We start from the raw sequence: 56,112 nt of genomic DNA, 5'->3' as shown, positions 1-56,112 counted from the left end.
GACCATCGATGACGCGGACCGTCCGCCCCGCATGGTGGTCGAGGACGGCGACGGCGGCTCACCGCTGCGCTGCTGTCTGGGCCGCAGCGCACCGCACGAGACCATCGCGCTCCTCGCCTACACCCCGCTGCTGCGCTGGGCGCTGGACAGTGACGCCGACCCGGGCCCGTACAACGAGACCGGCCCGGTCTTCGTCCACCGCGAGGACTGCGGCGGCTGGACGGGCGACGGCGTCCCGGACGGGATCCGCGGCGAGCGGCGGGTGCTGCGGGCCTACGCCGCCGACGGCTCCATCCTCGGCGGACTGCTGCTCGACGGCGGCACCCCGACGATCGAGGAAGGGCTCGAACAGCTCTACGGCGATCCGCGGGTGGCGGTGGTGCATATACGCGCCGTGGAGTTCGGCTGCTTCCTGGCCGAGACCCGTCGCCTGTGACAGCCGGGGGCGGCGGGTCAGCCCCGGCCGGCCCGCGCGTCGGCCAGCGCCCGGCGGCACAGCGCGTCGGCGCGCCGGGTGGTCTCGGGCTGCCGGTAGTCGCGGGCGAGATGGAGGGTGTGGGCGCAGGCGCCGTCGAGGTCGATCCGGTGGCCGACGGAGACGAACACCGGCTTCACCCCGTCCCGGGTGCGCAGCGCCCGGCCGACCTCCTCGTCCCCGTCCAGCAGCGATGACCAGTCACCGCGGCGCGGTCCGGGGTCGGCGTGGCGGAAGGTGAACGGGTTCTTGGCGACGCCGATCACCGGGAGCCCGGTCAGCACCCCCAGATGGCTGGCCAGTCCGAAGCGGCGGGGGTGGGCCAGACCGTAGCCGTCGCACACCACCAGGTCCGGGCGGAATCCGGCGCGGTCGAGGGCGCCGAGCGCGTCCAGTACGGCGGGTATCTCACGGAACGCCAGCAGTCCGGGCACATAGGGGAAGGTGACCGGGCCGACCGCCGTCGTCTCGCCGACGACCTCCAGGGTGCGGGGGTCCAGCGCCACGGCGGCGGCCGCGACCACCCCGCGCTCGTCGTCGTAGGCCACGTCCACCCCGGCGACCGTCCCCGGACCCGCGCCCGGGGCGGCCACCTCCCCGGCGGTCACGACGGAGGTCCGCAGCCGCTCCTGGACGGCGGTCGCCCCGGCCTCGTCCGTCGGCCAGTCGGGCGGCAGGTCATAGCGGGGGGAATCAGTGCTGGTCATCGTGGGCATCACGCTACTATCCCGATCATGTTCATCCTGGACGTGACCTACACGGCTCCGCTGGACCGTGTCGAACCCGTGCTGCCCGCCCACCTCACCTGGGTGGACCGGCACTTCGCCGCGGGTGTGTTCATCACCTCGGGCCCCAAGAACCCCCGCGAGGGCGGGGTGATCGTGGCGGTCGGCGAGGACCGCGCGGCGATCGAGGAGCTGGTGGCCACCGATCCGTTCACGGTCGAGGGCGTCGCCACGCACACGATCACCGAGTTCATCGCCACCAGGACGGCTCCGGCCCTGGAGCCGTACCGGCAGCAGCCGCCCGGCTGACCCGGCCCGTTCCTCCGCCGGGCCCCGTCACGGGGCGGGGTCCGGCGGTCGCCGCTGCATGGCGTCGGTGTCAGCCCAGCCGGGCGATCCGGCCCTTCTCCCCCGCGGCCCAGCAGCCGAGGTCCGGGGTGCAGTCGACGGTGTCGTACGAACCGGTGTCGACGCTGCGCCAGGTACGGCCCGCGTCGGTGGTCAGGTCGGTTCCGGTGGGACCGACCGCCAGGGCCGCCCGGTGGCCGTGGGGCAGCCAGGTCACGCCCGAACGGTAGGCGGCCGGTGGCCGGACCGCCGCGGTCCAGCGGGATCCGCCGTCGCCGGTGACGGCCGCCGCGTACGGGGAGGCCTGATCGGGCCGGTAGTCGCCGCCGACGGCGAGCCCGTGCCGGGCATCGCGGAAGGCGAGCGCGAACACTCCGCGCGCCGGATCGCCCGCGGGGACCGGCGTGTCGGACACCGTCCAGCTACGCCCCCGGTCGGTGCTGTGGAACACCCGGGCGGTGGCCGCCCCACCGGTGGCGAACCAGGCGTTCCGTCCGCCGGAGGAGACCAGGCACTGCCCGCTCGCCGCGAACGCGGCCTCACCCGGCTGCGCGGCGGGCATCCAGTCCCCGGGCAGGACCCGCCAGCTACGGCCGCCGTCCCCGGTCGACAGGATCCGGTAGCGGCCGTCCACCGGGTCGCTCAGCGCGATCCCGTGCCGCGTGTCGAAGAACGTCATGCAGTCGTAGAAGGCGCGCGGGTCGTCGTTACGGAAGCTCTCGCTCCAGGTGGCGCCGCCGTCATCGGTGCGGAAGACCCGGGACGCCTCGCCCTCGCCGATCGCGAGGACCACCGCGCGCCGTGCGTCGAACGCCTCGACATCGCGGAACTCCAGCCCCTCCGCACCGGGCGGGGAGACATCGCGCCAACTGCGCCCGCCGTCGCGCGTCCGCAGCACCGTGCCCTTGGTGCCCGCAACCCACGCCGTGCCGCGGCTGACCGCGGCGAGTCCGCGGAACCGGGCGTCGGTACCGCTCTCGGTGAGCCGCCAGCCGCCTCCCCACCGGCCCTCGCCGTCCGCCGGCCGGGCCTGGGCGGGCGCGGTCGTCACGGCGGCGAGCGCCGCCGCGCAGAGTCCGGCCGCCACCGTGCGTCTCATCATGCTCATGATCCCCATACCCCTCATGGGGCTGGAAGCTAGCCGATCCGCGGGGCGCCGTCCACGGAAGCGGGCGGGTACGAGGAGGACTCTCCGCATCGCGGCCGCTTTCCCCGTTGACCGCCATGGCCGGCGAACGCCGGAGCCCGGGGCTGCGGGGCCGAGACCGGTCACCGCAGGGGGGACCAATACGCGGCGAGGGCCGGAGCCCGGGGCTGCGGGGTGCAGCGGCCGGGGTCCGGCCCTCGGTGGCGTTCTGTGTCAGCGGTCGCTGTCGGTGCAGACCCGGACCAGCAGCGACACGCAGTTCTCCGTGTCGTCGTCGGAGGAAGCGGTCGGCTTGGCCGTGGGCTTCCCGGTCGGCTCGTCGCTCGGCGTGGCGCTCCCGCTCGGCTCGTCGCTCGGGGTGCCGCTGGGCTCCGCCGTACCGCCGTCCGTCGGGTCGTCCGTCGGGTCCTCGGTGGGGTCGTCCGTGGGCGACGGGGAGGACGGATCGGACGGCTCACCCGAAGGTGACGAAGACGGCGAACCGGATGAAGTCGGCCGCGACGAGGGCGAAGAGGACTCCGACGGCGAGGACGGGTCGGCGGACGACGAGGCCGACGTCGAGGGGGACAGCGCGCTCGACGGCACGTCCGACGGCGACTTCCCGGCCGGGGTGCCCGTGGACGGCCGGTTGCGGGACGCCTCCCGGGCCGCGTCCGACCGCAGATCGTCCGGGGTCCGCGGGGACGCGCCGGAGGTCTCCGGCGCACCCGAGGACTCGGATGACTCCGACGATTCGAGCCCCTGCGGCGGCACCCCGGCGCCACCCGGATCCGACGGCGCCGACGCCGCCGCGGGCTGCTCCGGCTCCGCCGCGCCGCCGTCGGTCAGGGCCAGCCCGGCCGCCACCGCCGCACTCGCGAGGAGCAGCGCGCCGACCCCGGCCACGGTGGCCGCGACCGGTCCGGCCTGGCGCACCTGGCCGCGCAGGAGATGACCCGCCGAACGCCGGGTGGACACCAGCGCACCACCCGCGGCGGCCGCATGCGCGGCGCCGAACGGCACCGTGCGCGTGGTCGCGCCGACCGCGGCGGCAGCGCCGAAGGCGGCGAACGGCGCCAGCCATGTGGCGGCGCCCCGGTCCAGCAGCGCCAGCAGCGCCGGTCCGGTGAGCGCGGGCAGCCGGTCATCGGCCGCGACCATCTGCTCCATCCGGGCCCGGCAGTCCTGGCAGCCCTCGATGTGCACGGCGATCTGCTCGGCCTGGTGCGGGGTGTCGACGCCCTGGACGTGCGCGGCCATCCGCTCCCAGTGCGCACCGCAGGCCGCGCTCGCCGGGGTGCCCGGCTGGGCGCGCAGATACTCCTGGCGCAGACTCTCCCGGGCCCGCTCCACCAGCGCGGCGGCGGCGTCGGCGTGGGTCCCGAGACGGCGGGCGGCCCCCTCCGGGGACAGCCCGTCCACCTCCGCGAGCCACAGCGCGGTCACCCATCGCTGCGGCAGTTCGGCCAGGACCTCGACGAGCGGTTCGAGACGCGAGCCGCTCTGCGGCGGCCCCCAGCCCGCGGCCGCCGCGGAGAGCCCGCGCACGGCACTGGTGAGTTCGGCCGGTGCGGCGTCGGCCGCGAGCGGCGGTCCGGTCCGCACCCGCCGCCACACCCGGTAGTGGGCCTCGGCGACGAGGTCGCCGGCGGTCCAGGGGTTACCGGTGAGAGTGCGGGCATACGCGACGAGACGCGGGTATTCGGCTTCGTAGAGACGGGTATAGGCGGCCGCGTCGAGCGCCGCGGGACCTTGGTGCATGGTGGAACAACCCCTGGGGTGGTGCCTCGTCGGCGGCGGAGTTTTGTAACAGCTCCGCACAGCGCCCGAGACCGTGCATGGTTTTCGCAAGCCTAAATGCCCTATGTCCCCTCGAAAAATCAGTCGTGACACACGTCACAGCAACCATGGGTGCACTGGTGTGATCGCCCGTACGTCATAACGGTCGTAAGCGAGGCGGGGGACCCGCACCGAGAACAAGGGAGCCGGCGTTGTCCACAGTCATCGACCAAGCCGTTCAGGCACACCTCATCGCGTCGACGCCCGAGGCTCGCGCCATCCCGGCCTGTCTGCGCTACGAGCCCGACGACCCGTTCGCGGTGCGCGTCTCCTTCCCGCCCTCCGCCTCCCTCGACGGGACCACGGTGGAGTGGACGTTCGGGCGCGAGCTGCTCGCGGCGGGACTGCGCGGACCCGCGGGCAACGGCGATGTGCAGATGTGGCCGTGCGGGCCGCAGCGCACGGTGCTGGAGTTCCACGCCCCCGAGGGCATGGCCATGGTCCAGTTCGACACCGGTGACCTGCTCAGGTTCCTGGGCCGTTCGTACACCGTGGTGCCCGATGGCAGCGAGAGCGGGCAGCTGAATCTGGATGACGGACTCGCCTCGCTGCTGGGCGACGCCCCCGCCTGAGGCCGCACCCGGGGGCCCGCACGAGGCCGCGCCGCGGCTCGGGCCGCCGCTCAGCTCCCGCTTGAGGACGTGGTCGCCACGAGGATCGCCGTGGTGACCGCAGCGGCGAGCGCCGTGCGCACCTGGGCGATCACCTTCTCCAGGACCGGCCCCATTCCCCCGCTTCGCTCCCCCAGTTCCGCAATGCGCTGCTTGTGGAGCTTTGCGTCCTTGGCCGTCACCACGGTCCGCAGTTCCCCCGCCGCCGCGAGCGCGACCAGCGCGGCGTCCCGTTCGGAGACCTCGGCCACCGGCCGGTCGCCGTGCAGCACCCGCACCGCGTCCTCGCGCATCCCCGCGACCAGGTCGGTCCGCTCCAGCCGGTACTCCTTGGCGGGGAACACCCCCAGCATGCGCCGCGTCTCCACGCGCAGATACCCGCCCGCGACCAGTTGGTCGCGTACGGCGTGCTCGGTCAGCCGTGGCTGATGCCCCACCCAGGTCGCCCAGGTGTGCGGCCGGGACTCCCCGATCAGCTCCAGCAGTCCGTCGAGCGCGGGGTCCCCGGTGACGGCGTCCTCGACCGGACGCGGCCGGCCGTCGGTGTCGGTGAGCAGTCCGCGCTGGGCGAGCTCGGTGAGGGCCGCGGCCCGGACGAGGAGCGCGGTGTGGGCGCCGACGGGTCTGCCGGTCCCGGGGTCGAAGGCGAGCAGATGGAGCGCGGCGGCGAGGGAGAGCGAGCCGTTCGGCACGGGTCCTCCGGTCGGTGTCGTCCGGTCGGTACGGGACGTTCCGACCCTAACCGCCGCAGGGCGCGCCGGAGCGGCGGCCACGCGCACCCCCCTTGCGCGCACGTGACCACCGTCCGGCAACCGCCCCCTTACGGGTGGTAGAGCTTCACCACGGCGGTCGTGGTGGTCCGCCGGAAGTCCGCGACCGGGGCGTGCTCGAATCCGCCCATCTCGCCCCACTGGACGACGGTCACGGTCCGCCCGTCCCGCCCCACGCCGTAGAGGTGGATCCCCGGCTCGGAGTCCGGGTACGAGGTGTGGACGCCGTAGACGTGGGCGCCGTCCTCGGCCGGGAGCGCGCCGTAGTCCCGCCAGGACGCCGTGCCCTCGGGGTAGTCGCGCCGCCAGTCGGCGGCGCAGTTCCGGATCTTCTTCTCCGCGGCGGCGGCCAGCTTGCGGGCGGCGTCCACGGTGCCGGTCCGCACCACGATCTGGGTGGCGCCGGTGTCGTACTCGGTCCAGAAGGTGCGGTGGGTCGCCCCGGCCGAGGGGAAGGTCTTCCCGACGCAGAACGGGACGTTCTCCGGCAGGCCCTTGGTGACGTCACCGGCGTACCAGTCGGAGTTCGGGTGCGGCGGGAGCTCCTTCGGCACGAGGTGGCCGGGTGTCCCCGGGGCGGCCGGAGCCGGGGCGGCCTGGGCCGGGCCGGTCCCGGCCACCGCCAGGACGGCGACCGCCGCCACCGCCCCCGCGGCGGTGCGGAGTGCGTGCTTGACCATGCGCATCAGGTGATTCCCCGTCTCTTCCGGTGCTGTCGTTGCGACTCATGGCAGTGGACCTGTCATGTCACGGTTCGGCGCCGCCACACGGTCCGTGGCGGCGGGTCCCCAGCGTGCGGGGCGCCGGACCACGGGGACCAGCAAAGGCGCGGCATCCGGGACGCCGGAATGCCTGCACGTACGCTGACTTGGGGGCATGACAACACCCTGGAACGCGTTCGCGGGACGCCCGCGGGACGCGGACGGGTGGGGACACGGGGAAGAAGGGGGGCGGTTCCATGGGAAGCACCCATGAGATCGCGGAGTTCGCGGAGAGCCTGCGGTGCCTGAAACGGCGCTCGGACCGCAGCTACGGCTGGCTGGCCACACGACTGCACGTCAGCACGTCCACACTGCACCGCTACTGCAACGGTGACGCGGTCCCGGCGGACTACGCGCCGGTGGAACGCTTCGCCCGGCTGTGCGGGGCCGCTCCGGAGGAGCTGATCGCCCTCCACCGCCGCTGGATGCTGGCCGACGCGGCCAGACGCCGTACGGCCACGCCCCGGGGCGGCACCCCGGGAAGACCCCGGGGCGCCGGGGACGCGCAGCCGGACGCGCCGACGGCGGACGGATCCGCCGCTGCGGCCCAGGAGCCCGCGGAGCACCCGGGCTCCGTCCCCACCACCATGGGCAGCACGGACGTTGCCACGGAGAACGCGTACGGCCCGGCGGCGGCGCCGGTCGAACCAGGCACCGGGTCATGCGCCGCGCGTGTCACGGGTGTCGCGGCGGAGGGCGACGCCACGCCGGACGGGCCGGTCGCCCCGGCGCCCACGACGGGGCCCGGCGCCGCGGACGGCGTGTCGCGCGGGTCGGGGCGTCGCACGGCCGGCGCCGTACGAAGGGCTCGGGCCGGGTCAGCGGACGTGCCGCCGCCCGGCGCCCCGGATGCCGAACCGCCGTCCCGGGAGGGTGAGTCCACGCCCCGGGCGGCGCGGACTCCGGCCTCGGGCGGTGGGGTGCGATGGATGCCGGTGGGCGGCGCCTCCGGTGGGCGGGGGCGGTTGCGGGCCGTTCCCGAGGGCGGGGGCACGGCCCCGCGCCGCGGCTGGCGACGGCGGCCGTGGGCGTTCCTGGCCGGGGCCGCCGCCATGGCGGTGCTCGCCCTCATCGCGGTGGAGGTACGTCCGCCCGGCGACGACGGCAAGGACACCGCCGCACCCCGCGCGGGCGCCCACCCCCGGTCCGCCGCGCCCGCAGGGCCCACGGCACGCGGGCGGTTGGACCGGGCGGACACCGGCGACGCCAAGCACCCGTCCGGCGCCCCGCGCGGCGACGGCACCCGGCGCGCGGACGGTGGACCGTCGGGCTCCGCCGCCCCCTCCCCGGGCGCGTCGGACCGCACGGGCGGCACGCCGCGCAAGGGCGGCTCCCGGGTCCCGCTCACCCTCACCACCCGCTCACATGTGTGGGAGAACGGCTGCGACCACCGCTATCTCATCGACCGGCGCCCCACCGACGTCGCCCCGCCGCCCACCGAACAGGACGCGCCGACCTGGGCCGCGGCCCACGGCGCCGTCCACGGCGGGACCACGAACGTGGAGGTCACGGTGCAGGGCCGGGGGTCGTCCGCGGTGGTCCTGCGGGCGCTGCACGTACGGGTCGTGGGGCGGGGCGGCCCGCCGGCGTGGTCGTCGTTCGCGATGGAGAACGGCTGCGGCGGCTCGCTCACCCCGCGCGCGTTCTCGGTGGACCTGGACGCCTCCCGTCCGCTGGCCCGCCCGACCGACGGCAATGACTCGGGCAAGCCGCTGCCCGCCGTGCGCTTCCCGTACCGCGTGTCGGACACGGATCCGGAGGTGCTGCGGATCAACGCCCGCACCGTGGGCTGCGACTGCCGCTGGTACCTGGAGCTGGACTGGTCCAGCGGCGGTCGCGAGGGGACGGTGCGGATCGACGACCACGGTGCGCCGTTCCGCACCAGCGGCGTCAAGGGCCGCCCCGAGTACGGCTACGACTACGGCGCGGGCGCCTGGCGCGAGAACGGCTGACCGCCTGGGCGTGCGCACCGGGCGTTCGCGGACCCGGCGGGACGGTGCGGACCCGCCCCGGGGCGCGCCGCGCCGCTACTCCTCCGCCGTGGCGAGCAGCAGCGCCGCGTCCCGTACATCCGGGTGCGGATGGCCGCGCAGCGCACGCAGTTGCTCCCGCCACGGCTCCGGCCAGCCGGTGCGGTCACCCCCCGCCTCGGTGAGGGTGGTGGCGAACAGCCCGGCGGCGTGTCCGCCGTCCTCGCAGAGCTGCCGAGCGGCACGCCGCAGCGCCTCATCCGAACCGGGCCGCGCCGCCGCGGTCAGCCGCCGGTGCAGTACGTCGGTGGTACGGGCGGCGAGGGCGGGGCGGAGGGAGTGCAGACGGCTGAGGCGGGCGAGCGCGGCGGCCAGCGGACCGGGGCGGGAGTCCAGGTCCAGTACATGCACCAGGACATGGGCGGCGTCGGGGATGAACGGCTCGTAACCGGCGAGGAGTTCGGCCGCGGAGGTGGCGGCGCGCCGCATCGGGCGTGTCGCGGCCCCGCCCGCCGCCCGCACGGCCAGCCGCGTGGCGATATGCCGGATCCGGCGGCGCGCGGGCCGGTCCCGGCCGGGTGCGGCATCGGGCGTACCGGACCGGGCGTCGGCGGTGGCGAGGGCGGCGAGCGCCCAGGCCAGCGGATTGTCCTCGGGCGTGCCGTCGGGAGCGGCGGCCACCACCGCCAGCAGCGCGTCGGCCGCGGAGGTCCAGCCCGCCCGGTTGTCGAGGTCGGTGACGGCGGCGACGAGGACGGCCGCCACGTCCGGTGCCCAGGGGGACCAGACGGCGAGCGCGGCGTGACCCGCCGCGGCGACCTGGGGGTCCTCGGTGTCGCAGACGACACGGATGAGCTGGGCGTAGCGGGACCGGTGGTGTTCGGGCAGGTCCAGCGGATGGACGCGCAGCACGGCGTGGCGCAGTTCGCGCCGTCCGCTCGCGGCGGCGGTGAGCATCTCCCAGGCGCGTTTGGCGTCGAGCAGCCGGGCGGCGAAGGCCACGCAGGCGGCCTGGACGTCATGGTGCTGGTTGGGCACCCCACGGGCGTCGGCGAGGAGGGTGGCGGCGTCGGACACGGGCAGCAGGGTGGCGGCGAGCCGCGCGGCCTCCTTGCGGCTGGTGACCTTCGGGGGCACGGACGGTACGGCGGTCGCCACCCCGTCCGGTGCGAGGACACCGCGGATGGGGGCCTCCAGCCGTGCGGGGTCCGTGTGCCGGGCCGCCCGGGTGGCCGCGGCCACCGCCACCCGGGCGCGGTCGTCGCCCGCGTGGGCGAGCAGCGCGGGCAGGGCGTCTCCGGGCCGGTCGGTGTGGGCGAGGGCGGCGAGCGCGGCCTCGGCGAGCGCCACGTCGTCACCGCGGGTCCAGGCCCGGACGGTGGCGGCGGTGCCGGGGAGCAGCGCGGCACGGGCGAGGGCGGTGGTGCGTTCCCGGACCGGGCGCGTGGTGTCGGCGGCGGTGCGCTCCAGCAGGCGTGCGGCGGCGGCCTGCTGGCGGGGCACCCAGCGGACGGCGTCGTACGTGGCGGGTGGCGTCCAGGCGGTGCCGGGGGTGAGGAACCGGCCGTAGGGCGGCGTGTCGGCCAGCACGAGGTCGAGCAGATCGGTGCGCCGACGGGTCAGCACGGCCAGGACGGGCGGCAGTACGGCGGCCGACGGGTCCTGGGTGACGAGTTCCGCGGCCCGCTCCTCACGCTCACCGGGCGGCTCCAGCCACAGCGCGACAGCGGTGCGGGCGGTGGTGTCGCTGCCGAACTGGATCGCCTGGCGCAGGAGTTCCTGGAGTTCGGGCAGGGTGTGGGCGCGCCGTCCGAGCGAGCGGACGAGGGCGAACGTCAGCTCGTGGTCGACCCGTTCGGCGCCCGCCTCCAGCCAGGGGCGCAGCGCGTCGAAGACGGTGTGTTCCTGACCGCGCCGCAGGGTGTGGTCGAGCGCGCCGAGATCGGCGGCGCCGACGTGTCCGGCCAGCCGGGTGACGGTGCGCAACGCCCAGCCCAGCAGCTCCCGCTGCCCGGTGACGGCGTGCTCGCGCAGCAGCGCGACGGCGAGGCGGCGCAGCGCCCGCCGGGTGGCCGCGGAGGAGTCCCGGGCCTGGATCGCGTCGCCCGCGACCCGGTCCAGATGGTCCGCGGCGTCATCGGTGAACAGGGCCGGAGGGACGGCGGCGAGCGCGCCGAGTGCGGCACACCGCACCGGGTCCTGCTCGTTGCGCAGCCGTTCCAGCAGGGCCAGCAGGGAGGTGACGGCGCCGGGGTCGCCGGAGCGGGCGGCGTTGCGGATCAGCAGCGGATAGGCGAGGGCCCGGTCCTCCGCGGTGGAACGGCGTGTCGCGTCGAGCAGTTCCGTACGCGCCTCGTCGACCGGCAGATACGCCACGGCCTCCAGCACGGCGGTCCACTGCGCCCCGCGGTCCCGCGCCCGCCCGGCCATCCGGCGCGCCCGCTCCTGGCGGACCGCGTGCGGCAGCACCTCCAGGACCGCGGGGTCCACGGCGGTGTGGTCCGGGTCATGTGCGGCGGTGGCGTAGGCGAAGACATCGGCGCGGCGGCCGGGCGGCAGTGCGGCCAGCAGCCGGGCCAGCGCGGTCGGATCCTGCACCAACGCCACTGCGAGATCCGGGAGTTGAGGCGGGTCGGCGCGTACGAGACGGCGCAGGACGGCGCGTTCGAGGCCGTGGCCGCGCAGCAGGGGCGCCTGGTCGGGGGCGAGCAGCAGCCGCACCGTACGGGTGGGGTCGGCGGCCACCAGCGCGGACAGCCGGTGCCGCACCGGGAGCGGCAGCGTCCCGTGGCAGACGTCCTCCAGGAGGTCCAGCACCCGGTCCGGTGCGACGGGCACGGCGAGCGCGACAGCCTGCGCGTACCGCGCCCACCAGTCCGCGCGCAGGGCCTGCGGCAACGCGGTGAGCTGCCGTTCGGCCTCGTCGAGGACGGTGAGGGGGTGGCGGCTGACGAGGGGGCGCCAGCTGCCGACGGCGTGGAAGAGGGCGGGCAGCATGCGTATGAGGGTGTCCGCGCCGCAGCCGGGCAGCAGCCGGGCCGCCTCGGCGTCGCCCCAGCGCTCCCGCACCGGGTCGATGAGCCGGTCGGCGAGCGCGGTGCGCCGCCCGGCGACGACGGTGCGCGCCAGTTCGCGCCGTACGGCGGCGGGGGCGTCCTGGAACGCCTCCTCCAGCGCCTCGTCGTCGATGCCCTCTCCCTTGCGCGCCACCGCGAGGGCGTGGTGGCGCACCACGGGATCGGGGTCCAGCAGCCGCCTCCGGAGGTGGCCGGTCCGCCCGCCGACGGCCGCGGCCGCGGCGGCGAGCCGCCGCCCGTACACCCCGCGCCGCTCCAACTCGCCGATCAGTGCGCCCAGTTCACCCCGCGCGGTGGCGGCCCTGGTCCGTACCGCCAGTTGGTGCATCCGCCGCGGATGCGGCAACGGGTCGAGGGCGGTGAGCAGCTCGTCGGCGAGGGCGCGGGGGGCTTCGGGCGTGGGGACCATGACCAGGATTCTGCATGGTGGAGATGTACCGGCCGCAGGGTCCCCCCGTGCCGCCCGGACCGTCCGCCCGCGGGCCGCGCCCGGTGGCCGCCAGGCGGCCGGAGGGTTCCGCTCCGGCCCGCCCCCGCTCCTGCGGGTCTCCACACCCCCGCAGGTCAGCGGGGCTCCCCGGTACGCCGTGCGGGCGGGACCCGCGCCACTTACGCTCGGTGTGTGGACCGGCCTCGCACACCGAGGGACCGAGGGACGGCGCAGGGTCACCGCGCATGGTGTCATCGAGCGCGGTGTCGTCGCGGGGGTCGGCCACTGCCGTCCGAGCCCGGAGGCGATACATGCCGGAGCTTTTCATCGGCGGCCGCTGGACAGCCGCCCTCGACGGACACACCCGCGAGATCCGCTGCCCCGCGGACGGGACCCTGGTGGCCACGGTCGACGAGGCCGGTCCGAAGGACACGGCCGCGGCCATCGCCGCCGCCCGGGACGCCTTCGACCGCGGCCCCTGGCCGGGCACCCCGGCCACCGAGCGCGGCAGACTGCTGCTGCGGGTCGCGGAGCTGCTGGAGCGCGACAAGGCGGACATCGCCCGCGCCGAATCCCTGGACACCGGGAAACGGCTGGTGGAGAGCGAGTACGACCTCGACGACATCGCGAACTGCTTCCGCTACTTCGGCAATCTGATCTCCTCGGCGGGCCCCGGCCGCGTCATCGACGTGGGCAGTGGGGACGTGGACAGCAGGGTGGTGCACGAACCGGTGGGGGTCTGCGGGCTGATCACACCGTGGAACTACCCGCTGCTCCAGACCGCCTGGAAGGTCGCCCCCGCGCTCGCCGCCGGGGACACCTTCGTCCTCAAGCCGAGCGAGCTGACCCCGCACAGCGCCATCGGGCTGATACGGCTGCTGGCCGAGGCCGGGGTGCCGCCGGGCGTGGCCAATCTGGTGCTGGGCGCCGGATCGACCGTGGGCGCGCCGCTGGCCACGGACGAGCGGGTGGACCTGGTGTCGTTCACCGGCGGGGTGGTCACCGGCCGCTGGATCATGGCGGCCGCCGCGCCGACCGTGAAGAAGATCGCGCTGGAGCTGGGCGGCAAGAACCCCAATATCGTCTTCACCGACTCCGACTTCGACACGGCCGTGGACTACGCCCTGATGGCCGTGTTCCTGCACGCCGGGCAGGTCTGTTCGGCCGGGGCCCGGCTGCTGGTCCAGGAGCAGCTGCACGACGCGTTCATCGACGAGATCGTGCACCGGGCGCGGCAGATCCGGCTGGGCGGCCCGTTCGACGAGGAGGCCCGCAGCGGTCCGCTGATCTCCGCGGCGCACCGCGAGAAGGTAGCGGCCTACGTGGCATCCGGGCTCGACGCGGGCGCGGTGCTGCGCTGCGGCGGGGCACAGCCGGACGATCCCGCCCTGGCGGACGGTTACTTCTACCTGCCGACGGTGCTGGACGACTGCACCCCGGACATGTCCGTGGTGCAGGAGGAGTCCTTCGGCCCGGTGCTCACCGTGGAGCGGTTCCGCGACGAGGACGAGGCCCTGGCGCTGGCCAATGACACCGTCTACGGGCTGGCCGGCGCAGTGTGGACACAGGACGCGGAGAAGGCGCAGCGGGTGGCGTCCCGGCTGCGCGCCGGCACCGTGTGGATCAACGACTTCCACCCGTACGTCCCGCAGGCCGAATGGGGCGGGATGAAGCAGTCCGGCATCGGGCGCGAACTGGGCCCGGCGGGTCTCGCCGAGTACCAGGAGGCCAAGCACATCTGGCGCAACACCGCGCCCCGCCCGCAGAGGTGGTTCTCATGACACCTCTCATGACACCAGGGAGGTGGTCCGCATGACGGCGACCGAGCCCGCCGGGCCGTCACCGGGCGCCCGTCCCGAGGGCGGTGACGACGACGAGTCACTGGCCGAGCTCGGTTACCGCCCCGAACTCAAGCGCACCCTCGGCAACTTCCACACCTTCGCCGCCGGGGTCAGCTATATCTCCATCCTCACCGGCACCTTCCAGCTCTTCTACTTCGGTGTGAACCACGGCGGCCCGGCCTACTGGTGGTCGTGGCCGATGGTGTTCGTGGGCCAGCTCATGGTGGCCCTGTGCTTCTGCGAGCTCGCGGGCCGCTATCCGGTGGCCGGTTCGGTCTACAACTGGTCCAAGCTGCTGGGCGGGCCGCATGTGGGCTGGCTGGGCGGCTGGATGATGATGACGGCCACCATGGTGTCGCTGGCCGCGGTGGCACTGGCGTACCAGATCACGCTGCCGCAGATCTCCGCGTGGTTCCAGTTCATCGGGGACGGCAGCTCCGGCACCGAACGCGCGGCCAACGCGGTGGTGCTCGGCACCGTCCTGGTGCTGTTCACCACCCTGGTGAACGGCTTCGGGGTGAAGCTGATGGCGCGGATCAACTCCGCCGGTGTGGCCATCGAGCTGATCGCCGCGATCGTGCTGATCCTGCTGCTGGCCGCGCACATCACCCGCGGTCCGTCCGCCGTGCTGGAGACCAACGGACTCGGCAGCGGACAGCATCTGGGCTATCTGGGGGCGTTCCTGACCGCCTCGCTCGCCTCGGCCTATGTGATGTACGGCTTCGACACCGCCTCATCGCTGGGCGAGGAGTCGCTCGACCCGGCGCGCAACGCGCCGCGCGCCATCCTGCGCGCACTGGTGGCCTCGTTCGTCATCGGCGGGCTGATCCTGCTCTTCGCGCTGCTCGCGGTGGAGAACCTCCAGGCCAAGCAGTTGTCGGTGGACGGGCTCCAGTACGTGGTGCTCTCGGTCCTCGGCGACACCGTCGGTGACATCGTGCTGTGGTGCGTGGTCATCGCCATCACCGTATGCGCGCTGGCGGTGCACACCGCGGGCATCCGACTGATGTTCGCCATGGCCCGGGACAACAACCTCCCCGGCGGCTCCCGGCTGGCGCGGGTGCACCCCCGGTTCCAGACCCCGCTGCTCCCGGCGATCCTCATCGGTGTGGTGGCGGTGGCCATCCTGGTCATCAACATCAACCAGCCGCAGATCTTCTCGGTGGTCACCAGTATCGCGATCATCATGATCTACATCGCGTATCTGCTGGTCACCGTGCCGATGCTGGTGCGCAGGTTCAAGGGTGAGTGGAAACCCGCCGAAGGCCGCTTCTCCCTGGGCCGGTTCGGGCTGCCGGTCAACATACTGGCGGTGCTGTGGGGGCTGGGGATGTCCATCAACCTCGCCTGGCCGCGTGCGGAGGTCTACAACGCCACCGGTCCGCAGCACTGGTACCTGCGCTGGGGCGCGTTCCTGTTCATCGGTGTGGTCGCGCTCGGCGGCTTCGCCTACTACTGGTTCGTCCAGCGCAATCACACCGGTGTGCTCGCCGAGCACGCCGCGCCCACCACCCCGTGAGGAGAGACGTCGTGGACGAGTTCGACTACGTGGTGGTCGGTGGCGGTACGGCCGGTTCGGTGGTGGCGGCGCGGCTGAGCGAGGACCCGTCGATCTCGGTGTGTCTGCTGGAGGCGGGCCCCTCCGACGTCGGCGACGACAACGTACTGCGGCTGGAGCAGTGGATGGGGCTGCTGGAGTCCGGCTACGACTGGGACTACCCGATCGAACCGCAGGAGCGGGGCAACGACTTCATGCGGCACGCCCGCGCCAAGGTGCTGGGCGGCTGCTCCTCGCACAACTCCTGTATCGCCTTCTGGGCCCCGGCCGAGGATCTGGACGAATGGGCCGCGCAGGGGGCGGAGGGCTGGTCGGCGGCGGACTGCTTCCCGCTGTTCCAGCGGCTGGAGACCAATGACGGGCCCGGTGACCACCACGGCCGCACCGGTCCGGTCACGATCCGCAGCGTGCCGCCGAAGGATCCGTGCGGCGTGGCGCTGCTCGCGGCCTGTGCGGAGGCCGGGATCCCCACCACCGCGTTCAACACCGGCACCACCGTGGTGCGCGGCGCCAACTGGTTCCAGATCAACGCGCGCGAGGACGGCACCCGTTGTTCGGCCTCGGTGTCCTATCTGCACCCGGTGATGGACCAGCGGTCCAATCTGGAGGTGCGGACCGGACTCCAGGCCAGACGGCTGGTGCTGGACGCGGACCGGCGCTGCACCGGAGTGGACTACCTGGCCCCCGACCTCATCCACACCCACACCGTGCACGCCCGCCGCGAGGTCATCGTCTCCTGCGGTGCCATCGACTCCCCCAAGCTGCTGATGCTCTCCGGTATCGGCCCGGCGGACCATCTGCACGAGACCGGTATCGACGTGGTCGTGGACGCCCCCGGCGTGGGCGAGAACCTCCAGGACCACCCCGAGGGCGTCATCATGTGGAACGCCGAGCAGCCCATGGTCACCAGCTCCACCCAGTGGTGGGAGATCGGCATCTTCTCCCCCACCGAACCGGATCTGGACCGGCCGGACCTGATGTTCCACTACGGCTCGGTGCCCTTCGACATGAACACCTACCGGCGCGGCTACCCGACCTCCGAGAACGCCTTCTGCCTCACCCCCAACGTCACCCGCGCCCGCTCCACCGGCACCGTCCGGCTGCGCACCCGCGACTTCCGCGACAAACCCCGCGTCGACCCCCGCTACTTCACCCATGAACACGACATCCGGGTCATGACCGAGGGGTTCCGGGTCGCCCGTGACATCGCCGCCCGGCCCGCACTGGCCCTGTGGGCGGGCGCCGAACTCGCCCCGGGTTCCGAGGTGGCCACCGACGACGAGCTGTTCGACTACATCCGGCAGACGCACAACACCGTCTACCACCCGTCCTGCACGGTGAAGATGGGCGCGCCGGACGACCCGGCCGCCCCGCTCGACCCCCAGCTACGGGTCAAGGGCGTCAGCGGGCTGCGGGTGTGCGACGGTTCGGTGATGCCGCACCTGGTCGCCGTCAACCCGTGCATCACCACGATGATGATCGGCGAGAAGTGCGCCGACATGATCAAGCGACGTCATCCCTGAGCCGGAACCCGTCGAGGCGCGACACCGTCCCAGGGCCATGTCCGGGATGTGGAATGAGCACCGGGACTCCTTGACCGCCCGGACTTTCCGCTGCTTGTATCGATGCCATGAAGCGACAGGACCTCACGCGGCGACGCCATGTCGACCTCGCGCGTGTCTCCAGCGCGTTCTGTTGCCGCCCGGTTTGATCCCCCGCCGGGCCCGAGCGCGTTCCGCCGCTCCCCTCCCCTGACTGACGCTCCCTGAGCGTGTCCCCGCGACGCCCCGTGCCCCCGCACGGCGTGTGCGGACCGCCGTGTGCCGATGCCCGGCCGCCCTCCCGTGCCGCCGTCCCCGCCGCGCGCCGTTCTCCCCTGCCCGCCGGCGGCTTCTCTCCCTCTCCCCCTCCCCGCCACCGGTTCCCCGAAAGGTCCCCCATGGCCACCGTGCTGTCCCTCTCCGGCTCCCCCTCCGCCACCTCCCGCACCGCCCGGCTGCTGCGCCATCTGGACGCCCGGCTGACCGCCCAGGGCCATGACGTCATCCCGCTGGACATCCGTACGCTGCCCGCCGCCGCCCTGCTCGGCGCCGACTTCAGCCATCCGGCCATCACCCGTGCCACGGCGCTGGTCGAGCAGGCGGACGGGATCATCGTGGGCACCCCCGTCTACAAGGCCGCCTACTCGGGGCTGCTGAAGTCACTGCTCGACCTGCTGCCGCAGTACGCGCTCGCGGGCAAGACCGTCCTGCCACTGGCTACCGGCGGCACCACGGCACACGTCCTGGCCATCGATTACGCGCTGCGCCCGGTGCTGTCGTCGATGGGCGCGGCCCATATCGTCCAGGGCTGGTTCACCCTCGACAAGGACATCACCGTCGGACCGGACGGCGGGGTGAGCGTGTCGCCCGGCACGGCCGAGGCGCTGGGACAGGTGGTCGACCAGTTCTCGGTGGCACTCGGCCGCACCGCCGTGTTCGCCGCCGCGGGCTGACCGCCCCCGCCGGAGCCCCCGCCCCCCGCACCCCCGACCACGAAAGATCCACGATGTCCCTCACCTTCCACTGGTTCCTGCCCACCAACGGAGACAGCCGTCATGTGGTGGGCGGTGGCCACGGAACACCCGTCACCGCGGCGGGCGGTGACCGGCCGCCGTCCGTCGGCTATCTGACCCAGATCGCCCGCGCCGCCGAGGACCTGGGCTTCGTCGGCGCGCTGACCCCGACCGGAGCGTGGTGCGAGGACGCCTGGCTGACCACCGCCATGGTCAGCCAGCACACCGAACGGCTGAAGTTCCTGGTGGCGTTCCGCCCCGGTTCCGTCTCGCCCACGCTCGCCGCGCAGATGGCCGCCACCTACCAGCGGCAGACGGGCGGGCGGCTGCTGCTCAACGTGGTCACCGGCGGGGAGAGCCAGGAGCAGCGCGCCTACGGCGACTTCCTCGACAAGGACGCCCGCTACGCCCGCACCGGTGAGTTCCTCCAGATCGTGCGCGGCCTGTGGGACGGCCGGACCGTCGATCTGGCCGGGGACCACCTGCGAGTGGAGGACGCCACGCTCGCCCGGCTGCCCGACCCGGTGCCCGAGGTCTACTTCGGCGGCTCCTCCCCCGCCGCCGGACGGGTGGCGGCCCGCCACGCGGATGTCTACCTCACCTGGGGCGAACCGCCCGCCCAGGTCGCCGAGAAGATCGCCTGGATCCGCTCAATGGCCGAACGCGAGGGGCGCACCGTCCGCTTCGGCATCCGGCTGCATGTCATCACCCGGGACACCGCCGGACAGGCGTGGGACGAGGCCCAGCGGCTGCTGGACGGTTTCGACCCGGAGACCGTACGGGCCATCCAGCAGGGCCTGGGCCGCAGCGAGTCCGAGGGCCAGCGGCGGATGCTCGCCCTGCACGGCGGCAGCCGGGACGAACTGGAGATCCACCCCAATCTGTGGGCCGGGATCGGTCTGGTGCGCGGTGGCGCCGGCACGGCCCTGGTGGGCAGCCATGCGGAGGTGGCGGAGCGGATCGAGGAGTACCGGGCCATCGGGATCGAGGAGTTCGTGCTCTCGGGCTATCCGCATCTGGAGGAGGCGTACTGGTTCGGGGAGGGTGTGCTGCCCATGCTCCGGGCACGCGGGCTGTGGACCCATCCGGCCCACCCCGGCGCGGCGCCACCGGCCGCCGCGCGTTGAGGCAGCGAGAGAGAGGGGGCCGGGCTGATGCCCGGCCCCTTTCGCATGCCCCCGCGACGACGGAACGTAGTCGAGGGTTGCTCACCTTTGCCGATGGTTTCATATTCCACACCTGGAGAATTAAATGCGAAGAAGCCATCGAGAACCGCGTCTACGGGCAGGTCGGGCTGTTGACCGCCCCTACGCTCTTCCTTCATGTCACGTTCCATACGCCACAATCCGACCAAGTCCCTCCTCGCCGCAGCCCTGGTTCTCTCCCTCGGTGCGCTCACCGGCTGTAACAGTGATGACGACAAGAAGCACGACGCACGTTCCACGTCCGCGTCATCCACCAAGGACCTGCCCGCCACGCTGACCGGACAGAAGCTCGCCTGGAAGAAGTGCTCGGCGCCGGGCGGCGGCGAGGCCCCGGGCAAGGGCTGGGAGTGCGCCACCCTCAAAGCCCCCCTCGACTACGCCAAGCCGGACGGCGAGACCACCGGCATCGCCCTGGTCCGCGGCAAGACCACCGGGAAGGGCAAGCGCATCGGCTCGCTGGTCTTCAACTTCGGCGGCCCCGGCGCCTCCGGCGTGGACACCCTTCCGGGCTTCGGCAAGGACTACGCGAAACTGCGCTCGAAGTACGACCTGGTCAGCTTCGACCCGCGCGGGATCGGCGGAAGCGAGGGGGTGCGTTGCCTGAACGGCAAGCAGCTCGACGCGCACTTCCAGGTGGACCGGTCCCCCGAGACCGACGCCGAGGTGAAGGCGATGACCGCGGCCTCCAGGAAGTACATCGCCGCCTGCCAGAAGCACTCCGGCAAGATCCTGCCGCACGCCGACACTCAGAGCACCGCACGTGACATGGACCTGATGCGTGAGGTGCTCGGCGACAAGAAGCTCCACTACTTCGGGATCTCGTACGGCACCGAGCTCGGCGGGGTCTACGCCCACCTCTTCCCGAAGAACGTGGGCCACTCGGTCATGGACGCCGTGGTCGACCCGACCGAGGACATGGTCCAGTCCGCCCTCGGCCAGGTGAAGGGCTTCCAACTGGCCTTCACCAACTACATGAAGGACTGCACCAAGCACGGCGCCAAATGTCCGACCGGCCCGGGCGGTGCCGAGGGCACCAAGCGGATCGCAGCCCTGCTCAAGGCTGTCGACTCGAAGCCGCTGCCGACCGAGGACGGCCGTCGTGTCACCGAAGACATCGCCGTCAACGGCATCGTCGCCGCGCTCTACGACAAGGAGAACTGGGACCCGCTCAGTGCCGGGCTGCTCGAAGCCATGCGGTTGCACGAGGGCAACACCCTGCTCGCCCTGTCCGACAACTACAACGAACGCGACGAGCACGGCAACTACTCCACCATCAGCGACTCCAACGCGGCCGTGAGCTGTGCCGACCGCAAGCAGCGCTTCAGCGTCGCCGATGTGCGTGCCAAGCTGCCCGAGTTCCGCAAGGCGTCACCGATCTTCGGGGAGACCACGGCTTGGAGCCTCACCGGCTGCACCGGCTGGCCGGTCGCGGGTAAGGCCGACCACCCGGACGTCTCCGCCGACGGCTCGGCGAAGACCCTGGTCATCGGCAACACCGGTGACCCGGCCACCCCGTACGAGGGTGCGCGGAAGATGTCCCGGGCGCTCGGCAAGGGCGTGGGCGTCGACATCACGCTCAAGGGCGAGGGCCACGGCGGCTACAACTCCCACAACCCGTGTCTGACGAAGCTGGTCGACCGCTACCTGCTGGACAGCAAGATCCCGGCCTCGGGAACGGTCTGTTCCTGACCGAGCGGGTGCGTTCCGGCGGGGACACTATCCCCGCCGGAACGCCCCATCGCTCCTACGCGCGGTCACCCGCCACGTAACGCACGAACCGCTCCCAGCCCTCACGCCCGACCGCGAAGTCCGGGCGGCTCACGTCCTTGGAGTCACGTACGTGAACGGCCTGTTCGGTGACGGCGACCTCCACGCAGTCGTCGCCCTGACTCCCGCTGTAGCTCGACTTGAACCAGGCGAGTTCGGACCTGCTCATAGCGCTCCTCGCAGTCGCTCCAGCAGACCCCACGAGTCCTTGGGGGTCAGGGCCTGCGAGCGCAGTGTGTCATAGCGCTGATGGAGAAGACTCACCTCTTTCGGGTCACCGATCAGCCGACCGTTCTGCTGCCCCTCGGAGTACGCGAGCCGCCGTCCCTCCGGCGTTTCGAGCAGTCGGACAGGACCGTCGAGGCAGGCATGCAACTCAGCTTCCAGCGGCACGACTTGCAGCTTCACGTTGCGCACGGCGCTGAGGGCCAGTACGTGGTCCAGCAAGGCCCGCATCTTCTCCCTCCCGCCGAACTTCCGCCGGAGGACGCACTCCTCCACGATGAAGCTGAACGGGACGTCCGGACGGTCGTACAGCATCTTCTGCCGCTCCATGCGAGCCGCAACCTGGGCCTCCAACTGCGTGTCCGTCAGCAATGGAATAGTGCCCTCGAACACCGCCCGTGCGTAGTCCACCGACTGCAACAAGCCCGGCACCAGCCTGCACTCGTAGGTGCACAGGCTCACCGCCGCCCTCTCCAGCCGGGCCCACTGCCGGAACCACACAGCGATCCCCGGCTCTCCACGCGAGAGGTATCGGGCCGCCTTCCGCAACGCACCCGTGTTCCCCAGCGCCTCCTCCGCCCGCTCCACGAACGACTCATCCGGCATCCGGCGTCCCAGTTCCACCGAGGCCACGGTGTGCTTGGAGAACCGGACCAGCTCCCCGAACTCCGCCCGGCTCAGGCCCGCGTGCTCACGCAGCGCCTGGACGACGGCTCCGAAGGTCCGCAGACTGTCCGAGGGGTCGGGCTCCCGCTCCCAGTCGCCCTCGCCCGTCAGCCCAAGGGCGTTGTCAGTCGTCATACACGGCCACCTCCAGCAAGCGTCACAACGAGGCCCCCGCACTCGACTGAGCCCTCAGCCTGGTGCCACGGCGGGCGTACCGTCCACCGAACGCGCATGTACGCTGACGCAGCGTACGCAGCGCGCCGCTGGTGAAGCCCGTGGCGCAGCCGTCACCGTGGCCCCATGAACGTGAGCACACCCCAACTCCCCACCACCCCACGAGGCTTCACACAGCGGCTGCCCTCCACCCGGCGCGGGGCGCGGCTCGCCCGCCTGTTCGCCGTGGAGCAGCTCCGCACCTGGCCGGTGCCGCCGGGCGTCGTCGAACGCGCGGAGGCCGTCATCGCCGAACTCGCCGCGAACGCGGCCCTGCACGGCCGCGTCCAGGGCCGCGACTTCCGGCTCACCCTCACCCACGACGAGGCGGCCGGAACCCTCCGCATCGAGGTCGCGGACACCCTCGGCGAGAAGACCCCGGTGCTGGGGCCGCTCCCGGCCCCGGACAGCGAAACGGGCCGCGGACTGCACCTGATCGCTGCCCTCGCCGACCGCTGGGGTACGGAACTCCACGCCTCCGTGGGCAAAACCGTATGGGCGGAGCTGGACGGCCAAGAGCATGGCTGAGAACCGCCCGCGCGTGCACCATCACGGCTATCTCTGGACCGGCCCCAAGGACCGCTTCGACAAGGAAGCCTTACGCCGGCCCCCGCATCCCGAGCCGCCTCCGGCAGGAAGCAAGCCGGAACTGATCCAGCGCTACCGGGAGGTCACGGCGGAGTTCCCCACCACGGACCTCCCACCCCTGGAGACGGCGTACTGGCTCATCAAGCCCCTCGCGCTCGTCCGCGGCACATGGGACGAAGCGAAGGAAGCGGCGGTCTGGCTCGGGGAGCGGCTGGCCGAGCACGCCCCGCGGTTCGCCTCCGTGCGGGACCGCGATATCTCGCGCCTGGCCGGGCAGCCATCCGCAACACCGCCCAGAAACGCAGAAAACCCCAGGTGAACTGGGGTTTCTTGATGGTGTCCGAGGGGGGACTTGAACCCCCACGCCCGATAAAGGGCACTAGCACCTCAAGCTAGCGCGTCTGCCATTCCGCCACCCGGACAAGGTGTCTGCACCGCGGTCTCCCGCGGCGACATGGACAACGATACCAAGGTTTTGGAGTGCGTTTCACCTGCGTATCCGCACCGCCCGAACCGGCATCGACCTGGGGTGACACCCGCCCGGGAGGCGCGGATACGACGCTCGGTGGCCGCCCACGGGCGGACGGTAGCCGGAGCAAGCTCCGGACAAGGCGAGCCGTTCGCCCGTGATCGCCGCACCGCTACGCTCACCCGCCATGGAGATAGCCGCTTACTGCACGCTGGTGCTGATCGCACTGCTATACCCCGCCGTCGAGAGCAGGATGCGACGCCTCGAACGCCGGGCCCAGCGGATGGAGCAGAAACTGGATCTGGTCATGGACCACCTCGGCATCGCCGTGGTCACCCCCGGCATCGAGGAGGTGGAGCGACTGGCGCGGGAGGGCAAGACGATCGAGGCGATCAAGACCTACCGCAAGATCACCGACGCGGACCTGCTGGAGGCCAAGCAGGCCGTGGACCGGATGACGGGTCCGGTGAGCCCCGGGGCATGAGCCCTGCCCCGGTCCGTGGCCACCGCATCGCCGGAAATCCGGTGCTGGAGAATGGGACGGTACGCCATCCCCCACGGAAGCGGGACTGATCGACATGGGACGGGTCACCGAGCGGCGCCGGGTCATCCGCGTCCGGGACGGCGCGGTCAGCGCGCGGCCGGACACCCTCGTGGCCGAGGAGCCGATGGAGATCCGGCTGAACGGCAAGCCGCTCGCCATCACCATGCGGACCCCCGGTGACGACTTCGCCCTCGCCGCCGGGTTCCTGGTGAGCGAGGGGGTGCTCGGCCACCGGGACGAGCTGGCGAACATCGTCTACTGCGCGGGCGCGACCGAGGACGGCTCGAACACGTACAACGTGGTGGATGTGAAGCTGGCCCCCGGTGTCGCCGTCCCGGACATCACGCTGGAGCGGAACGTCTACACGACGTCGTCCTGCGGACTGTGCGGCAAGGCCAGCCTGGACGCCGTCCGGACCACCACCCGCTGGCCGCTCCCGGCGGACAGAGCCGACGACCAGCCCCCGGCGGGGCCGCGGATCGAGCCGGAGACGCTCGCCGCCCTCCCCGACCGGCTGCGCGCCGCGCAGCGCGTCTTCGACCGGACCGGCGGACTGCACGCCGCCGCGCTGTTCACCCCGGACGGCGAACTGCTGGACGTACGCGAGGACGTGGGCCGCCACAACGCCGTGGACAAGCTGGTCGGCCGGGCGCTCCAGGAGGGGCTGCTGCCGCTGTCCGGTGCCGTACTGCTGGTCTCCGGCCGCGCCTCGTTCGAGCTGGCGCAGAAGGCGGTCATGGCGGGGATCCCGGTGCTGGCCGCGGTTTCGGCACCGTCGTCGCTGGCCGTGGACCTGGCCGTGGAGACCGGACTCACCCTGGTCGGCTTTCTGCGCGGCAGCTCCATGAACGTGTACGCGGGTGAGGAGCGCATCGCCCTGCGCAGCGCGGTCGACGAAGTCTGAGGCCAGGGCCGACCCGGGCGGTCAGCCCGCGGCCCCGCCCCCGTCACACGGTTCGGCCGGGTCCACGATGCGCCGCAACAGCCCGATCAGCTGCTCCCGTTCGGCCGGGCTGAGTCCCGCCGTCAGCGCGTCATTCGCCTCGTCGCCGAGCCGCCGGGTGCGCCGCAGCCGCAGCTCCCCGTCCTCCGAGATCGTGACCGCGTTCTTGCGGCGGTCCTTGGGGTCGGGGCTTCGGGTGACCAGGCCCTCGCCCACCAGGTCGGCCACGATCCCGGCCATGTCCTTGGGGTCGATGCCGAGCGAGCGCCCCAACTCCGCCTGGGACACCGGCCCCAGCTCCGCGACGGCGGACAGCACGGCGTGGTGCATCATCCGCATCCCCTCCCGGGCGAGGGCCTCCGCCACCAGCCGGTGGCCGCGTGCGGCGGCGCGGCCGAGCAGCCAGCTGGGCAGGGCGCGGATATGGGAGGGGGCGAACGAGGTCTCGGGCATGGCGTCAGCCTATCGCTCGATTCATGGGTGACACCAACGTTGGTAACCCCCATGAATTTCGGATACCGTTGGGTTCCCCAATGATTCCCCGCGATCCCTGGAGGCTTCCATGCGCCGCGTCCGTTTCCATGCCCACGGCGGGCCCGAGGTGCTGCGCGTCGAGGAGACGGAGTCTCCGACCCCCGCCCCCGGTGAACTGCTGGTCCGCACCGAGGCGATCGGTGTGACCCTGCCCGGTGTGCGCCGGGTCCGGGAGGGCACGGCCCCGCTGCCCGGGGCGCTGGGCGGCGAGGTGGCGGGCGAGGTGCTGGCCCTCGGCGAGGGCGTGACCGGGTTCGCGGCCGGCGACCGGATCGTCGGCATCTCGTTCTCCTGCGCCTACGCCGAGGTGACGACCGCCGCGTCGTTCACCGCGTCCCGCATACCCGAAGGGGCGACGGCCGTGGACGCCGTCGCCCTCGTACGCGGCGGCCATGTGGCCCTGGCCGCGCTCGCCACCGCGGAACCCGCGCCCGGCGGATCCGTGCTGATCACCGGTGCCGCCGGCGGGGTGGGACATCTGGCGGTCCAACTGGCCCGGCTCCAGGGCGCGTCGCGCGTCGTCGCCGCCGTCGGCTCGCGGGACAAGACCGGCTTCCTGCGCGATCTCGGCGCGGACGAGGTGGTGATGTACGGGGACGACTCCTGGGGCGAGCCGGTGGACACGGCGCTCGACGGAGTCGGCGGCGAGATCCTGCCCCGCGCCCTGACGGCCGTCGCCCCCGGCGGGCGGCTGGTCTTCTTCAGCTCCGGCGGCGGCACCGTACCCGCCCGGGAGCTGCTGTCCGGCTCCCGCACCATCACCGGACTGACCATGGCGCGGTTCGCGCAGACCCGTCCCGAGCTGTACGGACGTCACCGGTCGGAGCTCTGGCGACTGTTCGCGGAGGGTCGGCTGCGCCCGGCGGTCCACACCGCACTGCCACTGGAGGAGGCGGCGAAGGCCCACGCGGTCATCGAGTCCCGCACCAATCTCGGCAAGGTCGTCCTGCTCCCCCGAACGGACCCAACTCGTCCCGTTTCACGATGATCTGACGCAGGGTCCTTGTGGCGGCGGGCCGGAGACGGGAAACTTCTGCCGCAGTCACCCCTGAGACGTGGGATGTCTTGATGTCCTGACCGAAGGACCGAAGGGCAGGTCGTGACCATGGCGCCGGTTCACCGTCCCCACCTCCGCCCCCGCACCGGGCCGCCCCGCACCAGACCCTGGCGACGCGCCGCGGCGGTCCTGCTCACCGTCGCGGCGCTGGCCCTCACCGCGCTTCCGGTACGGGCCGCGGACGCGGACTCCCCCGCGTCGGCGGCCCGTACCCGTTCCGGATTCGAGCAGCAGGTGCTGTTCAAGGCGGCCGACGAGCCGGGGTACTCCTGCTTCCGGATCCCCGCGGTCGTACGGTCCGCGAACGGCACCCTGCTGGCGTTCGCCGAGGGCCGGGTGGACAACTGCGGTGACGCCGGGGACATCGACCTGGTGCTGAAGCGTTCCACCGACGGCGGCCGCACCTGGGGGCCGCTGCAGGTGATCGACGAGGGCGGCGGGGACACCCATGGCAACCCGGCGCCCGTGGTGGACACACGCACCGGACGCATCCTCCTCGCCAGTACCTACAACACCGGCCGGGACGACGCGCAGAGCTGCGATGTGCCCTGTGACCGCACCCCGCACCTCCAGTACAGCGATGACGACGGCGCCACCTGGTCGGCCCCGGCCGACCTCGGCCCCTCACTGCTGCCGTCCTCGTGGAACTCCTGGTACGCCACCGGTCCGGTGCACGGCATCCAGCTCCGGCACGGCCGCCACAAGGGCCGTCTGCTCTTCACCGTGAACGCCGAGAGCCACGACGGCACCCGGGTCACCCACAACCACGCCGCGCTCGCCTACAGCGACGACGGCGGCGGACGCTGGAAGATCGGCGCGGTGGACACCTTCCCCATCGCGGCGGACGGCACCTTCCGGCAGAAGCCGTCGGAGATGACGCTTGTGGAGCGCGGGGACGGTTCGGTCCTCGTCAGCGGGCGCGAACAGGACGGCACCGACCTCGGCCACCGGGACTTCGCCCTCAGCCGGGACGGCGGCGAGAGCTTCACCGCGCCCTTCCGCGCCCTCCCCGATCTGCCCGTCCCGCAGGTGCAGGGCTCGGTCCTGCCGCTGTCCACCGGCCGCGGCGGCTCCGGCAGACTGCTGCTCTCCGCCCCGGCCGACCCCGACCGGCGCCGCACCATGATGATCCGGTCCTCCTGGGACGAGGGCCGGAGCTGGGACGGGGTCGAGAACGGCGCGGTGGTCACCACCGACTGGTCCGGCTACTCGGATATGACCGCGATCTCGCACGACACCGTCGGACTGCTCTACGAGGGCGGCGCGGTCGACGCCCGCGACGAGATCCGCTTCGTCCGGTTCACCGAGGACTGGCTCGGCCCGCGCCGCGCCCCCGCCCCCACCACCGAGGACCGCGCCCCCGGCGCCCGTCCCGCGACGGTGCTCGGCGGCGCGGCCACGACCGAGGGGCGCCACGGCCGCGCACTGTCCTTCGACGGCACCGACGACGCGGTACGGCTGCCGTACCGGGACGCAACTCCGCTGGGCACCCGCGACTTCACCGTGAGCATGTGGGTCCGCTACTCCGCCGCCTCCGGGCAGCACCCCTTCCTCTGGATGGGCGGGATCGGCACCAGGCAGCCCCAGGTCTGGCTGCGCGGTGAACCGGCGAGCAACCGGATCCGGGCGCTGATCACCACGGTCAACGGCTTCGCCGGTTTCACCAGCGCCTCGGTGAGCACGGGAGCGGCGTACAACGACGGGCAGTGGCACCATCTCGCCCTGATCCGCTCCGGTGGACGGCTCTCCCTGACGGTGGACGGCGGCGCGGCCGCGACCGTGCCCGACGTCCCCGGCACCGTCAGCCGCACCTCCCCCTTCGCCCTCCACCTCGGCCAGACCGTGGACGGCCGGTCCCGGATGACGGGCGGCCTCGACGAGTTCCGGCTCTACGGCCGGGCGCTGAGCGACACCGAACTCCGCCGGATCCGGGAGTACAACGCCCCGCTGGACGGCCATGGCTCCGGCGCCCTGGTCCGGCTGCCCCTGGACCGCGTACGGTCCGCCACCCGCTGAGAGGACGCCGCACAGCCATGAACGACGCCGACACCACCGACGAGATCCGGATCCGGGCGCTGGTCGAGCGCTGGGCACGGGCGGTGCACGAGGGCGATATGGAAGGTGTGCTCGCCGACCACGCCGAGGACATCGTGATGTTCGACGTACCGCCGCCCAGCGACGGTGTCCGGGGCATCGACGCCTACCGTGCCGTCTGGCCGCCCTTCTTCGGCTGGCAGCGGCAGGGTGCGCGGTTCGAGATCGTCTCCCTGGAGGTGACCGCCGGGGCGGAGGTCGCCTTCGCCCATGCGCTGCTGCGCTGCGGTACGCCCGAGGAGCTGCGCGCCGAGCCCGGCAACCGGCTCCGGCTGACCCTCGGACTGCGCAAGGAGCAGGGGCGCTGGCTGGTGGCGCATGAGCACCATTCGTTTCCCGCCACGGACTGACGTCCCGGGCCCGGATCCGGTCCCGGAGTGATCGGTAGGGTGCCCGGTCATGACCGAAGCCGACTTCCTCCGGACCACCCGTACCTCCTACGACGCCATAGCCGTCGACTACGCCGAGCGCTTCCGCGACGAGCTGGCGGGGATGCCGCTGCAGCGTGCGATGCTCGGCGCGTTCGCGGAGACCGTACGGGAGGCCGGGGGCGGGCCGGTGGCCGATGTCGGCTGCGGACCGGGCGAGGTCACGACCTATCTGCACGGCCTGGGGCTGAACGTGTTCGGAATCGACCTGTCGCCGGGGATGCTCGCGCTGGCCCGCCGGGAGCATCCGGGACTGCGGTTCGAGGAGGGGTCGATGCTGGCCCTGGACCAGCCGGACGCTTCCCTCGCCGCGGTGGTGGCCTGGTACTCGACCATCCACATCCCGGCGGAGCGGCTGCCGGAGGTGTTCGCGGAGTTCCACCGGGTGCTGGTGCCGGGCGGCCGGCTGCTGGTCGCGTTCCAGGTGGGCGATGAGCCGCGGTGCTTCACGGAGGCGTTCGGCCACCTGGTGAACCTGACCTTCCGGCGCTGGCGGCCGGACCGGATCGCCGAGCTGCTGGACGCGGCCGGGCTGCCCGTGCACGCGCGCACGGTGCGGGGGCCGGAGCGCTGGGAGTCCACTCCGCAGGCGGTCCTGATCGCCCGCAAACCGGGCGGAGAGGACACCCCTCCGGAGATGTGACGGTGATCACACCTGGCTTGATCTCCATGGGCCCGCCGACCGCGTCCGCCCCGCACCGACCGGCCGCGTCCGGAGCCACGGATTTCGCACCACTGTGCGGAAATCGGCCGTGTGACGCCGCCGTGCGGGCGGTGACCGGGCGCCCGGCCGGGGTGATTCGGGCGGGCCCTGTGCCACCATCGGAGAGATTCCGTGCAGAAATCCGTTACATATGAGCCACACATGCGGTGCATAGGACGCGACTCTGAGCAATCCCGCCCCCGTAGGCCCCGGTTGACAGCCTTTCACCTCATCGGCCGCCACACATTCCGCGCGTTCCGGGCACAAAGGGCCTCTCCCGCATCGGCTGCCGGATCCGGTAGCGTCGCGGCGCTGTGCGGAGCGGCCTCAAGGAGCAGGGATTGCGCGAGTTCACCGTCCCCCCGTTGGCGACGACATCCAAGGTCGGAGGACTGGCGGACGCCGTCTTCGACCATGCGGACAGCGATCCGCACCGGGTGGCGCTCGCCCGGAAGACGGCGGACGGCCACTGGCAGGACGTGACCTCGGCCGAGTTCCGCGACGAGGTGATGGCGCTCGCCAAGGGATTGCTCGCCCACGGGGTCCGGTTCGGCGACCGCGTCGCGATCATGTCGCGCACCCGCTACGAGTGGACGCTGTTCGACTTCGCGCTGTGGACCCTGGGAGCCCAGAGCGTCCCGCTCTACCCCACGTCCTCCGCCGAACAGGTCTTCTGGATGCTGTACGACTCCGGGGTCACCGCCTGTGTGGTCGAGCACGAGGACCACGCGATGACCATCGGCTCGGTGGTCGGACGGCTGCCCCAGCTCGCCCGGCTGTGGCAGCTGGACGCCGGAGCGCTGGAGGAACTGCTCGCGGCCGGGGAGACGGTCGAGGACGAGATGGTGGAGCGGCACCGCCGGGCCATGACCCCGGACCAGCCCGCGACCATCATCTACACCTCGGGCACCACCGGACGCCCCAAGGGCTGTGTGATCACGCACGCCAATCTGATGGCCGAGTGCGACAACATCGTCGAGCGGTTCGAGACGGCGTTCCACTCCAAGCCGGGCGACGAGGCGGCCACCCTGCTCTTCCTGCCACTGGCGCATGTGTTCGGCCGGATGGTCGAGGTCGCCGCCATCCGCGGCCGGGTGAAACTCGGCCACCAGCCCAATCTGTCGGCCACCGCACTCCTGCCCGACCTCCAGACCTTCCAGCCGACCTTCATCCTCGCCGTGCCGTACATCTTCGAGAAGGTGTTCGCCGCGGCGCGGCGCAAGGCCGAGGCCGACGGCAAGTCCGGACCGTTCGACAAGGCCGTGGACGTGGCGGTGCGGTACGCGGAGGCGCAGGAAGCCAAGGCGTTCGGCACCGGTCCGGGGCCGGGCGCCTCGCTGCGGATGCAGCACCAGTTCTTCGACAAGGTCGTCTACAGCAAGGTGCGCGGGGCGATGGGCGGCCGGATCCGGCACGCCATGTCCGGCGGCTCCGCCATGGAACGGCGGCTCGGGCTGTTCTTCGCGGGCGCGGGCGTCACCGTCTACGAGGGCTACGGCCTCACCGAGTCCACCGCCGCCGCCACCGCCAATCCGCCCGAGCGCACCCGCTACGGCACGGTCGGGGTGCCGATCCCGGGCACCTCGGTGCACATCGCCGACGACGGGGAGGTCTGGCTGCGCGGCGGACAGATCTTCTCCGGCTACCACAACGACCCCAAGACCACCGACCAGGTGCTGCGCGACGGCTGGCTCGCCACCGGCGACCTGGGCACCCTGGACGACGACGGCTACCTCACCATCACCGGGCGGAAGAAGGAGGTCCTGGTGACCTCAGGCGGCAAGACGGTGTCGCCGGTGGGGCTGGAGGAGCGGGTGCGGGCGCATCCGCTGGTGGCCCAGGCCATCGTCGTCGGCAATGACCGGCCGTATATCGCGGCGCTGGTCACCCTGGATCCGGAGGCCGTATCGCACTGGCTGGCGATGCGCGGCAAACCGGATCTGCCGCCCAGCGAGCTGGTCCGGGACCCGGATCTGGAGACCGAGATCCGGCGGGCGGTGGTCGCTGCGAACACCACCGTCTCCCAGGCGGAGTCAATTCGTACGTTCCGGATACTTGCCGCGCAGTTCTCGGAGGAGCATGGTCTGCTGACGCCCTCGCTGAAACTGAAGCGGAAGGCGATCGAGCAGGCGTACGCCGTCGAAGTCGAGGCGCTGTACCGGTGACGTGACCAGTGACGTAACGAACTGAGCCGCTTGAGGGGGCACGCAATGATCGACGTCATTCTCCCCGACCTTCCCGAACGCACCCTTTCCCTGCTGTCCGAGGAGACACCCCGGCCCGCCGTCCCCGCCCTGACCGGGCGGATCGTGCTGGGCGGACCGGTGTCCGTACCCGTGACCGAGGAGCTCGTCGGCAGGGATCCGGACCTGTCCGCCTTCCTCGCCGCCGAGGCGCACAGCGCCGACTTCCATCTGCTGCACTGCGCGGTGACCTGCGCCCGGGACGCGCCCGAGCCGGAGCTGCACACCATCAACCTCGATCTGACGCTGTCGGCCGAGCCGGTGCGCGACGGGGCGACCGCGTTCCAGCCGGTGGCCTGGTCCATGACCCCGCGGCAGCGCACCGGGGAGACGGCGGACACCGCCCTCTCCCCCGCCGCGCACCTCGGGCCGCGGCTGGGGTTCCTCGACGGTGGCCGGGCCGGCCCGGGGGCGCGGATCTGTCTGGAGGCACGGCGGGAGCTGCGCTCCGATCCGGGCTGGGAGATCCGGCACACCCAGGCGGCGCGGATCGGCGGTACCTACCGGCTGGCCATGGTGGTCCGGGCGCCGCGCGGTGCGGTGACCCGGGCGGCGGTCGCGGTGGGGGCCACCGTGCGCGACGGCCACACCCTGCACCGCTTCCGGGAGGAGATCGCGGACCCGCTGCCGCTCATGGCACCCCGCTGACCGGGGCTGCCCTTTCGGGCAGCGTCCGCCGGGAGGCGCGGCCACGGGAATGCGCGACCGGCGGTGATCGTTGACTCCCGTGTACGACGTATCCGTATCCGACGTAAGGATCGACTGCTCGTGAGCGAGATCCCCTTCATCACCCTCAACAACGGCGTCCGGATGCCGCAGCTCGGATTCGGTGTCTGGCAGGTACCGGATGACGAAGCGCAGGTCGCGGTGCGGCACGCGCTGGAGGCCGGATACCGCAGCATCGACACGGCCGCCATCTACGGCAACGAGGAGGGCACGGGGAAGGCGCTCGCCGCGTCCGGCATCGCACGCGACGAGCTGTTCGTCACCACCAAGCTCTGGAACTCCGACCAGGGCCATGACGCCGCCCTGCGCGCCTTCGACACCTCGCTGACCAAGCTGGGCCTGGATTACGTGGATCTGTACCTCATCCACTGGCCGGTGCCCGAGGCGGACCGGTTCGTGGACACCTGGAAGGCGCTCGAGAAGATCTACGCCGACGGCCGGGCCAAGGCCATCGGGGTGTCCAACTTCCACCCCGCCCATCTCCAGCGGCTGCTCTCCGAGGGTTCGGTCGCCCCGGTGATCGACCAGGTGGAGCTGCACCCGCAGCTCCAGCAGTCGGAGCTGCGCGCGTTCAACGCCCGCCATGACATCGCCACCGAGGCGTGGTCCCCGCTCGGCCAGGGCAAGGGGCTGCTGGAGGACCCGAAACTGGCGGCCATCGGGGCCAAGCACGGGAAGACCCCGGCCCAGGTGGTGCTGCGCTGGCACCTCACCCTCGGCAATGTGGTGATCCCCAAGTCCGTGACCCCGTCGCGGATCGCGGAGAACATCGACGTGTTCGACTTCGCACTGGACACGGAGGACCTGGCCACGCTTGAGGCGATGGACTCGGGCCACCGCCTCGGTCCCGACCCCGACACGTTCAATGTGACCTGAGCCCGGCACCGGCCCGACAGCCGACCTCGAAGGGCCGACCGGCTCAACCGCCCCGCCGCGTATGACGCGGCGGGGCGCTGTCGTACCCCGGCCGCGCCCGGCACCCTCCGGAAGGGCTCCGGCGTCCGCCGAGCGGTCCTCGGCACCCACAATTACGCTTGGCGCTCAGTAAGGCACACAGCGTGACTGTTTTTTGAGCCTGAGGAGACAGCCCATGCCCCGCAGACGCCGTCACGGCCTTGAACTGGCCGCCGGTTGCACCGTCGCCATAGCCGCCCTCTTTCTGAGCACCGGTATACCCGCGGTCGCCGACCCCGGGGATCCCACCCATGGCCCGCAGCGGGAGATCCCTCCCGGAATGCTCGCCGCCATGCAGCGTGACCTCGGTCTGACGGCCGATGAGGCGAAGACCCGCATCAACAACGAGTACCGGGCCGGCGCCGCCGAACCCGGACTGCGCAAGACCCTCGGCGGCTCGTACGGCGGCGCCTGGGTGAGCGGCAACACGGCCGAGCTGACGGTCGCCACCACCGACCGGGGCCAGCGCGGCACCATCACCGCCAGCGGCGCCAACGCCGCGGTCGTCGACCACAGCCTGAAGGAACTCGCCGCCGCGAAGGACGCCCTGGACCGGACCGCGGCATCGCGCGCCCCGGCCGTGGACGCCGCCTCCGCCTGGTACGTGGACGTCAAGAGCAACAGCGTGGTGGTCCAGGCGGCCAACACCGCCGGGGCGACCGACTTCGTCGCCGCCAGCGGTGCCGACCGCGATGTGGTCCGGGTCGTGCAGTCGCCCGAGCGCCCCCGCCCCCTGTACGACCTGCGCGGCGGCGAGGCGTACTACATCAACAGCTCCGCGCGCTGCTCGATCGGCTTCTCGGTGAGCCAGGGCGACCGCAACGGCTTCGTCACCGCCGGACACTGCGGCGACCCCGGGGACTCCACCGCCGGGTACAACCGCGTCGCCCAGGGTTCCTTCCAGGGGTCCACCTTCCCGGGCAACGACTACGCCTGGGTGGAGACCAACGACAACTGGACCCCGCAGCCGTGGGTGGTCGGCGCCGACAACGCCAATGTGGTGGTCAGCGGCTCCCAGCAGGCGCCGGTGGGCTCGTCCGTCTGCCGCTCCGGCTCGACCACCGGCTGGCACTGCGGGACGATCCTCCAGCACAACACCAGCGTGCAGTACGCCGAGGGCACCGTCCGGGGTGTCTCCCGCACCAATGTGTGCGCCGAGCCGGGTGACTCCGGCGGGCCGTACATCTCCGGCAATGAGGGACAGGGCGTCCTCTCCGGCGGCTCCGGCAACTGCACCCGGGGCGGTACGACCTACTACCAGCCGCTGAACCCGATCCTCTCGGCCTACAACCTCACCCTCACCACCGGCTGATCCCGGCTCATCCCGTCCGCAGCGCGCTGTGGACGGTCTGGGCGCTCAGCACGAAGGCGTCCGGCCGCCGCATGATCCCGGCGGGGTCGTCGGGGTCGAGCAGCCGGTCCAGCGCCAGGAGGTCGCCGTCGGCCAGCCGGTCGGCGGCGGCCTCGCGCCGGTGGCCCAGTTCGGCGCGGAGCCACTGACGGGCCGGGGTGTCCAGCGGGGCGGGCAGATCGAGCAGGAAGGTACGGCTGGCGGCCCCGTCCAGCCCGGCCCCGGCCAGCATCGCGGACCAGTCCTCGACCGTCTCCACGGTGTCCGGCAGCGCGGCCCGCATCTCGGCGAACGTCTCCGTGTTGACGACCTCGAGCCGGGACATGAGACCGGGCCGTCCGAGCCCGGCGTCACGCGGCAGACAGCGCAGCGGCAGTCCGCCCTCGGCCAGGGCCAGCACTCCGCCGGGGCGCAGCCGGGCGGCGAGCGCACGGACCGCGGCCCGCTGGTCGCCCAGATGGTGCACGGTCTTGCTGGACCAGATGAGATCCGCCTCGTCCAGCGCCCCGAGGTCACCGGGCAGTTCGGCGCGGCGGGTGCGGATGCGGCCGGCCAGGCCCAGCCGCGCGGCCCGGTCCCGGGTCCGCTCCAGCAGCTCCTCGGCGCCGTCCACCGCGACCACCTCGGCCTGCGGGAAGACCTGGGCGAGCAGACAGGTGACCACCCCGGGGCCGCTGCCGACGTCCAGGATCCGGCGCACCTCCCCGCCGGTCCGCTCCGCCAGCCACCGCGCGGCCCCGTGGTGCACGGGCGCGCTCAGCTCGGCGCCCTGCTCCAGCAGCGGGCCGAGGACGTTCCAGTCGAGGTCGGTGTGGTCGTGTCCGTGGTGGCCGTGGCGTTCGTCATGGCCGTGGGGTCCCTGGGGGTGGGCGTCCGCGCCCTGGTGTCCGGTCATGCGCCGAGCCTCCACCGGGCCGCCGCGGACCGCCAACGTATCTTGCCGGACCGGCAACTTCCGCGCCCGGCGCCACCGTCCGCGCATCTTCGGAACACCTTCACCAATCCGCGCCCGTCCGGGTGACGAATGAGGTACGACACCTGGGTGTGCGCCGCATCGATCATCCCGGAAGGACGGCCTGTGAGAGAACCCGTGTACATCGGCGGACCGGCCGCCCGTGGCCCGGCCCTCGAGGAGTTGCTCCACATGGTGGCCCGGGGTGACCAGAACGCGTTCGCGGCCCTGTACGACGCCGTCTGCGGGCCCGTCCTCGGGCTGACGCGCAGTCTGCTGCGCGATCCGGCCCAGGCCGAGGAGGTCACCCAGGAGGTACTGGTCGAGGTGTGGCGGTCGGCGGCGCGGTTCGAGCCGGGCCGGGGCAGCGCGATGGGGTGGATCATGACGCTGGCCCACCGGCGCGCGGTGGACCGGGTGCGCTCCGCACAGGCCGCCTCCGACCGTGAGGCGCGCGCCGCGCTGCTGGCCCGCACCCCCGCGTTCGACGAGGTGACCGAACAGGTGGAGGCCAGGCTGGAGCGCGAGCAGGTGCGCCGCTGTATGCGGACGCTGACCGAACTGCAACGGCAGTCGGTGACGCTCGCGTACTACCGGGGCCGTACCTACCGCGAAGTGGCGGAGCTGCTGTCGCTGCCGCTGGGGACCGTGAAGACCAGACTCCGGGACGGGCTCATCCGGCTCCGGGACTGCATGGGAGTCGGGGCATGACCAGAGCGGATCTGCACACCTTGACCGGGGCGTACGCGGTGCATGCACTGTCCGGCAGGGAGCTGGAGGAGTTCGAGCGCCACCTCGCGGTGTGCGAGGCGTGCGCGCTGGAGGTGCGGGAGCTGCGGGAGACCGCGGGGCGGCTGGCGGTGGCCACCTCGCTGACCCCGTCGCCGCTGATGAAGGACGAGGTGATGCGGCGGATCGCCACGGTGCGTCAGGAGCCGCCGCGGGTGGCGTCCCACGACGGCCGGGACGACCGCCGGGACGACCGCCGGACCCAGGTGGGCCGCGGCCGCGAGTCCCGCGGCGCGGGGCGGCCCCGGCGGCGCGGTGGGCGCAAGGCCCTGGGCTTCGCGCTGGCCGCCTGTCTGGCCGGGGCGGCGGCGCTCGGCGGGGCCGCGGTGTGGCAGTACCGGCAGGCGTCCGACGCACGGAACACGGCGGACCGGGCCGAGCGCCGGGTCGCCGAGGTGGACGAGCTGGCCAGGGTGCTGGCCGCACCGGACGCCCGTACCCGCACCGGCAAGCTCAAGGACGGCGCGACGGGCGCGGTCGTGGTCTCCCGCGGACTGGACCGCGCGGTGTTCCTCTCCTCCGGTCTGCCCGAAGCGCCCTCGGGCCGGGTCTACCAGCTCTGGTTCAGCGACGGGGGCACGATGCGCCCGGCGGGGCTGCTGCACACCTCCGGCGGGGGTTCGGCGGCGCTGCTCCGGGGGCCGGTCGGGACATCGTCGGCCATGGGCCTCACGGTGGAGCCGGCCGGCGGTTCCAAGGCACCGACGACCGACCCGATCGCGCTGATGACGTTCCCCTCGGGCTGAGCCGGTGTAAACGAACAGGGTGACTTCTTCGATCGCCGTCTTCACCTCCGATCTGCGGCTGCGCGACAACCCCGTGCTCCATGCCGCCGTCCGCGCCGCTGACCAGGTCGTTCCATTGTTCGTCCTGGACCCCGGACTGGTCCGCACGGGGTTCGCGGTGCCCAACCGGATGGCGTTCCTCGCGGACGCCCTGGCGGATCTGGACGCGGGCCTGCGGGAGCGCGGCGGTGCGCTGATCCTCCGTAAGGGTGACCCGGTGGCGGAGATCCGCCGGGTGGCGGACCGAGTGGACGCCGCCGAGGTCCATATCGCGGGCGGGGTGAGCGGCTACGCGGGGCGGCGCGAGGCACGGCTGCGAGAGGCGCTGGCCGCGGACGGGCGGGAGCTGCGGGTGCACGGCGCGGTGGTCACGGCGGTGGAGCCGGGCGAGGTGGTCCCGGCGGGCAAGGACCACTTCGCCGTGTTCACCCCGTACTTCCGCGCCTGGCAGCGGATCGAGCCCCGCCCGGTGCTGGCCGCCCCGCGCCGCGTACCGCTGCCGGAGCTGTCGGGCCTGCGCTGCGAACCGCTGTCCGCGGTGACCGCGCTCGCCCCGGGCGACACCTCGCCCGGACTGCCCCGGGGCGGGGAGACGGCCGGGCGGCGCCGGTTCACCGCATGGCGGCGGTCGGGGCTCGGCGGGTACGCCGACGACCACGACGACCTGCCCGGCGACGCCACTTCGCGGCTCTCGCCGTATCTGCACTTCGGCTGTCTGTCCCCGGTGGAACTGGTGCGCCGGGCGCAGGAGTCGGGCGGCGAGGGCGCCGAGGCGTTCGTCCGCCAGCTCGCCTGGCGGGACTTCCACCACCAGGTGCTCGCCGCCCGCCCGGACGCCGCGCACACCGACTACCGCACCCGTCAGGACCGGTGGCGCGCCGATGCCGCGGAGATCGCGGCGTGGAAGGCGGGGCGCACCGGCTATCCGCTGGTGGACGCCGGGATGCGGCAGCTCCGTCACGAGGGATGGATGCACAACCGGGCGCGACTGCTGGTGGCCAGCTTCCTCACCAAGACGCTGTACACCGACTGGCGGATCGGGGCTCAGTACTTCCTGGATCTGCTGGTGGACGGCGATATGGCCAACAACCAGCTCAACTGGCAGTGGGTGGCGGGCACCGGTACCGACACCCGCCCCCACCGGGTCCTCAACCCGCTCGCCCAGGCCAAGCGGTTCGACCCGGACGGCGCGTATGTGCGCCGCTGGGTACCGGAACTGGCGGGCGTCAAAGGCCGGCGCGTCCACACCCCCTGGCGGCTGCCGGAGGACGAACGGGCCCGGCTGGACTACCCGGACCCCATTGTCGACCTGGACGCGGGCCTGGCCCGTTTCAAGCGGGCCAGAAACCGCGACTGACGCCCCGGCGGGGTCCGGCGGCGGTCAGGCGGCCGCGCCCGCCGGGTACCACGTCTCCGGGGTGACCGGCATACAACTGGCGCCCCGGTCGGTGGGGCGGACCGCGAGGATCTGGTCGACGCCCATCCGTCCCTCCTCCAGGGCGAGGGCCGCACCGGCGAGCCGCAACCGCCAGGCGCGGGCGGCGGGTTCGCCCGCCAGACGGCGGAAGCCCGCCCAGTCCGCCTCCAGCGTGGCGCGCCAGGCGGTGACCGTACGGACGTAGTGTTCGCGCAGCGACTCCGAGGCGCGCACCTCCAGTCCGGACGCCTCCAGCAGACCGATGGTCTCGCCGAGCGGGCGCGCCCGCGGCCGGAGGGCGAGATGCCCGGTCAGCGGTGGTCCGGGGTCGGCCGCCGGGGACGGCCGGGAGAGCTGCTGGACCAGGGCCCGGCCGCCGGGGCGGAGCATCCGGTGCAGGGTGCGGAAGAGCTCCGGATACTGCTCGTCGCCCAGGTACTCGCCCGCCTCCACACATGCGACGGCCTCGTACTGGCCGCCCCGCAGCGCGTGGTGGTCGCCCAGTTCGACATCGACCCGGTGGCGCAGACCGCGTTCGCGCACCCGCCCGGCCAGCAGGTCACGTTCCTCCGGGACCGTGGTGACGGCGGTGACCTGCGCGCCGTAGCGGTCGGCCGCGTGCAGGGCGAGCGCTCCCCAGCCGCAGCCGATGTCCAGCAGCCGGGCGCCGGGCACCAGGTTCAGCTTGCGGCAGATGACGTCCAGCTTGTCGCGCTGGGCGTCGGCGAGCCGGTACGCGGGGTCCTGACGGGTCCAGTAGGCGCAGGACAGCGCCATGGACGGGTCCAGCAGCCGCCTGTGGAACTCGGCGGTGACCTCCGGGCGCGTGGTGTCGTCACGGGCAGGTGGCCGGCCGACGAGGGCGCCGAACCGTACGGCGGTGGCAGCGGCTCTGGCCCGGGTGGCCAGGACCGGTCCGCCGGACGGGGACGCGGCGCGTCCGTGCACCGCGTGCCACAGGGCGCGCAGCCCCTCGGTGAGGTCGCCTTCGACGTCGAGGTCACCGCTGATGTACGCCTCGGCCAGATCCGGTCCGGTGGGCCGCCACATCAGCCGGCGCACCGCCCGCCGGGAGCGCAGCCGTACCCGCGGCGCACCGGGCGGTCCCGCCTCGCTGCCGTCCCAGGCACACAGCCGCACCGGGAGCGGGGCGCCGAGCAGCCGTTCGGCGCGGGGGGCGAGGGCGGCGGCCACGTCGCTCATGGGTCTGCCTCCTGCAAGCAGGGCCGCCGGGCGGCTCACGTCCGCCGGGCCGGCCACCGGTGTACCTTCCAGGAGGTATTCGGGGCCGGCCGGGCGGCGGATTGGTCAGCTCACGCGGTGCGCGCCCCGTGTGCGGCCGCCGCGTCCTCGATCCGCCGGGCGAGGCCGAAGTCCAGCTCGGTCACCTTGCCGCCCACGCTGTGGGTGTTCACCGTGACGCCGACCGTGTTGTAACCGAGCGTCAGCTCGGAGTGGTGGTTCAGCTCGTCCTGGATCCGGGCGATCTCCGCGACCAGCGCGGCGGCCTGCGGATGGCCGCCGAAGGCGTAGTGGCGGATGAGCCGGTCCTCCGCCCAGGACCAGCCGGGGAGGCGTTCGAGGCGGTCCTGGACCTCCTGCCGGCCGAGCGGTTCGACTGCCATGGCACATCCCTTCGTCCTGGGCGGCGGATCAGCGCTCCCCACCCTGCCACGTCCGCCCGCCGGGTTCGGTTACCTTCCTCCCATGACAACTGCGACGTCGGCCGGGGTGGGCGAGCTGCTGCGCGGGTGGCGGAACCGTAGGCGGATCAGCCAGCTCGAGCTCGCACTGCGCGCCGATTCCTCCTCGCGCCACATCAGCTTCATCGAGACCGGCCGGTCACGGCCGAGCCAGGAGATGGTGCTGCGGCTCGCCGACCACCTCGAGGTGCCGGTGCGCGAGCGCAACGCGCTGCTGCTGGCCGCGGGGTACGCCCCGCAGTTTCCCGAGCGCGCGGTCGACGACCCGTCGATGGAGACCCTGCGCGAGGGGATGAAGCGGCTGCTGACGGGCTATGAGCCCTATCCCGCGCTGGTGGTGAACGGCGTCTACGAGGTGCAGGCGGCCAACCGCGGGATCGCCATGCTGCTGGACGGCGTCGCGGAACATCTGCTGACGCCCCCGCTCAACGCGATGCGCATCACCCTCCACCCGGAGGGTCTGGCCCCCCGCATCCGCAACTTCCGCGAGTGGCGCGGTCATCTGCTGGACCAGATGGACCGCCAGCTCTGGATGGTGCACTCCCCCGCGCTGCGGGCGGTCTACGAGGAGGTGGCGGCCTATCCGGTGCCGGAGAGCGGTGGCCGGGAGAGCGCCGCGGCGCGTGGCCACGCGCCGTTCGCCCTCCCGATGATGATCGAGCACGGTGGCCGGGTGCTCTCCTTCATCTCCACCATCGCCACCTTCAACACGCCCATGGACGTGACCGTCTCCGAGCTGGCCATCGAGACGTTCCTGCCGGCCGACCGGGAGACCGCCGCCGCCCTGGGCGAACTCGTCACGCGGTAGGGACGCGGTCCAGGAAGCCGAGGACGGAGCGGATCCGGCCGTCCTCGGCCAGGGTGATCACATCGAACCCGGCGACCGGCGCGGAGCCGTCGGCGGTGGAGACCAGCTCCCAGGTGAACCGGGCCGTGTCGTGGTGGCCGTCGACGGTGCCGGTGTGGCGGAACTCGAAGCCGGGGAACTGCTCATGGACCCCGGCGATGACGGCGGCGAGCTCTTGATGGCCGCGGACGTCGGTCAGCGGGTCGGTGTAGGTGCCGTCCTCGGTCAGGGCGGCGGCCACGGCCTTGGCGAGGGTGCCGGCGTCGGTGGCGTTCCACGCCTCGAAGTAGCGGGCGACGGTGGCGTCGTAGTCGAAGGTCATGGCAGAACACACTCCTCGGCGGAAGTACGGCGGGTGAAGGGCGGATACCGGGCCGGAGTGCGCCGGCCCGGGATCCGTTGCCCCCACTCTGCGGCAGCTTCGCCGGGCGGGTCGATGACCTCCGAGGTCATGGCCCGGGTCAGGAGCGCTGTGCCGCCACCAGCTCGATGGCCTCCTCCTTGGTGGCCACCGCGGGCGGGGACCCCTCCAGCGGCAGGCGCGCGGTCTCCTTCATCGCGGCGGTGGCGATGATGCCGACCACGGCCGCGGCCATCGTGTAGTAGGCGGGCATCAGATCGTCGCCGGTACCGCTGACCAGACCCTCGATCACCAGCGGGGTGGTGCCGCCGAACAGCGAGACGGAGATGTTGAACGCGATGGACAGCGAGCCGTAGCGCACATCGGTGGGGAACAGCGCGGGCAGCGACGCCGACATCACGCTGACGTACGGCAGCAGACACAGCCCCAGCAGGAGCAGCCCGGTGAACACCGCGGCGGGGCTGCCCTGCTTGATGAGCAGGAAGCTGGGCACGGCCAGGACGAAGAAGCCGACCGAACCGGCCATCAGCAGCGGTTTGCGGCCGATGCGGTCCGAGAGGCGGCCGACGAAGGTGATGGCCGCCATCAGCACCAGCATCACCACGATGATGGACACCAGGGCGCTGGTGGCGCTGTAGCCGAGGGTGTCGGAGAGATAGGTCGGCATGTAGGACAGCAGCATGTAGTCGGTGATGTTGTACGCGGCCACCAGCGCGATGCACAGCATCATCACCGGCCACTGGCTGCGGAACACCTGCCAGAACGGCGGGGTCTGCCGCTCCTCGGCCGTGGTGGCGCCCTCCTCCTCCAGCTTCCGGAAGGCGGGCGTCTCGTCCAGCTTCAGCCGCAGATACAGGCCGATCAGTCCGACCGGCGCGGCGGCCAGGAACGGAATACGCCAGCCCCAGGACTCCATGGAGGCGTCGGAGAGCGCCACGGTGAGGATGGTGACCATCCCGGCGGCGGCGGTGTAGCCGATGAGGGTGCCGAATTCCAGGAAACTCCCGAAGAATCCACGGCGTTTGTCGGGCGAGTACTCGGCGATGAAGGTGGAGGCCCCGCCGTATTCACCGCCCGTGGAGAACCCCTGGAGCATCCGGAAGAGGATGAGCAGCGCGGGGGCCCAGAAGCCGATGGTGGCATATCCGGGGATCAGTCCGATGGCGAGGGTGCTGGACGCCATCATGATCATGGTGAGGGACAGGACCTTCTTACGCCCGATACGGTCACCGAGCGGTCCGAAGTACAGCCCGCCGAGGGGCCGTACGAGAAACGCTACGGCAAACGTGGCAAGCGAGGAGAGGACTTGGGCCGTGTCATTTCCGGACGGAAAGAAAACCTTGCCGATGGTGACCGCGAGATAACTGTAGATCCCGAAGTCGAACCATTCCATGGCATTTCCCAGAGCCGCCGCCTTCACGGCTTTCCGGACCGCTCTCTCCTCCGTGACCGTGATATCGCTGCGGCGCAGCGGCGGGTTCTTGCGGCGCTCGACGGCCCGCAGCAACCGGGGGTGACGGACGGGGGCGGCGGCCGCCGGGGCGGGCGCTTCGGAATCGGTCGGGACCGGCACAGGCAACTCTTTCCACTGGACAGACCTGTTGCGCTTACCCCACCTCGGACCCGGCATGCGGGGACGGTTTCCGGGGCCGCCGCCCGGCTGTCCAGAGCGGCCGGACCACCTCTTCAAGGGACGTTCGACCGCCCTGCAAGGGACCCCCGGCATCTTCTGGGCCATGTGCTACGGCAAAGAGCTGCGAGAAGCGATCGGATCGCCTCGCACCACGCCCCTCATCGGTATCTACGACATGTACTCGGCCTCCATCGCGGCCCGGCACTACAACGGATTCTTCGTGTCGGGATTCGGGTTCGCCGCGTCCCATTACGGGCTGCCGGACATCGGTTTCATCGCCTGGCCGGACATGCTGGCTTTTGTGGAACGGCTGCGGCTGGCCTTCCCCGCGCACCATCTGCTGGTCGACATCGACGACGGCTATGTGGACCCCGAAGTCGCCTGTCATGTGGTGCAGCGGCTGGAGCGGACCGGGGCCTCCGGTGTCATTCTGGAGGACCAGCAGCGTCCGCGCCGGTGCGGTCACGCGGACGGCAAGCTGATCCTGCCGCTCGAGGAATACCTCGCCAAACTGGACCTGGTGCTGAGCAGCAGACGGGATCTGGTCGTGGTGGCGCGGACCGATGCCACCGAGGAGCCGGAGATCCTGCGGCGGGCCGCCGCCCTCGCGGAGACCGGCGCGGACGTGATCCTGGTGGACGGGGTGCGCAGCGTGGAGTGGATCCGGCGGATCCGCAAGGTCGTCGGGGACAAGCCGCTGCTGTTCAACCAGATCGCGGGGGGCAAGTCACCGCGGCTGTCGCTCTCCGAACTCACCGACCTGGACGTCGATGTGGCCATCTACAGCACCCCGTGTCTGTTCGCCGCCCATGGCGCGATCGACGGCGCGCTGATCGATCTGAAGATGGCCGACGGGCGGTTGCCGGACACCCAGGAGACCGGGGCGGTCGGGGTCAGGGGCGCCACCGAGCTGCTGGAGCGCAACCTCAGCCGCCACCACGGCCACGACCGGCGTCCGGCGTCGGTATGAGGCGGGCCGCTCCGTTGGTCTCCGCCGTGGTCACGGCCGCCTCAGCCGTACTGGGCGGCGGCGCCACCGCCGCACAGGCCGATGACGAGTCGCGGTGCAACGGCCCGCACACCGGTCTCATCGTGATCGACAACTGTGGTGCGGACTCCTGGCTGGAGGTCGACCGCACCCTCGACACCCTGCTCGCCAGTCTGGGTACGGCGGGCAGCGACCACGAGGGAGGCGAGTGAAGTGGCGGCCAGGTACTGGCCGATGTCCCGGACGGGACACCGGGCGGTGTCCTGGCCGCGCCGCGCCGGAAGGGCGGTCGACCCCTATGTCGCCGCCCTGCTGGCGACGGTCGCGCTGGCGGCGCTGCTGCCCGCGACCGGCGGTGCGGCCGCCGCCGTCGGCCACGGCGCGGACCTCGCCATCGGACTGCTGTTCTTCCTCTACGGCACCCGGCTGTCCACCCGCGCGGCCTGGACCGGACTGCGGCAGTGGCGGCTCCATCTGGTGGTGGGCGCGAGCACGTTCGCGCTCTTCCCGCTGCTGGGGCTGGCCCTGGGCGGTCTCGCCCCGTTCCTGCTCAGCGATCCGCTCCACACCGGGCTGCTCTTCCTCTGTGTGGTCCCCTCGACGGTGCAGTCCTCGGTGGCGCTCACCGCCACCGCACGTGGCAACGTCCCGGCGGCCATCTGCGCCGGAACGTACTCCAGCCTGGCCGGCATGGTGCTCACCCCGCTGCTGGCGGCCTGGCTGATCGGTTCGGAGGTCCGCTTCTCCGCCGACGGACTGCTGGCCATCGGCACCCAGCTACTGCTGCCGTTCCTCGCCGGGCAGGCACTGCGCCGCTGGACCGCCCCCTTCGTCATCCGCCATACGAAGGCGCTGGCGCTGCTGGACCGGGGCTCCATCCTGCTGGTCGTCTACACGGCGTTCAGCCGGAGCATGGCCGAGGGCGTCTGGCACCAGATCACCCCGGTGCGGCTGCTGTCCCTGCTGGGGCTGGCCGCGCTGGTGCTGGGCGTCGCTCTCACCCTGACGTCGTTCACCGCCCGGCGGCTGGGCTTCGGCCGGGAGGACCGCGTGGCCATCGTGTTCTGCGGCTCCAACAAGAGCCTGGCCACCGGGCTGCCGATGGCCGCGGTGCTCTTCGGGGAGGCGGCGGGGCCGGTGATCCTGCCGCTGATGCTCTTCCACCAGCTCCAGCTCATGGTGTGCGCCGTGATCGCGGGCCGCTGGTCCCGCCGCGCCCCCGGCGGGACGGGACGGGATTGACTGCGGGCGGGTGCCGCTCTCAGGCGGAGGCCGCGGGACAGCGGGCGATGGCGACCACGGCCGCGTCGTCGTTCACCTTGCCCCCGGCGTACCGCAGCAGATCGTCGTGGAGGGCGTGCACCAGCTCCTCCGGACTCCCCCAGTCCCGGGACGCCAGCCGCTCGGCCAGCGGGTAGAACGTGCCCTCGGCGTTCCGGGCCTCGATGACACCGTCGGTGTACAGCACCAGGAAGTCGTTGTCTTCAAAGGAGAGCGTCTCGACCTTGAAATCGCCGTCCGACGGTTCGCCCACCCCCAGCGGCGGCGCCGGATCGGCACCGCCCACCGGCCACAGCTCGCCGCGGTGCAGCAGCAGGGGTGGCGGATGGCCACAGTTGATCATGTCGATGATGTGCCGGTCGTCGTAGACGTCCAGCACCACGGCGGTCACGAACGACTCCAGGGCGTCCTCACCGCGCCCCGGCGCGTGCTGCCAGTTCCAGCGCATGGCACGGCCGAGGTGGGTGCCCAGGGCGGGCAGCGGCAGCTTGCGGTACGCGGACCCCTGGAACGCCCCGATCAGCACGGCGGCGTCCCCCACGGCGGGCAGCCCCTTGCCGCGCACATCCCCGATGATCAGCCGGGTCGCGTCCTCGACCCGTACCGCGGCATACAGATCGCCCCCGATCTGGGCCTCCTCCTCGGCCGAGATATAGACGGAAGCGATCCGCAACGGTCCGACCCGGTCAGGAATCGGCCGCAACAACACCTCCTGGGCCGCCACGGCCACCGATCTCACCTGCCGCAGACGCCGCCGGTGGCGGTCGGTGGCATACCGGAAGCTGGTCACCAGCGCCGAGATGATGATGAGCGCGGCGAGCTGCGCCTGGTGGTTGGCAGTGGTCAGCCCGCCGTGCAGGATCCCGATGACGATCAGCGAGATCACCGAGAGCACCCCGATCACGGCGGTCCCACGCGCGCTCGCGAAAGACGCGGTGATCGCCGGTGCGGCGATCAGAAAGGGGCCCAGGTGGACATTGGCCGGGGCGTCGATATGGATCAGGGTGATCGTGAGCAGGATGCCCAGCGGAATCGCGTAGAGCACGGGCGGCGTACGGCGTCGTGCCCCGTCAGGGTGGGTGTAGTCGAGCCGAACGCGCATACATCCTGCTTACACCCGTTCCCGCCGCCGTGCCCGGCCTCGGGCCGGCGGGCCGGGTGCCGCAGTACACCGGCGGCCCGGGAGCCGATGCGCCGGCATCCGCCGGGGGCGAGGCGCGCGGGCGTCCGCCCAGGGCCGACCGTCCCCGGACCGGACCGGTCGCGACACCGCCACGGTGGATGTGACCGGCGCGGCTCCGGGGCGGCGGGTCAGATGAGGGAGTCGGCCGGGGCCGGGGTGGGCTCGGGGTGCGGCTCCGGCGCCGTGTCCGCCTCGCGCCGGCGGCGCGCCGCCATCCACACGTAGACCAGCACACCCGCGAACAGGAACAGCACCCCCTGGTACACCGCCGCGTACCCGGCGCCCGCGACCAGCCAGAAGGAGAAGCCGAAGCCCGTCAGCGCCAGGGTCACATCCCAGCCGAAGCGCCCCTTCCGCACCTGGTCGCGCCGTCCCGACAGCAGGAAGTACAGCTGGGCACCGGCCGCCAGCAGATACGGCACGGTGGCCGAGAAGGTGGTGATCAGGACGAGGATCTCGAAGAGCCCGCCGGAGCCGGAGGTGTAGTTGACCACGATCAGCAGCGACGCCAGCACCACACCCACGAACACACCGAAGGTCGGCACCCCGCGCCGCCTGACGCCGAACGCCGCCGGGAACAGCCCGTCCCGGGCCGCCGCGTAGGGGGCCTGCGCGCTCATCAGGATCCAGCCGTTGAGCGCACCGACGATCGAGACGACCGCGGCCACCGCGATCAGCGTGCCGCCCCACGCACCGCCGAACATGGCGTTCACCGCGTCGGAGAACGGGGCGGTGGAGTTCACCAGATCGTCGTGGGCGACGGTGCCGAACACCGACACCGTGCCGAGCAGATAGACCACGGCCGCACCGATCGTGCCCAGCACACTCGCCCGGCCGACGTTGCGCTCCGGGTCGCGAACCTCGCCCGCACTCATCGACGCCGACTCCACGCCCACATAGCTGTAGAGCAGGATCGCGGCGGCCGCGGACAGCCCGCCGAGCGCGCCGCTGCCGGTCTCGTTGAACGCGCCGAGGTTGCCCGGGTCGAAGAAGAAGAGCCCGACGACGGCGACGAAGAACAGCGGGATGAACTTGAGCACCGTGGAGACGATCTGCACCGCACCCACCCAGCGGGTCCCCGCCAGGTTGGCCAGCGCCGGGAGCCACAGCGCCAGCAGCGCCACCGTGAGGTTGACGCCCTCGCTGTCGTGGCCCGGCATCAGGACGTGCACATAGCCGACCGCCGCCACCGCGAGCGCGGCGTTGCTGACCCAGGTCATCGTCCAGTACGACCAGGCGGACAGGAACCCCGCGAAGTCGCCGAAGGCCGCGCGGGCGTGCACATAGGGGCCGCCGGTGCGCGGATCGCGTTCGGTCAGCCGTCCGAAGACCAGCGCGAGCGCGATGGCGCCGACCGTCAGGACGACGAAGGCGAGCAGGCTGAGGGTGCCGAACGGGGCGACGGAGGCGGGCAGCAGGAAGATGCCGCCGCCGATGATGTTCCCCATGACGAGAGCGGTCGCCGTGGGCAGGCCGAAGCCGCGCGGGTGGTGCTGGTCGGGCATGCGCACATCGTCACGGACGACCTGCGGCGCGCCCAAATCACCGGGCTTTATTCGGTACGACCCGGCTGACCACGGGAAATGGTGCGGCGGTTGCTCCGTTCAACCGCGATTTCTCCGATGCCGCGTCCGGCACCTCATCCCGCACCGCATCCCGCGCGCCATCCGACACCGCGGCCGGCGCCTTGGAGATCCGCGCGGGCTCCGGGACCTGCGGACCGTGCGCCTCCGCCAGCCAGCGCCGCAGCACCGTATGCACCTGCCCGGCCCCCACCAGCTCCTCCCCCTCCTCCACCGGAGGACTCAGCTCCGCGGGCCACAGCAGAAAGGGGTGGCCCTGTTCCCCGCCGAGTCCGCCGTGCGAACCGATCTGACCCTCGAAGGCGTGCACCGCGCCGGTCTCCGGGTCGTAGGCGGAGTTGACCATGATGTCGGGGGTGTTGGAGAAGTGCGCGGTGCGCCGTACGGCCGCCACCGCACCCGGTCCGAACGCCGTGAGCGGGCTGGTCCCGACGGTCCGCCCGGTGTCCAGGTGGTGTTCCGCGCCGCCGCGCCCCAGCACCACCGCACCGTGCTCCCCGGACGTCACCAGCACGAATCCCACCCCAGGGTGATCGGCGAGGGTCCGCAGCAGCGCCGGGTGACGGGCGTCGATCCGCTCACGGGTCATCCGGCCGGGCTCGTCGGGGAAGGACACCAGCCCCAGATTGCCGGAGGCGAGCACGACCGGATCGGACGCCCTGTCGCCGGACGTCCCCCGCCCGTCCCCGTCCCGCTCCGGCCGCCGCAGCGCCGCCCGCGCCGCCTCGCGTGCCTCGGCGCCGCGCGCCTCCGCACCGCTCTCCGTACGCCCGGCCCGCCGGGACACCGGCAACCCGCATCCGGCCCGTACCAGGTCCTCCAGGGTGAGCCCGTACGCCCCCGCGAAGGTGGCGCCGGGGCTCTGCCCGTGGTCCGACAGCAGCACGATCCGGTAGGCGCGCGGCGCGCGTTCGGCGACCTTGGCGATCAGCGCAATGGACCGGTCGAGCCGGGCCAGCACCTGCCGGGCGTCCCGGCTGCGCGGCCCGGAGTGGTGCGCCACCTCGTCGTACGCCACCAGATCGGCGTAGACGGCGGTGCGCCCGGAGAGGATGTCCCCGATCACTGCGGCCACCACCACATCCCGCTCCACGACCGTGGCGAACGCCCGGATGAAGGGGTAGGTGCCGCCGCGCTTCACCCGGGGCCGCTCACGGCGCACCTTGGCCCGGGTGGACTGGCAGAGCTCCCGGACGACCTCGGCGAGGAAGGACACGGCGGTGCGGGTCGCGTTGGCGGGGTCGGAGAAGTACGCGAAGTAGCCGGAGCGGGAGCGGTTGTGCTTACCGCGCCGGGCCGCCACCGACAGCACCAGCGCGAGCTGGTCGGCGCCCCCGGTGAACAGGTTCCCCCGGCTGGCGCCGTCGACCGTCAGCAGTCCCTCGTGTCCCGCCCTGGCCGCCGCTCTGCGCTGCAACTCGGCCGCGCTGGTCGGCCGGTTGCTCACCATCACCTCCCGGGTCTCCTTCTCGTACCAGCGGAAGGCGGGCACGTCCTCGTTGGACCCGTGCAGGATGCCGAGCTGGCTGGCGCCGGTCTGGCTGGACCAGTCGGTGCGCCAGGGCATCACCCGGTGGCCGGCGCCCGTCCACCGGGCGAGCGTGGGCATCAGCGGCGGTCTGCCGTCCCGTTCGCGCAGGGCCTCCCGCAGCACCGCATGACCCACCCCGTCGAGCTGGAGGAAGACCGTGCCCGGTGGCGCCGCCCGGCCGCCGTCCTCGCCGAGCCGCCGTCGTCTGCGGTCCGCGAGCCGCGCCAGCCGCCGCCGGTAGGCGCCGTCGTCCCGCACCGTCAGGAAGGTGCTGGTGGCCGAGGACGCGGCCGACATCACGGCCGCCACCATGACCGCGGTCTCCGGTTCCACGGCGCCTCGGCCGTCGGGGAGCAGGCTCAGCGCGAGCAGCAGCATGGAGCCGTTCAGGACGAACACCAGCAGCCCCAGCACCAGTGCGGGCATCAGCAGCAACGCCCGTACCAGCAGCGGCCACACCAGCGCGCTGAGCACACCGAACGCCCCGGCCCCGCTCGCGGCCGTGATGGCGATCCGGGTGGCGCTGTCGCCGTCGCTGGACTTGAGACGGAAGTCCGGCAGGATCCCGGCCAGCGCGAGCATCGTCAGCGTGGACACCGCCCACACCGCCGTCACCCGCAGCAGGGCTCCCCCCGCGGTCTTCCATCGGGGCTCGTGCACGCCGAAAGCCTCACTTCGTCTACCGGCCGCGCACCGCTCACGCGGACCGGCTTCCAGCGTCGCACAGGGCGGAAAACGGCGCGGGAAGCGCTGATCGCGCGCGGGCGGCGCGGATGCGGCGCGGAAGGCGGTGATGCGGCGCGGTGGGCACTGATACGCGCGCCCCGCGCTCAGCCGCCCCAGCTCTCGTACGGATCGCGCGGGGCCGGGACCGGACGCATCCGGTCCACCTCCAGATACGGGATGACACCGCCGTTGACCGGGTCCTCGGCCCGCCGCGCGGTGTAGCCGCCGGTGACCTCGACCCAGGAGTCGGGCTGGAGCACGGGCGGGATCCGCCCGGTGAGCCCGATCTTGACGGGCTGGGCGTCGGCGGCGCAGCAGCTCAGGACCATACGGACGAGGTACGGCCTGCCGCCGTGGTCGAGGGCGATGAAACCGGTCATGGTGATCCGCCGGTGGCCGAGGGAACGCCCGTGGTCGTAGGCGGCGCGCCCGCCGTAGTCGGCGACACCGAGCCGGACGGGGTCGCGGGAGGGCAGGTCGGGGTAGCCCCAGGAGGGCTGCAGGGCGGTGCCGCTGCGCATCGCGGTGTACGAGCCGAGGGCGGGCGGGGCGACGAGGATGAGCGCGGCGAGGGGGAGGACGAGCAGCCAGGAGACGCGGGGTTCGCGGTGGGCGTGGGAGTGCGGTGGCCCGCCCTCGCCGGTGGCGCCGTCGTCGCCGGTGTCGCCGTCGTCGCGCGCCGTGCCGGTGTCGCGGCCGCGCTCGGTGCCCTGGGCCACGGCCGTCCCCTGGGCCTTCCCGGTGTCCGGTGGTGGCTCCGGGGACACGTCCGCCGACACCCGTGGCCGCCGCAGTTCGTACCAGACGGTGGCGACGGCGGTGGCGATCAGCACCACCCCGGCCGCGAGCAGCAACGGCCGCAGCCCGGCCTTCACATAGCGCAGATACAGATCGGTGAAACCGGCGCGCAGCAGCGCCACACCGGTGAGGAACAGCACGGCCGTCTGTGCCTGTCGGTTCACAGCAGCACCGTCCCGGTCAGCGCGGCCACCACGATGGCCAGCGCGAAGGTGGCGGGTGCGAACCGCAGCGCGAACCCCCGCCCGAACGTGGCGGTCTGCATGGCGAACAGCTTCAGGTCGATCATCGGCCCCACGACCAGGAAGGCCAGCCGGGCGGTGAGCGAGAACTGCGACAGGGACGCGGCCACGAACGCGTCGGCCTCCGAGCAGATCGACAACAGCACCGCGAGGACGGCCAGCACCAGTACCGACACCACGGGGTCGTCGGCCGCCGCGCGCAGCCAGTCGGCCGGGACCACGGCCTTGAGCGTGGCCGCGACCATGGCGCCGACGACGAGGAATCCCCCGGCGTGCATCACGTCATGGCGGACCGAGGCCCAGAACGCGGCGCCCTTGCCGAGCCCCTCGGCCGACGGGCGCGCCGGTGGCCGCAGCCAGTCGGTCCGCCCCAGCCGGTGCCACAACCAGCCCATCGCACACGCCACCACCAGGCTCGCCACGAACCGGGCGAGCACCATCCGGGGTTCCCGGGGGAACGCCACGGCGGTGGCGGTCAGCACGATCGGGTTGATCGCCGGTGCGGACAGCAGGAACGCCAGCGCCGCGGCAGGGGTGACACCGCGCCGCACCAACGCCCCCGCCACCGGCACCGAGGCGCATTCGCACCCGGGCAGCACCGCCCCGGCCACCCCGGCGGCGGGCACCGCCAGCACGGGCCGCTTCGGCAGCGCACGGGCGAAGAACGACGCGGGGACGAAGACCGCGATGGCCGCCGACAGCAACACCCCCAGCACCAGGAACGGCAGCGCCTGGACCACGACCGCGACGAACACGGTCATCCAGCTCTCCATCGCGGGCGCGGCCAGCGCCCGCCGGATCGGCCCCTGCGCCACGACCACCAGGAGCAGCACCATGACCAGCACCAACGACGAGGACGACTGCCTCCCCTGCCCCTTCGGCTTCTCCTGCCGCGGCCCGTCCCGCTCGCTCCGGTCTCCCCTCGGCGGGGCTGCCTTGGTGATGGCCACGGGTGAGATACCTCCGGGTCGGGACGTGTGGCGTGGGGTGCTCCCCCTTCCAGTACGCCCATGACGGCCCGGCTGCTCACCCGGTCCCCCGGCTCACCGCGGGCGACGGGCCCTCATGACGGTGCCATGGGTGTGAGGCTTGCCCTCACCATGGCCACCTCGGCCCGGTGGTCTCATCACCGCACCAGACGTACTGGCACCCGGGCTCGACGGTCAGGCCGTAGTCGTAGAGCTCCGGGCGGCCCAGGGCGAGCCAGGCAGTCCATGCGTGTTCCAGTTCGTCAGCCAGGCTGCGGGGGCCGCCCTGGTAGGCGGTGGTTCCGTCGGCGCCCGTGGCGGTGAGGGTGGCCCAGGACGTGGCTCCGTCGTGCAGCCAGGCGTTGACGCCGTCCTCGTCGACCGCCGTGGTGATCCGGACGTCGGGGAGGGCCACCCGGAGTGCGAAGAGCAGGTGCCAGTCGTCGCGCAGGGGGCCGATGTCCCGTGTGACAGGCCGTTCGTCCCTCGGCAGGCCCTCGCCACGCACGGCCGCGAAGTCGCGACCGGGGCCGGTGCCCCGGGCGGGCATGAACGTGGCGAGGCCCTGGACCCAGCCACTGGCGGAGCCGCCGTCCTCGGCGACCGTGAGGGCGACATGGCCCAAGTGGCCCCAGGGGGTGACGATCCGGCCGCCGGGCCGGGTCTGCTCCACCCAGGGCCACGGCACCGTGTCCACCGCGTACGTCGAGATCAGCCGGTCGTACGGCCCGCCGGACGGGCACCCTCCGGCGCCATCTCCGACGTGGACCGTTGCGTCCACCCCGGCACCCTTGAGCCGCTCGACAGCCCGCTCCGCCAGGTCCGCGTCCACCTCGACGCTCACCACCCGGCCGTCGGGACCCACCCGTTGGGCCAGCAGCGCGGCGTTCCAGCCTGTGCCGGTACCCAGCTCCAGCACCCGGTGGCCCGATTCGAGGAGCAGGGAGTCCAGCATGTCCACCACGATGCCCTGCGCCGACAGGCTGGACGACGGCACCCCGCCGGTGACCTGGGTGACCGCCGCCGCGTCCGGTGACGCGTACACCTCGGCGGCCCAGCGCCCGGGTTCGGCGGCGCGGTCGAGGGGCATATACGCGTGACCGTCCCAGCTCCACAGCCGATCGGGCGCGAACACGTGCCGGGGCACGGCGGTGACGGCCCGGCGGATCCAGGGAGACCGATCGGGCCAGGCGCCGCGCCGGTCCATTGCGGCCGCCAGGGCGGCGCGGCGATCGGCAAGCGTCATCGGCTACTTCTTGTGCTTGCCACTGCCGGACTCCGGAGGCGGAACCTGACCGTCGCTGTTGCCCGGCGGAGGCCTTCCCTGGCTCGGGTCGGGTGGTGGCTTTTCATGCTTGCCCATGTTTCCCCCTGATGCGATGGATTGCGTCCATCGTGACGCGAGGGTCAGGCTGTCGGGCAGGGCGCATGGGAGTGCACCGGGTCGCCCGGGTGGGCCCGCCGGCCCGGATCAGGCGGTCGTCCTGGCCGCGACCCTGGCGCGCAGTCTGTCGCGCACGCCCGGCCATTCGTCCGCGAGCACGCTGTAGTACAGCGAGTCGCGGCGGGACCCGTCCTGGCGGCGCATATGGCTGCGCAGGGTGCCCTCGTAGACAAGGCCGAGGCCGGTCAGGGCGCGCGTCTGCGCCACGGTTTCCGGGCGCGGCCGTGGCATCCACTGCCAGACGGCCGGATCGGACGCGGACGGAAAGAGGGCTTCGGCGCCCGCCGGATGTGCACATGGCCGTCCCGGGGGTAGGGCGGCCGGGCGGGAATCACCCCGTGGAACCGGTAGCCCGCCTTCTCCGCGACCCGGCAGGAGGCCACGTTGTCCACTTGGTGGAGCAGTTCGAGACGTTCAAGACCTTCGGACGCGAAGGTGGTGAAGGCCCAGCCCGTGACAGCCTCGACGGCGCGAGGGGCCACCCCCCGGCCACGGGCCTGCGCAGCCGTCCAGTAGCCGACCTCCGCGGACTCGCCGCTCGGGTCGGCGCGCTTCACCACCACATCACCGGCGAACCGCCGTTCGCCCACATCGGAAGTCTCCTCGTACACCGCGAAACTCAGCAGTTCCCCGGTCGCCCAGCCACGCCGCCGGAGCTCCAGACGCTCGACGGCCTCCTCGACGGTCAGAACGTGCAGTCTCGTCCAATGGCGCAACACCGGGTCCCGATAGGCCTCGACCAGTGGTTGCACATCGTCTTCGTTCCAGGGGCGCAGCAGGAGCGCCGCGGCCGACGACGTCGCCTCCGCCCGTAACGTCACCTCCACGGCTCAGGAATCCATCACCGCGGCCACGGCCTCGATCTCCACCAACTGGTCGCTGTAGCCGAGCACCGTGACGCCCATCAGGGTGCTCGGCACATCGTGGTCGCCGAGGGCGTCCCGGTAGACCTCCCAGGCCGCCACCAGATCCTCCTGGCGGGTGGTGGCGACGAGAACGCGGGTGCTGATGAGGTCCTCCAGTGACGCACCGGCGTCGGCCAGGGCCGTCCGCAGGTTCTCCACGGCCTTGGCCGCCTGTCCCGCCACGTCCCCGACCGCCGCCGTGGAACCGTCCTCGTCGAGGGGGCAGGAGCCGGCCAGGAAGATCAGTCGCGAGTCGGCCGGGGCCGTGGCCGCGTAGGCGTACTCGGCGACATCGGAGAGGGACGCGGAACGGATCAGCGTGATGGCGCGGGGCACGGGCGGTTCCTTTCGCGGCGGGCACAGGTCACGTATGAGCCTCTCAGGAACCGGCTTCGGATTTCGAGGCAATTTCCGCACACCGCGGGGCAGTTGCCCGAGCCCCGCGAGCGATCAGGCCGTCAGGGCGGCGAGCAGCGGGGAACGGTCGAAGAAGACCTCGTTCCGGGTGATCAGCCCGTCCCGCAGGGAGACCGTACAGACTCCGTCGCACTCGACGACACCGTTCCGCGTCGGGACGACCGCGTGCCAGTAGTTGAGGAACCCGTCCCGCAGGGGCCTGACGTCCGTGTTCGTCCACACCCAGTCGGGGTAGCGGCCCAGCAGGCGCCGGAAGTAGGCCACGATCTCCTCACGCCCCCGCACCCCGCCGGGGACGGCGGGATCGCAGTAGACGGCGTCCTCCGCGTAGTACGCGGCGAGCCCCTCGGGATCGTTCCCCGTCCAGGCGGGCAGCCACCGAGAGGTGAAGTCACGAGCCTCGGTCTCGCCGAGTCCTTCGAACGTCGCCACGATCGGCCCCATTTCTCGTATCTCTCACGATGCCACTGAACCAACCCGGCCAAAGTTACCGGCCAGTCGGCGGCGAGGGAAACACGACCCCGGCGGCGTCACACCTTCCGGCGAAAAGTAAAGCGTAGGCAAAGCCACGAGATCTCCGGCTCCTCTCCCGGGTCTCACCGGACAACAACTCACCGAACTACGCACAGGCGTGACGAGAGGGCAAGAGCATTCCCCCACTCCCTTTCCCGCACTGTGCGGCAACGCGGGGGGGGGGGGGGGGGGGGGGGGGGGGGGGGGGGGGGGGGGGGGGGGGGGGGGGGGGGGGGCGGGGGGGGGGGGGG

At 72.5% G+C, this 56,112-nt stretch carries 53 protein-coding genes, 1 tRNA gene and 1 pseudogene (1 of these 55 only partly in view); 30 read left to right on the top strand and 25 right to left on the bottom strand.

From position 1 onward, the window contains the following. Positions 1–436 carry the 3' portion of a DUF1203 domain-containing protein gene (locus tag NMK44_RS02895; RefSeq protein WP_254737774.1) on the top strand. Its footprint begins 80 nt before the window's first position, so the window shows 436 of its 516 coding nt (coding positions 81–516); its start codon lies off the left edge, out of view; it ends in the stop codon at positions 434–436. Positions 437–453: 17 nt separating this feature from the next. Here NMK44_RS02895 and NMK44_RS02890 read toward each other — a convergent pair whose 3' ends face one another. Continuing rightward, positions 454–1,182, bottom strand: coding sequence for an endonuclease V (locus NMK44_RS02890; protein ID WP_254737772.1), 729 nt, complete (start codon positions 1,180–1,182; stop codon positions 454–456). 27 nt (positions 1,183–1,209) lie between these two features. Here NMK44_RS02890 and NMK44_RS02885 point away from each other — a divergent pair, with 27 nt between their 5' ends. Then, positions 1,210–1,509 carry a YciI family protein gene (locus NMK44_RS02885; protein WP_254737770.1) on the top strand — a complete coding sequence of 100 codons (300 nt, stop codon included), beginning with the start codon at positions 1,210–1,212 and terminating at the stop codon, positions 1,507–1,509. Between the two features lie 70 nt (positions 1,510–1,579). On the opposite strand, the gene NMK44_RS02880 is transcribed toward NMK44_RS02885, so the two are convergent. Together NMK44_RS02880 and NMK44_RS02875 are read right to left on the bottom strand one after the other, a co-directional pair. Further along, positions 1,580–2,647 carry a WD40/YVTN/BNR-like repeat-containing protein gene (locus tag NMK44_RS02880; RefSeq protein WP_374215223.1) on the bottom strand — a complete coding sequence of 356 codons (1,068 nt, stop codon included), beginning with the start codon at positions 2,645–2,647 and terminating at the stop codon, positions 1,580–1,582. Positions 2,648–2,908: 261 nt separating this feature from the next. Then, entirely contained in the window at positions 2,909–4,435 is a 1,527-nt protein-coding gene (locus tag NMK44_RS02875) for a sigma factor (protein ID WP_254737766.1), read from the bottom strand. 230 nt (positions 4,436–4,665) lie between these two features. Here NMK44_RS02875 and ssgD point away from each other — a divergent pair, with 230 nt between their 5' ends. Further along, positions 4,666–5,085, top strand: a complete 420-nt coding sequence (gene ssgD, locus NMK44_RS02870; protein WP_254737763.1) for a spore wall synthesis regulator SsgD — start codon at positions 4,666–4,668, stop codon at positions 5,083–5,085. Between the two features lie 50 nt (positions 5,086–5,135). Here ssgD and NMK44_RS02865 read toward each other — a convergent pair whose 3' ends face one another. Then, entirely contained in the window at positions 5,136–5,816 is a 681-nt protein-coding gene (locus NMK44_RS02865) for a GOLPH3/VPS74 family protein (protein ID WP_254737761.1), read from the bottom strand. 128 nt (positions 5,817–5,944) lie between these two features. Beyond that, positions 5,945–6,580: a hypothetical protein gene (locus tag NMK44_RS02860; protein WP_254737759.1), complete on the bottom strand. Its 636-nt coding sequence runs from the start codon at positions 6,578–6,580 to the stop codon at positions 5,945–5,947. A 272-nt stretch (positions 6,581–6,852) separates the two neighbouring features. Between NMK44_RS02860 and NMK44_RS02855 the strand changes: the two genes are divergently transcribed. Then, on the top strand, positions 6,853–8,607 hold the full coding sequence (locus NMK44_RS02855) for a helix-turn-helix domain-containing protein (RefSeq protein ID WP_254737757.1): 1,755 nt from the start codon (positions 6,853–6,855) through the stop codon (positions 8,605–8,607). A gap of 75 nt (positions 8,608–8,682) precedes the next feature. Here the strand turns inward: NMK44_RS02855 and NMK44_RS02850 are convergent, their stop codons facing one another. Continuing rightward, a complete protein-coding gene (locus tag NMK44_RS02850) occupies positions 8,683–12,111 on the bottom strand; it encodes a hypothetical protein (protein WP_254737755.1) in 3,429 nt (1,142 codons plus the stop codon). A gap of 332 nt (positions 12,112–12,443) precedes the next feature. Here NMK44_RS02850 and NMK44_RS02845 point away from each other — a divergent pair, with 332 nt between their 5' ends. From NMK44_RS02845 to NMK44_RS02820, 7 genes are all read left to right on the top strand, one after another. Next, positions 12,444–13,913 (top strand): aldehyde dehydrogenase family protein, encoded by a 1,470-nt coding sequence (locus NMK44_RS02845; protein ID WP_254737753.1) that lies wholly within the window; start codon positions 12,444–12,446, stop codon positions 13,911–13,913. Between the two features lie 31 nt (positions 13,914–13,944). Beyond that, positions 13,945–15,492 carry an APC family permease gene (locus tag NMK44_RS02840; RefSeq protein ID WP_254737751.1) on the top strand — a complete coding sequence of 516 codons (1,548 nt, stop codon included), beginning with the start codon at positions 13,945–13,947 and terminating at the stop codon, positions 15,490–15,492. 11 nt (positions 15,493–15,503) lie between these two features. Next, positions 15,504–17,054, top strand: a complete 1,551-nt coding sequence (locus NMK44_RS02835; RefSeq protein ID WP_254737749.1) for a GMC family oxidoreductase — start codon at positions 15,504–15,506, stop codon at positions 17,052–17,054. Between the two features lie 107 nt (positions 17,055–17,161). Beyond that, entirely contained in the window at positions 17,162–17,242 is an 81-nt protein-coding gene (locus NMK44_RS42625; RefSeq protein WP_374215222.1) for a putative leader peptide, read from the top strand. Positions 17,243–17,470: 228 nt separating this feature from the next. After that, the gene (ssuE, locus tag NMK44_RS02830) at positions 17,471–18,025 is read left to right on the top strand and encodes an NADPH-dependent FMN reductase (protein WP_254737747.1); all 555 of its coding nucleotides are present in this window, start codon (positions 17,471–17,473) and stop codon (positions 18,023–18,025) included. A gap of 53 nt (positions 18,026–18,078) precedes the next feature. Continuing rightward, positions 18,079–19,212 carry an LLM class flavin-dependent oxidoreductase gene (locus NMK44_RS02825; protein WP_254737745.1) on the top strand — a complete coding sequence of 378 codons (1,134 nt, stop codon included), beginning with the start codon at positions 18,079–18,081 and terminating at the stop codon, positions 19,210–19,212. Positions 19,213–19,407: 195 nt separating this feature from the next. Continuing rightward, positions 19,408–20,979, top strand: coding sequence for an alpha/beta hydrolase (locus tag NMK44_RS02820; RefSeq protein WP_254737743.1), 1,572 nt, complete (start codon positions 19,408–19,410; stop codon positions 20,977–20,979). Positions 20,980–21,034: 55 nt separating this feature from the next. Here NMK44_RS02820 and NMK44_RS02815 read toward each other — a convergent pair whose 3' ends face one another. Continuing rightward, positions 21,035–21,226 carry a DUF397 domain-containing protein gene (locus NMK44_RS02815; protein ID WP_254737741.1) on the bottom strand — a complete coding sequence of 64 codons (192 nt, stop codon included), beginning with the start codon at positions 21,224–21,226 and terminating at the stop codon, positions 21,035–21,037. Beyond that, positions 21,223–22,083, bottom strand: coding sequence for a helix-turn-helix domain-containing protein (locus NMK44_RS02810; protein WP_254737739.1), 861 nt, complete (start codon positions 22,081–22,083; stop codon positions 21,223–21,225). Before NMK44_RS02810 ends, NMK44_RS02815 begins: the two co-directional genes overlap by 4 nt. A gap of 165 nt (positions 22,084–22,248) precedes the next feature. Here NMK44_RS02810 and NMK44_RS02805 point away from each other — a divergent pair, with 165 nt between their 5' ends. After that, positions 22,249–22,689 (top strand): ATP-binding protein, encoded by a 441-nt coding sequence (locus NMK44_RS02805; protein WP_254737737.1) that lies wholly within the window; start codon positions 22,249–22,251, stop codon positions 22,687–22,689. Positions 22,690–22,702: 13 nt separating this feature from the next. After that, positions 22,703–23,020, top strand: a pseudogene (locus NMK44_RS02800) (hypothetical protein); the annotation flags it as partial. A gap of 63 nt (positions 23,021–23,083) precedes the next feature. Here NMK44_RS02800 and NMK44_RS02795 read toward each other — a convergent pair. Beyond that, positions 23,084–23,171: transfer RNA gene (locus NMK44_RS02795), tRNA-Leu, on the bottom strand. Positions 23,172–23,405: 234 nt separating this feature from the next. Here NMK44_RS02795 and NMK44_RS02790 point away from each other — a divergent pair. Then, a complete protein-coding gene (locus tag NMK44_RS02790) occupies positions 23,406–23,702 on the top strand; it encodes a hypothetical protein (protein WP_254737735.1) in 297 nt (98 codons plus the stop codon). A gap of 94 nt (positions 23,703–23,796) precedes the next feature. Further along, positions 23,797–24,666 (top strand): formate dehydrogenase accessory sulfurtransferase FdhD, encoded by an 870-nt coding sequence (gene fdhD / locus NMK44_RS02785; RefSeq protein ID WP_254737733.1) that lies wholly within the window; start codon positions 23,797–23,799, stop codon positions 24,664–24,666. A 21-nt stretch (positions 24,667–24,687) separates the two neighbouring features. On the opposite strand, the gene NMK44_RS02780 is transcribed toward fdhD, so the two are convergent. Next, the gene (locus NMK44_RS02780; protein WP_254737731.1) at positions 24,688–25,158 is read right to left on the bottom strand and encodes a MarR family winged helix-turn-helix transcriptional regulator; all 471 of its coding nucleotides are present in this window, start codon (positions 25,156–25,158) and stop codon (positions 24,688–24,690) included. A 109-nt stretch (positions 25,159–25,267) separates the two neighbouring features. Here NMK44_RS02780 and NMK44_RS02775 point away from each other — a divergent pair, with 109 nt between their 5' ends. The 8 genes from NMK44_RS02775 (at position 25,268) to NMK44_RS02740 (ending at position 34,756) form a co-directional block, all read left to right on the top strand. Continuing rightward, positions 25,268–26,227: a quinone oxidoreductase family protein gene (locus NMK44_RS02775; protein ID WP_254737729.1), complete on the top strand. Its 960-nt coding sequence runs from the start codon at positions 25,268–25,270 to the stop codon at positions 26,225–26,227. Positions 26,228–26,344: 117 nt separating this feature from the next. Next, a complete protein-coding gene (locus tag NMK44_RS02770; protein ID WP_254737727.1) occupies positions 26,345–28,312 on the top strand; it encodes a sialidase family protein in 1,968 nt (655 codons plus the stop codon). A 17-nt stretch (positions 28,313–28,329) separates the two neighbouring features. Next, entirely contained in the window at positions 28,330–28,740 is a 411-nt protein-coding gene (locus NMK44_RS02765) for a nuclear transport factor 2 family protein (protein WP_254737725.1), read from the top strand. Between the two features lie 49 nt (positions 28,741–28,789). Continuing rightward, a complete protein-coding gene (locus NMK44_RS02760) occupies positions 28,790–29,461 on the top strand; it encodes a class I SAM-dependent DNA methyltransferase (RefSeq protein WP_254737724.1) in 672 nt (223 codons plus the stop codon). 401 nt (positions 29,462–29,862) lie between these two features. Then, positions 29,863–31,686: an AMP-dependent synthetase/ligase gene (locus NMK44_RS02755; protein WP_254737723.1), complete on the top strand. Its 1,824-nt coding sequence runs from the start codon at positions 29,863–29,865 to the stop codon at positions 31,684–31,686. 45 nt (positions 31,687–31,731) lie between these two features. Continuing rightward, on the top strand, positions 31,732–32,412 hold the full coding sequence (locus NMK44_RS02750) for a hypothetical protein (RefSeq protein ID WP_254737722.1): 681 nt from the start codon (positions 31,732–31,734) through the stop codon (positions 32,410–32,412). Between the two features lie 120 nt (positions 32,413–32,532). Then, positions 32,533–33,366 (top strand): aldo/keto reductase, encoded by an 834-nt coding sequence (locus NMK44_RS02745; RefSeq protein WP_308358141.1) that lies wholly within the window; start codon positions 32,533–32,535, stop codon positions 33,364–33,366. Positions 33,367–33,580: 214 nt separating this feature from the next. Then, on the top strand, positions 33,581–34,756 hold the full coding sequence (locus NMK44_RS02740) for a S1 family peptidase (protein ID WP_254737721.1): 1,176 nt from the start codon (positions 33,581–33,583) through the stop codon (positions 34,754–34,756). A 7-nt stretch (positions 34,757–34,763) separates the two neighbouring features. Here NMK44_RS02740 and NMK44_RS02735 read toward each other — a convergent pair whose 3' ends face one another. After that, complete coding sequence (locus NMK44_RS02735; protein ID WP_254737720.1) at positions 34,764–35,690, bottom strand: class I SAM-dependent methyltransferase; 927 nt, start codon at positions 35,688–35,690, stop codon at positions 34,764–34,766. Positions 35,691–35,873: 183 nt separating this feature from the next. Here NMK44_RS02735 and NMK44_RS02730 point away from each other — a divergent pair, with 183 nt between their 5' ends. From NMK44_RS02730 to NMK44_RS02720, 3 genes are read left to right on the top strand one after another with little or no spacing between them, the layout of a single operon-like run. After that, complete coding sequence (locus NMK44_RS02730) at positions 35,874–36,458, top strand: sigma-70 family RNA polymerase sigma factor (RefSeq protein ID WP_254737719.1); 585 nt, start codon at positions 35,874–35,876, stop codon at positions 36,456–36,458. After that, positions 36,455–37,282: an anti-sigma factor gene (locus tag NMK44_RS02725; RefSeq protein ID WP_254737718.1), complete on the top strand. Its 828-nt coding sequence runs from the start codon at positions 36,455–36,457 to the stop codon at positions 37,280–37,282. Before NMK44_RS02730 ends, NMK44_RS02725 begins: the two co-directional genes overlap by 4 nt. A gap of 19 nt (positions 37,283–37,301) precedes the next feature. Continuing rightward, positions 37,302–38,678: a cryptochrome/photolyase family protein gene (locus tag NMK44_RS02720; RefSeq protein WP_254737717.1), complete on the top strand. Its 1,377-nt coding sequence runs from the start codon at positions 37,302–37,304 to the stop codon at positions 38,676–38,678. A gap of 24 nt (positions 38,679–38,702) precedes the next feature. Here the strand turns inward: NMK44_RS02720 and NMK44_RS02715 are convergent, their stop codons facing one another. Further along, positions 38,703–39,941, bottom strand: coding sequence for an SAM-dependent methyltransferase (locus tag NMK44_RS02715; protein ID WP_254737716.1), 1,239 nt, complete (start codon positions 39,939–39,941; stop codon positions 38,703–38,705). A 110-nt stretch (positions 39,942–40,051) separates the two neighbouring features. Next, positions 40,052–40,363, bottom strand: coding sequence for a 4a-hydroxytetrahydrobiopterin dehydratase (locus NMK44_RS02710; RefSeq protein WP_254737715.1), 312 nt, complete (start codon positions 40,361–40,363; stop codon positions 40,052–40,054). Positions 40,364–40,445: 82 nt separating this feature from the next. On the opposite strand from NMK44_RS02710, the gene NMK44_RS02705 reads away from it, so the two are divergent. Continuing rightward, on the top strand, positions 40,446–41,249 hold the full coding sequence (locus NMK44_RS02705) for a helix-turn-helix domain-containing protein (protein WP_254737713.1): 804 nt from the start codon (positions 40,446–40,448) through the stop codon (positions 41,247–41,249). Here the strand turns inward: NMK44_RS02705 and NMK44_RS02700 are convergent. Together NMK44_RS02700 and proP are read right to left on the bottom strand one after the other, a co-directional pair. After that, positions 41,239–41,610: a nuclear transport factor 2 family protein gene (locus NMK44_RS02700; protein ID WP_254737711.1), complete on the bottom strand. Its 372-nt coding sequence runs from the start codon at positions 41,608–41,610 to the stop codon at positions 41,239–41,241. The two genes, NMK44_RS02705 and NMK44_RS02700, sit on opposite strands and share 11 nt — an antisense overlap. Before the next feature lie 139 nt (positions 41,611–41,749). Next, entirely contained in the window at positions 41,750–43,222 is a 1,473-nt protein-coding gene (gene proP, locus NMK44_RS02695) for a glycine betaine/L-proline transporter ProP (RefSeq protein ID WP_254737709.1), read from the bottom strand. Between the two features lie 163 nt (positions 43,223–43,385). Between proP and NMK44_RS02690 the strand changes: the two genes are divergently transcribed. From NMK44_RS02690 to NMK44_RS02680, 3 genes are read left to right on the top strand one after another with little or no spacing between them, the layout of a single operon-like run. Next, positions 43,386–44,252, top strand: a complete 867-nt coding sequence (locus tag NMK44_RS02690) for an isocitrate lyase/PEP mutase family protein (RefSeq protein ID WP_254737707.1) — start codon at positions 43,386–43,388, stop codon at positions 44,250–44,252. Continuing rightward, positions 44,249–44,482, top strand: a complete 234-nt coding sequence (locus NMK44_RS02685; RefSeq protein ID WP_254737705.1) for a hypothetical protein — start codon at positions 44,249–44,251, stop codon at positions 44,480–44,482. Before NMK44_RS02690 ends, NMK44_RS02685 begins: the two co-directional genes overlap by 4 nt. A 22-nt stretch (positions 44,483–44,504) precedes the next feature. Beyond that, a complete protein-coding gene (locus NMK44_RS02680; RefSeq protein ID WP_254737703.1) occupies positions 44,505–45,512 on the top strand; it encodes a bile acid:sodium symporter family protein in 1,008 nt (335 codons plus the stop codon). Positions 45,513–45,531: 19 nt separating this feature from the next. Here the strand turns inward: NMK44_RS02680 and NMK44_RS02675 are convergent, their stop codons facing one another. The 10 genes from NMK44_RS02675 to NMK44_RS02630 form a co-directional block, all read right to left on the bottom strand. Beyond that, entirely contained in the window at positions 45,532–46,653 is a 1,122-nt protein-coding gene (locus tag NMK44_RS02675; protein WP_254737701.1) for a PP2C family protein-serine/threonine phosphatase, read from the bottom strand. Between the two features lie 209 nt (positions 46,654–46,862). After that, positions 46,863–48,239: an amino acid permease gene (locus NMK44_RS02670; RefSeq protein ID WP_254737699.1), complete on the bottom strand. Its 1,377-nt coding sequence runs from the start codon at positions 48,237–48,239 to the stop codon at positions 46,863–46,865. A 37-nt stretch (positions 48,240–48,276) separates the two neighbouring features. Then, on the bottom strand, positions 48,277–50,508 hold the full coding sequence (locus NMK44_RS02665) for a phage holin family protein (protein WP_254737697.1): 2,232 nt from the start codon (positions 50,506–50,508) through the stop codon (positions 48,277–48,279). A gap of 170 nt (positions 50,509–50,678) precedes the next feature. Then, entirely contained in the window at positions 50,679–51,536 is an 858-nt protein-coding gene (locus tag NMK44_RS02660) for a TIGR03943 family putative permease subunit (protein WP_254737695.1), read from the bottom strand. Further along, entirely contained in the window at positions 51,533–52,564 is a 1,032-nt protein-coding gene (locus tag NMK44_RS02655; RefSeq protein WP_254737693.1) for a permease, read from the bottom strand. The genes NMK44_RS02660 and NMK44_RS02655 overlap by 4 nt, the downstream gene beginning before the upstream one ends. Before the next feature lie 145 nt (positions 52,565–52,709). After that, on the bottom strand, positions 52,710–53,828 hold the full coding sequence (locus tag NMK44_RS02650) for a methyltransferase domain-containing protein (RefSeq protein WP_254737691.1): 1,119 nt from the start codon (positions 53,826–53,828) through the stop codon (positions 52,710–52,712). A 225-nt stretch (positions 53,829–54,053) separates the two neighbouring features. After that, the gene (locus NMK44_RS02645) at positions 54,054–54,233 is read right to left on the bottom strand and encodes a hypothetical protein (protein ID WP_254737689.1); all 180 of its coding nucleotides are present in this window, start codon (positions 54,231–54,233) and stop codon (positions 54,054–54,056) included. Continuing rightward, complete coding sequence (locus tag NMK44_RS02640) at positions 54,212–54,853, bottom strand: GNAT family N-acetyltransferase (protein WP_254737687.1); 642 nt, start codon at positions 54,851–54,853, stop codon at positions 54,212–54,214. The genes NMK44_RS02645 and NMK44_RS02640 overlap by 22 nt, the downstream gene beginning before the upstream one ends. Positions 54,854–54,856: 3 nt before the next feature. After that, positions 54,857–55,267 (bottom strand): RidA family protein, encoded by a 411-nt coding sequence (locus NMK44_RS02635; protein WP_254737685.1) that lies wholly within the window; start codon positions 55,265–55,267, stop codon positions 54,857–54,859. 114 nt (positions 55,268–55,381) lie between these two features. Beyond that, complete coding sequence (locus tag NMK44_RS02630; RefSeq protein WP_254737683.1) at positions 55,382–55,780, bottom strand: nuclear transport factor 2 family protein; 399 nt, start codon at positions 55,778–55,780, stop codon at positions 55,382–55,384. Positions 55,781–56,112: the final 332 nt, after the last annotated feature.

This window comes from Streptomyces cucumeris (genome assembly GCF_024295805.1).
GTDB lineage: Bacteria > Actinomycetota > Actinomycetes > Streptomycetales > Streptomycetaceae > Streptomyces > Streptomyces cucumeris.
This window is presented reverse-complemented; position numbering and strand designations above follow the sequence as displayed.

What these genes read in the sequence shown, in the direction of transcription:
- NMK44_RS02700 (WP_254737711.1), bottom strand. Translation starts at nt 41,610, where the DNA reads ATGACCTTCGACTACGACGCCACCGTCGCCCGCTACTTCGAGGCGTGG.
- NMK44_RS02680 (WP_254737703.1), top strand. Translation starts at nt 44,505, where the DNA reads ATGTCCCGGACGGGACACCGGGCGGTGTCCTGGCCGCGCCGCGCCGGA.
- NMK44_RS02860 (WP_254737759.1), bottom strand. Translation starts at nt 6,580, where the DNA reads ATGCGCATGGTCAAGCACGCACTCCGCACCGCCGCGGGGGCGGTGGCG.
- NMK44_RS02790 (WP_254737735.1), top strand. Translation starts at nt 23,406, where the DNA reads ATGGAGATAGCCGCTTACTGCACGCTGGTGCTGATCGCACTGCTATAC.
- NMK44_RS02775 (WP_254737729.1), top strand. Translation starts at nt 25,268, where the DNA reads ATGCGCCGCGTCCGTTTCCATGCCCACGGCGGGCCCGAGGTGCTGCGC.
- NMK44_RS02710 (WP_254737715.1), bottom strand. Translation starts at nt 40,363, where the DNA reads ATGGCAGTCGAACCGCTCGGCCGGCAGGAGGTCCAGGACCGCCTCGAA.
- NMK44_RS02810 (WP_254737739.1), bottom strand. Translation starts at nt 22,083, where the DNA reads ATGACGACTGACAACGCCCTTGGGCTGACGGGCGAGGGCGACTGGGAG.
- NMK44_RS02765 (WP_254737725.1), top strand. Translation starts at nt 28,330, where the DNA reads ATGAACGACGCCGACACCACCGACGAGATCCGGATCCGGGCGCTGGTC.
- NMK44_RS02815 (WP_254737741.1), bottom strand. Translation starts at nt 21,226, where the DNA reads ATGAGCAGGTCCGAACTCGCCTGGTTCAAGTCGAGCTACAGCGGGAGT.
- ssuE (WP_254737747.1), top strand. Translation starts at nt 17,471, where the DNA reads ATGGCCACCGTGCTGTCCCTCTCCGGCTCCCCCTCCGCCACCTCCCGC.
- NMK44_RS02725 (WP_254737718.1), top strand. Translation starts at nt 36,455, where the DNA reads ATGACCAGAGCGGATCTGCACACCTTGACCGGGGCGTACGCGGTGCAT.
- NMK44_RS02650 (WP_254737691.1), bottom strand. Translation starts at nt 53,828, where the DNA reads ATGACGCTTGCCGATCGCCGCGCCGCCCTGGCGGCCGCAATGGACCGG.
- NMK44_RS02880 (WP_374215223.1), bottom strand. Translation starts at nt 2,647, where the DNA reads ATGAGACGCACGGTGGCGGCCGGACTCTGCGCGGCGGCGCTCGCCGCC.
- NMK44_RS02670 (WP_254737699.1), bottom strand. Translation starts at nt 48,239, where the DNA reads ATGCCCGACCAGCACCACCCGCGCGGCTTCGGCCTGCCCACGGCGACC.
- NMK44_RS02890 (WP_254737772.1), bottom strand. Translation starts at nt 1,182, where the DNA reads ATGACCAGCACTGATTCCCCCCGCTATGACCTGCCGCCCGACTGGCCG.
- fdhD (WP_254737733.1), top strand. Translation starts at nt 23,797, where the DNA reads ATGGGACGGGTCACCGAGCGGCGCCGGGTCATCCGCGTCCGGGACGGC.
- NMK44_RS02850 (WP_254737755.1), bottom strand. Translation starts at nt 12,111, where the DNA reads ATGGTCCCCACGCCCGAAGCCCCCCGCGCCCTCGCCGACGAGCTGCTC.
- NMK44_RS02715 (WP_254737716.1), bottom strand. Translation starts at nt 39,941, where the DNA reads ATGAGCGACGTGGCCGCCGCCCTCGCCCCCCGCGCCGAACGGCTGCTC.
- NMK44_RS02885 (WP_254737770.1), top strand. Translation starts at nt 1,210, where the DNA reads ATGTTCATCCTGGACGTGACCTACACGGCTCCGCTGGACCGTGTCGAA.
- NMK44_RS02735 (WP_254737720.1), bottom strand. Translation starts at nt 35,690, where the DNA reads ATGACCGGACACCAGGGCGCGGACGCCCACCCCCAGGGACCCCACGGC.
- NMK44_RS02845 (WP_254737753.1), top strand. Translation starts at nt 12,444, where the DNA reads ATGCCGGAGCTTTTCATCGGCGGCCGCTGGACAGCCGCCCTCGACGGA.
- NMK44_RS02825 (WP_254737745.1), top strand. Translation starts at nt 18,079, where the DNA reads ATGTCCCTCACCTTCCACTGGTTCCTGCCCACCAACGGAGACAGCCGT.
- NMK44_RS02875 (WP_254737766.1), bottom strand. Translation starts at nt 4,435, where the DNA reads ATGCACCAAGGTCCCGCGGCGCTCGACGCGGCCGCCTATACCCGTCTC.
- NMK44_RS02690 (WP_254737707.1), top strand. Translation starts at nt 43,386, where the DNA reads ATGTGCTACGGCAAAGAGCTGCGAGAAGCGATCGGATCGCCTCGCACC.
- NMK44_RS02780 (WP_254737731.1), bottom strand. Translation starts at nt 25,158, where the DNA reads ATGCCCGAGACCTCGTTCGCCCCCTCCCATATCCGCGCCCTGCCCAGC.
- NMK44_RS02840 (WP_254737751.1), top strand. Translation starts at nt 13,945, where the DNA reads ATGACGGCGACCGAGCCCGCCGGGCCGTCACCGGGCGCCCGTCCCGAG.
- NMK44_RS02675 (WP_254737701.1), bottom strand. Translation starts at nt 46,653, where the DNA reads ATGCGCGTTCGGCTCGACTACACCCACCCTGACGGGGCACGACGCCGT.
- NMK44_RS02805 (WP_254737737.1), top strand. Translation starts at nt 22,249, where the DNA reads ATGAACGTGAGCACACCCCAACTCCCCACCACCCCACGAGGCTTCACA.
- NMK44_RS02750 (WP_254737722.1), top strand. Translation starts at nt 31,732, where the DNA reads ATGATCGACGTCATTCTCCCCGACCTTCCCGAACGCACCCTTTCCCTG.
- NMK44_RS42625 (WP_374215222.1), top strand. Translation starts at nt 17,162, where the DNA reads ATGAAGCGACAGGACCTCACGCGGCGACGCCATGTCGACCTCGCGCGT.
- NMK44_RS02740 (WP_254737721.1), top strand. Translation starts at nt 33,581, where the DNA reads ATGCCCCGCAGACGCCGTCACGGCCTTGAACTGGCCGCCGGTTGCACC.
- NMK44_RS02685 (WP_254737705.1), top strand. Translation starts at nt 44,249, where the DNA reads ATGAGGCGGGCCGCTCCGTTGGTCTCCGCCGTGGTCACGGCCGCCTCA.
- NMK44_RS02770 (WP_254737727.1), top strand. Translation starts at nt 26,345, where the DNA reads ATGGCGCCGGTTCACCGTCCCCACCTCCGCCCCCGCACCGGGCCGCCC.
- NMK44_RS02820 (WP_254737743.1), top strand. Translation starts at nt 19,408, where the DNA reads ATGTCACGTTCCATACGCCACAATCCGACCAAGTCCCTCCTCGCCGCA.
- NMK44_RS02855 (WP_254737757.1), top strand. Translation starts at nt 6,853, where the DNA reads ATGGGAAGCACCCATGAGATCGCGGAGTTCGCGGAGAGCCTGCGGTGC.
- NMK44_RS02705 (WP_254737713.1), top strand. Translation starts at nt 40,446, where the DNA reads ATGACAACTGCGACGTCGGCCGGGGTGGGCGAGCTGCTGCGCGGGTGG.
- NMK44_RS02760 (WP_254737724.1), top strand. Translation starts at nt 28,790, where the DNA reads ATGACCGAAGCCGACTTCCTCCGGACCACCCGTACCTCCTACGACGCC.